We start from the raw sequence: 47,420 nt of genomic DNA on the forward strand, positions 1-47,420 counted from the left end.
GGCTCCGGGATGACCAGGGGTTGGGTGCCTCGTCCCACCTCGTGCAGTGGGTCGCTGGGTGGTCATCCCGTCGCCTTCCGGTTTGTGCATATCACCTTGAGCCAGGGCCGCAAGGTTGGCATGTTCGGCTGCCGGTTGGCGGCCTGGGTTGCGGCCCTGGCTCAAGGTGATCGTTGCGTGTCAGGCGACGGGATGACCACCCAGCTGCCTTGGGTTCAAAGATCAGGCCCGCGTGCGGCGGATGGTCCTCATCACGAACATGACGACCAGCAGGACCACCAAACCCCCGCCGGTGCCAGCCAGCGCCACGATCATCGGCGTCCAGTTCTTCGGGTTCGCCTCCGGGAGCCCGGACGGCAGCTGCCGTCCCGCCTCCGCGGCCAGGCCCTCCTCGGCGGGCACGATCGCGGTCAGCGCCGCCACCGGGTTGACCACGCCAAAACCGGTGAAGTTGTCCCGGCCGCCCTGCGCGCCCGGGTGCTGCGCGGTCACCCGGATCCGGTTCATGATCTGCCGCGCGTTCAGGTTCGGGTACTGCGCCGCCACCAGCGCCGCCACCCCGGCCACGTACGGCGCCGCGAAGCTCGTCCCTTGGATGGGCGTCGCCTTGTCGTTCTCGATCGTCTGGTTCGCCAGCTGCGACGAGCCCTTCGACGGGTCCAGCGAGATGATGTTCGTGCCCGGCGCGGCCACGCTCACCCACGGCCCGTGCACGCTGAACGGCGCCACCCCGCCGGTCTCGTCGATCGCCGCCACCGACAGCACGTCGTCGGAGAACCACGGCGGCGTCACGATCGACCGGGGCTTGTTCGGGTCGGCCTGGTCGTTCTGCGGGCACGTCTCGGACGTGTTGCCCGCCGCGGCCACGACCACCACGTTCCGGTCCACCGCGTACCGCACCGCGGCCTGGATCGCCCGCTCGCCGTCGGTGATCGAGCCGTCCGCGGGGCGGCAGTTGTCCACCGACATGTTGATCACGTCGACGTTCAGGTTCACCGCGCGCACGATCGCCTGCGCGAGCGACAGCGTGGTGCCCGCGCCGTTCGCGTCGTTCTGCTGCCGTCCACCGGTCTGCTGGCCGCTGGTGCCGCCCGCCGAGTCCGGTTTGGAGTAGTTCTGGCTGGACTGCCGGATCGACACGATCGTCGAGTCGGGCGCGACGCCGGTGAACCCGATCTGGTCCTGCGGCGTCTGCGCGGCGATGATCCCGGCCACCTCGGTGCCGTGACCGTCGCAGTCGTTCAGGCCGTTGTCACCGGCCGAAACGTAGTCGCCGCCGCCCTCCAGCCGGGGCAGGTACGGGTGCCGGGTGACGCCGGTGTCGATCACTGCGACCCGGATGCCGCCGCCAGCCGAACCGGTCTTGGCGCGGGCGAGCTGCTGGGCTTCCTCGATCTGGAGGTACTGCTGGCCCCACGGCTTCTCCCGCAGCACGACCTCCTTCTGCCCGAGGTCACGCGTCACGCAGGCGTTCTTCTGCTGGTAGTCGAAGCTGTTGCGGCCACCGTTGTCGCTGGGCAGGTAGCTGGCGACGAACGGCGGCGGCACCGCCCAGTACCCGTCGGAGCCGGTGCCGCCCGTCTGCGCCTGTGCCGTCCCGGTCGCCAGGACGCCGATCGACCCCGCCAGCAGGACGGTCGCCGTCCGGCCGGGCGCACCGAGTCTCCGCACGCGAGTTCCCCCTCGAATCATGCTCAGCCGAACGAGATGTGCCGCAGCGTGGCGTACAGGTCCATGACGGCCAGCGCGAGCGGCAGCACGGTGGCGATGCAGATCGCCTCGAAGATCTCGACGGTGCGGCGCAGCGGCGGCGAGAACCGCTGGTTGGGGAACACGACGCCGACCACCAGCGAACCCGCGCCGATGATCACCAGCGCCCCGAACACCCACAGCAGGCGGCCCATCGGCGTCTGCGTGCCCAGCCAGCCGATCAGGATGCCGGCGCCGGACACGATGCCCGTGGTCAGCAGCGCGACGGCCTGGCTGCCGTTGGCGTAGGAGCGGGCGCGCAGCAGCAGCACCATCGTCGCGACGGCGGCGGTGAGGATGCCCCACACGCCGGGCGCGGTCGCGGTGATGATCGCGGCGATCGCGGTCGCGCTGCCGCACCCGATCAGCAGGCCGGTCATGTAGTTGTGGGCGACGGCCGTGCGGCGCTCGATTTCGGCGTAGTCCGGGAACGTCGTGTCCTCTTTGAGCTCCTCCGCGGTGCCCGGCACGTGCGGCAGCGGCAGCTTGGCCAGCCAGATCGTCGCGCGCGGCAGCAGGGAGATCAGCGCGAGCGCGCCGGCCGCGGTGCCCGCGGCGATGCCGGCCGCAGGGTGCGCGATCAGGGTCGCGATGGTGAACGCGACCACCCCGATCACGCCTGCCGTGGCCGCGGCGATGAACGTCGTGATGCCTGCGCCCATGATCATGATCGCGACCGCGGCCAGGATCACCACCAAACCGCTGGCCAGCAGCAGGTTGGCCCGCACGGTCAGCCCGGGCACGGCGTAGAACCCGGCGACGAACGCGAACGGCAACCCGCCCGCGGCGGCGATCACCACCCCGGTCGCCTCGGCCTGGTAGGCCTTGGCCAGCGTCGCGCCGACCGCGAGGCACGCGATCGCGGCGACACCCGCGGTGAGCGCGGCGGCCAGGCCGTTCCCGCCGAACAGCGGGCCGCCGAAGAACAGGGCCAGGGCCGCGGTGAACAGCGCCAGGCCGCCCGCGATGTGCCCGATGCGCCGCGCGGTCTCCTTGGTCCACGGCCGGAAGGTGTCCGGCTGGGCGTCGGCGATCGCGTCGACCACGTCGTCGTACAGCGGCGGCGGCGGGTTGTCGTTGCGCTTGCGCAACTGCAGCAGGTCGCCGTCGACGATGCCGAGCGAGGCGAGCGTCCGGCTCGGGTCGAGCGGCGCGTCGCCCAGCTTGGCCAGCGCCCAGCCGCCGTGGCGGGCGCCGCCGTCCGGCGAGGTCTCCCTGGCCATGTCGAGCAGCATCGGCATCAGGTCGGCGACCGCGACGTCGGCCGGCAGCGCCACGTCGATCCTGGTGCGGGGCGCGACCACCGTCACCCTGCTGAATACCGTCGTGCCCGTTGCCACTTGCCTGCCCCCTACCCGAGAGAATGCTGCGGGCTACTTATACCGAACGACCGTGTCCGCGGCAGCCGCTGCCCGTGAATTCCTGCCCAACGTGCACCCGCGGATCGTTCCGGACTGTCGGTGGGCGGTCCTAGTATTACTGCACCTGGCTCCGCCACGGGGGTGGATTCGGGCAATCGGTGCCGGGTTGGGCGGTCTCGGCCTCGGAAGAGGTCGTTGTTCGCTACCGTGTGGGCGCTGGAGGAGCAGGACGACTTGAAGAGGGGACCCTTCGGTGAGCACGCTGCAGTTCAAGAGGTCACCAAGGCTTGCTGCGCCGCGCCCACCGGGCGGTGAGGTCCACCTCGAACCGCCACCCGAGGTGCCCCGCACGATCCCCGGCAACGTCGTCCAGAAGATGATGCCGGTGGTCATGATCGTGGCCACCATGGGCATGGTCGTGGTCATGTTCACCACCGGCGGTGCGGCCGCGCGCAGCCCGCTGACCCTGATGTTCCCGCTGATGATGCTCATGTCGATGGGCGGAATGTTCGCCGGTGGCGGCAAGAGCGGCGGGGCCAAGAAGGCCGAGATGAACGAGGACCGCAAGGACTACCTGCGGTACCTCGGGCAGATGCGCGAGCGGGCCCGCGAGGCGATGGCTGAGCAGCGCGCGTCGCTGGAGTGGGTGCACCCGGATCCGCAGGCGCTGTGGTCGCTGGCCGCGAGCCGCCGCATGTGGGAGCGCCGCCAGAACGACCAGGACTTCCTGCACCTGCGCGTCGGGCGCAGCTCGCACCGGCTGGCCACGCGCCTGGTGCCGCCGCAGACCGGTCCGGTCGACGAGCTGGAGCCGATCGCGACGCTGGCGCTGCGCCGGTTCGTGCGCGCCCACTCGATCGTCCCCGATCTGCCCACCCAGATCACCCTGCGCGGGTTCGCGGCGGTGAGCCTGAGCGGCGACAAGGAGCTGACCCGCGGGCTTACCAGGGCGATGCTGGCCCAGCTCGTCACCTTCCACAGCTGTGACGACGTGCTGCTCGCGTTCGCCACCACCGGCCGCGCGAAGGCCGAGTGGGAGTGGGCGAAGTGGCTGCCGCACGTGCAGCACCCGGAGCTTGCCGACGGCATCGGCCAGCTGCGCATGATGGCCGGTTCGCTCGCGCAGATCGAGCAGTGGCTGGACGCGGAGCTGCGCGACCGGCCGCGGTTCTCGCGCAACGCGACGCCGTCGCCGGACCAGCCGCACATCGTGATCGTGCTGGACGACGCGGAGGTCACCCGCGAGGAGCAGATCATCCTCGAAGAGGGCCTGGTCGGCGTCACCTTGATCGACCTGTCCGACTCCCTGGGCAACCTCGCCGCGCGCCGCGGCCTGCGGCTGGTCGTGGAGAAGGAACGCGTCGGCGCGCGCAGCGGCGGCGGCATCGAGTGGTTCGGCAAGCCGGACACGCTCAGCGTCGTCGAGTGCGAGGCGCTGGCCCGCAAGCTCGCGCCGTACCGCGTCGGCAGCGCCGCGCAGGAGGCGAGCGAGGACGAGCCGCTGCTGTCCAACCCGACGCTGCTGGAGCTGCTCGGCATCCCCGGCGACCCGATGACGTTCGACGTGCAGCAGGCCTGGCGGCCGCGCCCGGTGCGCGACCGCTACCGCGTCCCGTTCGGGATCGGCGAGTTCGGGCAGGCCGTCGAGCTGGACATCAAGGAAGCCGCGATGGAGGGCATGGGTCCGCACGGCCTGTGCATCGGGGCGACCGGTTCCGGTAAGTCGGAGTTCCTGCGCACGCTGGTGCTCGGCCTCCTGGCCACGCACTCCAGCACGACGCTGAACATGATCCTGGTCGACTTCAAGGGTGGTGCGACGTTCCTCGGCCTGGACAAGGCCCCGCACGTCGCGGCGACGATCACCAACCTGGCCGGCGACCTGACGCTGGTCGACCGCATGAAGGACGCGATCGCGGGCGAGGTCGCGCGGCGCCAGGAAGTGCTCGCGAAGGGCAACTACAAGAACGTCTGGGACTACGAGAAGGCCCGTGAGAACGGCGCCGACCTCGACCCGCTGCCCGCGCTGTTCATCTGCATCGACGAGTTCTCCGAGATGCTGACGGCCAAGCCGGACTTCATCGACATCTTCCTCCAGATCGGCCGCGTCGGCCGGTCGCTGCAGATGCACATGCTGCTCGCCTCGCAGCGGCTGGAGGAGGGCAAGCTGCGTGGTCTGGACACGTTCCTGTCCTACCGGATCGGTCTGAAGACGTTCTCCGCCGCGGAGTCCCGGGCCGCGATCGGCGTGCCGGACGCGTTCGAGCTGCCGTCGATCCCGGGTTCCGGGTACCTGAAGTACGACACGTCCACGATGGTCCGGTTCAAGGCGTCCTACGTGTCCGGTCCGTACCGGCCCGCCGGGATGCAGGCGGCCGGGCCGGTGGCCAACGTCGTGCGCGCCGACAAGCGGCCGCAGCTGTTCGTGCCCGACTTCGTGGAGCTGCCGCCGGAACCCGAGCCGGAGCCGGTGCGCGTCGAGGCCGCGCCCCAGCCGCAGCAGGAGGAGGGCACCGAGCCGACCGAGCTCGAGGTCATCGTCGACCGCCTGATCGGCCAGGGCCCGCCCGCGCACGAGGTGTGGCTGCCGCCGCTGGACGAGTCGAACTCGCTGGACACACTGCTGCCGAACCTCAACCCGACCGACGACCGCGGTCTGTCGCCGGTTGGTTTCTTCGGCAACGGCAAGCTGCAGGTGCCGATCGGCATCGTCGACCGGCCGTTCGAGCAGCGGCGCGACCCGCTGTGGGCGGACTTCTCCGGCGCCGCCGGTCACGGTGTGATCGTCGGCGGTCCGCAGTCGGGCAAGTCGACCCTCCTGCGCACGCTGATCATGTCGCTGTCGCTGGCCAACACGCCGGAGGAGGCGCAGTTCTACTGCATCGACCTCGGTGGTGGCACGCTCGCCGGCCTCTCCGACCTGCCGCACGTCGGTGGTGTCGCGGTGGCCCGGCGCGAGCCGGACAAGGCGCGCCGCATCGTGGCCGAGCTGAACGCGCTCGCCAACGAGCGGGAAGGCCTGTTCGGGCAGCTGGGCATCGACTCGATGGCCGACTTCCGCAACCGCAAGCGCCGCGGCGAGATCACCCCGGAGCAGGACCCGTTCGGTGACGCGTTCCTGATCGTCGACGGCTGGCGCGCCCTGCGCGACGACTTCGAGGAGCTGGAGCCGCAGATCACCGCGCTGGCCCAGCGCGGTCTGGCCTACGGCGTGCACGTGATCATCTCCGCGAACCGGTGGGCGGACATCCGCCCGGCCATCAAGGACATGCTGGGCACGCGGTTCGAGCTGCGGCTCGGTGACCCGAGCGAATCCGACATCGACCGCCGTACCGCGGTGAACGTGCCCGAGGGCCGTCCCGGCCGCGGCCTGACCCGCGACCGGCTGCACATGCTGATCGGCTTGCCGCGGATCGACGGGTCGAGCGATCCGGAATCGATCGGCGCCGGCGTCGCGGACGCGGTCGCGAAGATCAAGGCCGCCTGGCCGGGCCGCCCGGCGCCGCAGGTGCGGCTGCTGCCGGAGATGGTGTCCTACGAGGACGTGCTGTCGATGGACAAGCAGCGGCACACCAAGCTCATCCCGATCGGCATCAACGAGGACGAGCTGGCGCCGGTCTACCTGGACTTCGACGCCGACCCGCACTTCATCGCCTTCGCCGACGGCGAGTCCGGCAAGACGAACCTGCTGCGGCAGATCACGCGCGGGATCACCGAGCGGTACACGGCGAAGGAAGCGGTCATCGTGCTGGTGGACTACCGGCGCACGATGCTCGGGTTCGTCGAGGGCAACCACCTGCTCGGCTACGCGGTGTCGGCCAACCAGCTCGACGGCATGGTCAAGGACATCGTGGGGTCGATGACCCGGCGGCTGCCCGGGCCGGACGTCACGCAGGAGCAGCTGCGCAACCGGTCCTGGTGGAAGGGCCCGGAGCTGTTCATCGTGGTCGACGACTACGACCTGGTGGCCACGCAGACGTCCAACCCGCTCAAGCCGCTGTCGGAGTTCCTGGCCCAGGCCAAGGACGTCGGCCTGCACATGGTCGTGGTGCGCCGCACGGGTGGCGCGTCGCGGGCGGCCTACGACCCGATCATCGGCAAGCTGAAGGAGATCGCGGCGCCGGGCATCGTGATGAACGGCAGCAAGGACGAGGGTCAGCTGCTGGGCAACGTCAAGCCGTCCGCGATGCCGCCGGGTCGTGGTGTCCTGGTGAGCCGCAAGGTCGGCAAGCAGTTGATGCAGGTGTCGTGGATCCAGCCGGACTGATCAGGACCGTCCACATCGGAGCGGAGCACCAGGGCCGTGACGCGGCTCTGGTGCCGTTTCGCGGGGGCGCGTCGTGACCTTGCGCGTCGCAGTGGACTTCGGGACGTCGAGCACCTGCGTGGTGGCCGCGCTGAACGGGCGGCCGCCGCAGGTGGTCGTCGTCGACGGGCAGCCGCTCATGTCCTCGGCCGTGTACGCGGCGGCCGACGGCACCCTGTTCGTCGGGCAGGAGGCCGACCGGCAGGCGGCGATGGACCCGTCGCGCTACGAACCGAACCCGAAGCGCCGCATCGACGAGGGCGAGCTGCTGCTCGGCGACCGCGTCCTGCGGGTCACCGACGTCGTGCGCGCGGTGCTGGAACGCGCCGTCACCGAGGCGCGCCGCCTCGCCAGCAACGCCGAGGTCGGGCTCCTCGTGCTGACTCACCCGGCCGACTGGGGCGCGGTCCGCACCCGGCTGCTGCGCCAGGCCGCGAGTGGTCTGGCCCGCGAGGTCACGCTCGTGCCGGAGCCGGTCGCGGCCGCGGTGTTCCACGCCGCGACCTTCGCGCCCGAGGAGATCAACTCCGACCGCACGGTGGAGATCAGCAACCGTCCCGGCGCGACACTGGCCGTGCTCGACCTCGGCGGCGGCACGGTGGACGTGAGCGTGGTGAGCCGGGTCCCCGGCCACCGCGGCGGGTTCCAGGTGCTCGCGACGCGGGGCGACCCGAGCTTCGGCGGCGCCGATGTCGACCAGTTGCTGCTGGAGCACGTCGGCAGTCTGGTGTCCTCGGCGGATCCGGACGCGTGGCGCCAGCTCGTCGAGGGCCGTGAGTTGACCGACCGGCGCCGTCGCCGGGTGCTGCGCCAGGACGTCCGCGGCGCCAAGGAAACGCTGTCCCGGCACGCCTACACCGACGTGCCGATGCCGCCGCCGTTCGCCGACGCGCACGTGACGCGCGAGGACCTGGAGCGCCTGGTCGCCGCGCCGCTGGGCCGCGCCGTCGAACTGACGTGCGCCGCGATCGAGGAGGCCGAGCTGCGCCCGAAGCAGCTCAGCGCGATCTTCCTGGTCGGCGGGTCGAGCCGGATCCCGATGATCTCGCGGCTGGTACACGAGCGCACCGGCGTGGTTCCGACCACTCTGGACCAGCCGGAGACGGTGGTCGCGCGGGGCGCGCTGCTCGCGGTCCAGAAGGCGCCCGCCGCGCCGCCGCCGCGTGTGCCTTCCCGGCAGCTCGCCGACCAGCGCACCGAGGTGGTGCGCAACCCGAACGCGCCGCGCCCGGGGTTCTCGCCCCGGCCGCCGACACCGCCCGGCGGGTTCAGCGGTCCGGCCGTGCCGCGCCAGGCGCCGCAGGGCGTGCGCCGCCCGCCGCCCGGACCGCCGCGCCCCGCCCACCACGGCTCCGGCCCGGGTTCGCCGCCGCGCGGGATTCCCGCGCCGCCGTCGCGGAAGAAGCCGAAGCTGCCGTGGATCATCGGCGGCGCGGCCGTGCTCGTCGTCGCCGCGGTGGCCGGGCTGGTGTTGGTGCTGACCGCGGACGGGGAGCCGGAGCCGCCGCCGGGGAAGGTCGTCGCGCAGTACCACTACCAGTTCACCGCGCCGCAGGACTGGACGCAGACCGGTGGCTCGCCGGACCTGCGGGAGACGCTGATCAAACCGGACGACGCGCAGCAGCAGTTCGACTCGGTGTCGGTCCAGGAGCACCCGCTGTCCTACGACGCGTCGGCCGATCCTGGCCGGCTCGTCAGCGAGTTGCGGTCGCAGATCGAGGCGGCGCCCGCGCAGTACTCCGGGTTCAACCCGGAAGCCACCTACGCCGGCCGGAAAGTGGTCTTCTACCACCAGGTCCTGCCCGGCCAGAACGCGTCGATCGACTGGTACGCGCTGGCGCAGGGGAACGTCCAGGTGAACGTCGGGTGCGTGTATGCGAACGAAAACGCGCGTCAGCGGGTGGACGCCGCGTGCACGCAGGTGATCCGGACGCTCAACATCAGCGCGTGAAAACCCGTTCGGGTGAGCGCGGCATTCACACCCGCAACTACTTCCGCGAACGGCGGGACAAGGCGGAACCGGCCATGGCAAGGTCATCGTCGTAGGTCCGTAGGCGGTTGGGATCGTTACGGACAACACCACGACGAAGGGGGTAGTTCCTCATGGCAGGCGGCTTTGAAGGGGATCCGGCAGAATTCGCGGCCGCGCACCTGAAGGTGTCCGAGGCCAAGCTGGCGATGGACCAGAACCTGATGCAGCTGGCCAACAACATCGAGGCCACGCAGGCTGGCTGGACCGGTCCGGCGGCCAAGGTGTTCCAGGACGTCATGGACGCGTTCGCCCAGAAGTCGGCGAAGCTGAACGACGCGCTCGAGCACATCGGCGAGATGCTCAAGTCCTCCGGTGTCCAGTACGAGGTGCAGGACCAGGAAGTCAACCAGCAGCTGAGCTCGCTCCAGGCCGCTCTCGAGGGCCTGTGATCGCGGCCTGAGCGCCGTCACCACACCTGACTTCCAGACCAGAAAGGACAATCATGTCGGGCCCGATGAAGGTCGATTACGCCACCATCCACCAGGCGGCCGAGGACTGCAACAAGACCGGCGGCGAGCTGGAGAACCTCTTCACTCAGTTGAAGTCGGACCTCGCTCCGCTGACCAACAGCTGGACCGGTGACGCGCAGCAGGCGTGGCACGACCGGCAGGAGGAGTGGAACCGCGCGCTGGAGGACATGAAGGGTCTCCTCGCCCGCATCGCCACCGCGCTGCCGCAGATCGCGGACGGCTACCAGTCCACGGACACCGGCATCACCAAGATGTTCGGCGGCTGAGTTCTTTTCCCGGAAGGGGCCCCGGCGTTGTGCGCCGGGGCCTTTTTCCGTTGGTCAGCGCGGCATTCCTACTTCGTACTGCGCCTGGTCGTTGAGGACGCGGACGGTGACCTTTTTCGGTTGTCCCGCAACGGTCACCGTGCATTCGAACGTGGTGCCCGTGCGGACCGGCTGGTCCTCGGGGCACTGGGCGTTCTTGACGTCTCCCTCGCCGAAGTCCTCGCGGAGGATCTTGACGACGCCGTCCTGGACCGCGGCCCGGTCGAGGGTGTCCCCCTGGAACGCGCCGAGCAGCCACGCGCCGACGCCACCCCCGGCGAGCAGCACGACCACCGCGGCGCCGATCAGCAACGGCTTCTTGGAGCGCTTGGGCTTCTGCTCGCCGAACGCGCCGAACCCCCCGTAGCTCGGCTGCCACTGCCCACCCTGCCGGGGCTGGGGCCCGGTCGCCGGGCTGGGGGTTTGGTGCTGCGCCTGGCCAGGCTGGTTCCACCCCTGGCCGGGCGGCACCTGGCCGGTTTCGTGCGGGCTCCAGGGCTGGGGGACCGGCCCGCTGGTGGGGTTGTGCTGGCCGGGCTGGCTCCAGGGTGCGGCCGCGCCCGCTTGGTCAGCGGGCTGCTGGCCCCACTGCTGCGGAACCGGCCCGCTGGCGGGATTCTGCTGGCTGGGCTGGCTCCAGGGTGCGGCCGCGCCCGCTTGGTCAGTGGGCTGCTGCCCCCACTGCTGCGGAACCGGCCCGCTGGCCGGGCCTTGGTGTCCCCAGGACTGGGGGACCGGTCCGCTGGCGGGATTCTGCTGTCCCGGCTGCCCCCAGGGGTGCGGCACCGGCCCGCCGGCCCCGAACGCCGCGCCCGCCGGCTGCGACCCGCTCGGCGGGCCGTACGCGCCGGCGGCCCCTTGAGCAGGCGCCCCCTGGCCGTATGACCCGGTGACTCCCGGAGCACCCGGCACGCCCTGATCGGGCCCCCCGCGCCCCTCCGAAGCCGAACCGGACCCCGAGCCCGGCCCCGGCTGCCCCCACGGCTGCCACCCCGGCTGTTGCGGCTGGTTCACGCCACTCACCTGCCCTGCCCCTGGATGTCGTCCATCCGGGCGTAGAAATCCGACACCGCCGCGCTGTCCGCCAGCACCGTGACCTGCGACGGGTCCGGGATCTTCGGCAGGTCGACCTCGGACGGCGTGCCGTCGAGCCGGTAGTGGTAGTCGATCTCCAGTTCGTGCCCGTTGCCGGTGATCTTGCCCGTCATCTCGATCTCGGTCAGCTTGCCCCGCGGGTCCAGCACGACGCGCGTCTGCAGCGTCTGCGCCTTCATCTCGGCCGTCAGCTCGGAGCTGATCGCGGCGGGGAAGGTCACCACGTCGTTCTCGATGAACGCGGTCAGGGTCACCTCGGCCATCAGCTCGACGCTGCCGTCGGGCTTGCTGTTGGCGCTCTTCGCGCCGTGGCCGCCCTCCACCGAGTCCTGCACGGCGCCGAGCATCTTGCAGACCGTCTGCGCGCCCTCCCAGTAGCACTCGTTGTACTGGCCCGACGTGTACGGCATCTGCACCCACGGCGTCGGCGCGAGACTGGCGTACACGGGCCCGAGCAGCATGTACTCGACCGGGCTGTTGGCCGGGTGGTAGACGTCCAGGTACTCGTTCGAGTCGAGGTTCGAGTGGTTGCGGCTCAGCCGCGCGGGCGGGTGCCCCAGCTGCACAGCGCTGATCGTCGCGTTCAGGCGCCGCTCGTCGAAGCGCACCACCTGGTCCAGCCGGGTCTTCCGGGTCTCGTTGGCGCTGAACTGGTCGGACAGCTTGTTGAGCGTCTCGTCGAACTTCGCGCTCACGTAGGCGGCGGCGTCCTCGCCGTCGGGCACGGGCGTCCCCGCCTTGGCGCTGCCGCACCCGGCGAGCAGGGCCACGGTGGCGAGCACCGCGGTGAACCTCGGTAGGCTGGATCTCGTTCGCGCGGACACGCCGGTGGCCCCCTCCAGGCGGAAAACCGTGTTCTCGACTGCGCGCAACCCTAGTATGTAGGCCGGGGACACCCCGCCTTCAAGGTCGCCGAACCCGGCGGGTATCTTTATATGTCGTTGTGCGTGCAGCAAGCGTTCGCGCTGGGTACGCACTCGACCCCAAACGCACCGTTGACCACGAGGTAAACCCTTGCCCACGTACAGCCCTAAGCCTGGCGATGTCACCCGTGCCTGGCATGTGATCGATGCCGAGGATGTCGTGCTCGGCCGGCTCGCGACCGAGGTCGCCACGCTGCTGCGCGGCAAGCACAAGCCCACGTATGCACCACACGTGGACACCGGTGACTTCGTCATCATCGTCAACGCCGAGAAGGTCCGCCTGACCGGTAACAAGCGCGACCAGAAGTTCGCGTACCGGCACAGCGGCTACCCGGGCGGTCTGCGCAAGCGCTCGTTCGGCGAGCTGCTCGACACCCGGCCCGACCGGCTGCTGGAGAAGGTCGTCAAGGGCATGCTGCCGAAGAACAAGCTCGGCCGCGCCCAGGCGAAGAAGCTGAAGGTCTACGCAGGCCCGCAGCACCCGCACGCTGCGCAGCAGCCGCAGCCGTTCGAGATCACCAAGATCGCGCAGGTCGCCAAGTGAGTGAGGAAGTGTCTGTGACCAGCACGGAGACCGAGACCGAGGCCCCCGAGGCCACCGAGGCGGTCGTGACCAGCGAGACGCCGGCCGCGCCGCGGCCGTCCCGCGCTGCCGGTGGCTCCGCCCAGACCGTCGGCCGTCGCAAGGAGGCCGTCGTCCGCGTGCGGCTCGTCCCCGGCACCGGCAAGTTCAAGCTCAACGGGCGCAGCCTGGAGGAGTACTTCCCGAACAAGGTGCACCAGCAGCTCATCCGCGAGCCCCTGGTGACCGTCGAGAAGCCGGATTCGTTCGACATCTTCGGCAACCTGACCGGTGGCGGCATCTCGGGCCAGGCGGGCGCGCTGCGCCTCGCGATCGCCCGCGCCCTGGTCGAGGTCGACGCCGACGACCGTCCCGCGCTGAAGAAGGCCGGGTTCCTGACCCGCGACGCGCGTGCGACCGAGCGCAAGAAGTACGGCCTCAAGAAGGCCCGCAAGGCTCCGCAGTACAGCAAGCGCTGACCTGCGCCAGTCCGACGCGAAGGCGCCCATCCGGTTCCGGGTGGGCGCCTTCGTCGTTCCTGTGCAGGTGACACCCAGACTGGGTATGTAACGTGCGAAAACCGCGTTCTTCCAGCGGAACGCACCCTGGCGACGATGCTCCGGGGGAGCGTTACCGTCGAACCGGGGGACGCTAGGTTGTCGGGGTTGCACGCTCGAGGAGAGGATGAGATGGCTCGCCTTTTCGGCACCGACGGGGTTCGAGGCCTCGCCAACGGGGAGCTGACCCCGGAGCTGGCGCTGTCCGTGGCGGCCAGCGCGGCCCGTGTGCTCGCCGCGCACGACCGCTCGCACCGTCCGGTCGCGGTCGTCGGGCGGGACCCCCGGGCCAGCGGCGAGATGCTGGAGGCCGCCGTCGTGGCCGGCCTCGCGTCGGCGGGCGCGGACGTCCTCCGTGTGGGTGTCCAGCCGACCCCCGCGGTCGCCCATCTGGTCGGCGCCCTCGAAGCCGACCTCGGCGTGATGATCTCCGCGTCGCACAACCCTATGCCGGACAACGGCATCAAGCTCTTCGCCTCCGGCGGGCACAAGCTCCCGGACGGCATCGAGGACGAGATCGAGGCGGGCCTGACCGGTGACGGCCCCCGCCCGACCGGCGCGGAGATCGGCCGGGTCAGCGACGTCGACGACGCCCTCGAGCGCTACACGAACCACCTGCTCGCGGCCACCCCGCACCCGCTCACGGGCCTGCGGATCGTCGTCGACTGCGCCAACGGCGCGGCCTCGTTCGCCGCGCCCGAGGTCTACCGCAAGGCCGGGGCCGAGGTCATCGCCATCCACGCGGAGCCGGACGGCATCAACATCAACGAGGGCTGCGGCTCGACCCACCCGGAGAAGCTCCAGGCGATGGTGGTCGAGCACGGCGCCGACCTGGGCATCGCCCACGACGGCGACGCCGACCGCTGCCTCGCCGTGGACGCCTCCGGCGAGCTGGTGGACGGCGACCAGATCATGGCGATCCTGGCGCTCGCGATGGCCGAGGCCGGGGAGCTGACCCACGACACCCTCGTCGCGACCGTGATGAGCAACCTCGGCCTGCACCTGGCCATGCGCGACCACCGGGTCGACCTGCGCACCACGGCCGTCGGCGACCGGTACGTGCTGGAGGAGTTGCGCGCGGGCGGGTACGCGCTGGGCGGCGAGCAGTCCGGCCACGTGGTGTTCCCGGCGCTCGCCACCACCGGCGACGGCCTGCTCACCGCGCTGCGGGTGATGAGCCGGGTCGCGTCGACCGGCAAGCCGCTGGCCGAGCTGGCCGGCGTGATGCGCAAGCTGCCCCAGGTGCTGGTCAACGTGCGGGTCTCGGACAAGGCGACGGTCGCGAATTCCGACGTCGTGCGCGAAGCCGTCGAGGCCGTGGAGGCCGAGCTGGGCGACGAGGGCCGCGTCCTGCTGCGCCCGTCCGGCACCGAGCAGCTGGTGCGGGTGATGGTCGAGGCGCCGTCACAGGAAACCGCCCAGGCCGCCGCGGACCGCCTCGCCGGAGTCGTTTCGTCCGTCTCCTGAACCGACTGCGGATTGTCGTACCCGGTAGGTATGTTCTGTGCACGACACGGAGCGAGGGGGAGTGGTCGTGGCCGGGTACGAGGTCGATCCGCAGCAGCTCAGCGCCGCTGCCGGCACGGTGCGGGGCGAGCCGGGGACGCAGCTGCGGTACACGCTGCCCAACCTCAAGGACGTGCGGATCACGGCCGAGGACTTCGGCCGCAAGCACCACGAGTCCTTCGCCGGGTACCAGGCGGGCGTGCAGCGGCTGGTGGCCTGTGTGGACAGCTACGTGCGGGCCTCCGGTGAGTTCGCGGACAAGCTGGGCCGCGCGAGCGGGTCCTACACGGCGGCGGACGACCGGTCCCAGGGCGACGTGCGGACGGCGGCGAGCTGATGGCGGAGCGGCTGCCCACGATCGAGGAGGTCCGGCAGCTCGTCGACGACCCGGGGATCGACGACGAGACCAAGCGCACCCTGCTCGTCCGCTACTTCGACGCGATCGGTGACGTCGACCCGGTCGTCCACGGCTTCGCGAACGAGAACGAGAAGAAGGAGCTGCTGGAGTCCTATCAGGACCGGTTCGGGTTCACCGACCGGGACCTCCAGGACGGCGCCTTCGCCTACGAGGCGTACTCCGCGGCGCAGGGCAAGCACGACGCGAACATGCAGGCGGCGCGCGAGGCGCAGGCGCGGGCGGTCGACGACGGGAAGGCGCGCCTCGACTCGCTGAAGGGGTCGGACACCAGCCCGGGGGCGGCGAACTCGAACGAGATCCTCGACGCCGGCGTGCCGGGGCTGGACAGTTTCCGGGTGTGGCTGCCCGTCTACAGCAGGGCGCGCGCGGTGGCGGCGCCCGGGTTGCCGGACTTCCGCTTGCAGGAGCTGATCGACCGCTACGACGAGCAGCGCGACATCCCGTTCGACAAGTTCGCCGCCGGGGTGACCGAGATCGTGCAGGTGCGGGAGTCGGTCGCGGACGCGGCGCCGTCGCAGAACTCCGCGATGCAGGCGTTGTTCGGCTCGTGGGAGGGCGACGGGAAGAACGCGGCGGCGGCGTCCTGGACGAAGTTCGGGGACGGGGTCAGGGCCGTCGAGCAGTCGCTGGAGCACGCGGCGGACGTGGTGAACCGGACGATCGCCGCGGTCGCCGGCTCGTGCCGGGACAAGGCTTCGTGGGTGCTGCAGTACGCGTTCCAGACGTGGCCGCAGCAGCAGGGCCTGACGGCGCAGGACACCGACCGGCTCGCGCGGATCGCCGAGCTGGGGCGCAACGCCAGCGCGGACGACTTCAAGCACTTCATCCCGTTCCTGCTGGGGCAGCAATCGCCGTTGGCGGGGCAGCTGCTGGTGGGTTCGTCGTTCGGGATGTCGGACGAGCTGCTGGACGCGGTGCAGTCGTGGGCGAAGAGCTGGCTGGCGGAGTTCTGCCGCTGGTTCGCCGGTTTCGTCGGCGAGTTCCAGACGATGTGCGAGAACACGCGTGTCGCGGTGGCGGCCCAGTGGTCGGCGTTGAACACCGAGTTGCAGCAGGTGCCGGACAACCCGTTCGCTGCGGTCGGCGAGGCCGCGCCGGTCCCGGCTCGGAGCTCCGGTGCCGGTGGCGCGGGCGGCTCCGGCGGTGGCGCCGCGGGTTCGGCGGGTGGCGGTGGCTCGGGCGGTGGCTCGGCGGGCGGCGCGGGTTTCGCGGGTGGCGCTGGCCCGGCGGGTGCGGCGGGTGGCGCGGGTGCGACACCACCACTTGCCCCTCCGGTCGTGCCCCCGGCGGTGGCGCCCGCCGTGCCGGCCGCCGCGCCGGTGCCGGACGAGCAGGACACGCTGACGGTCCAGCGGGGCGATAGCAAGCTCGAACTGACCGAGCCCGACCAGACCGGCCGAATGGCCATCAAGATCGACAACGGCGACGGTCAGCCGAAGGACTACCAGCTCACGTGGGGCACCCCCGACCCGGCGACCCCCGCGTACACCCCGGCCGCCGACGGCAAAATCCACATCGACGACGGCCCACTGCACATCACAGCCGAACGCCCAGCCGGCGAGACCGGCCCAACGGTGATCACGCTCGACGACGGCACGGGCACCCCAACGACGTACACCCTCGGCGAGGAGCCAACCGCGCCCGGCGGCCCCGGGTCCGTCCCCGGTGCCCCGACGACGTACCCCCTGGGTGAGGAGCCGACCGCCCGGCCCGCCACACCCGGCAGCGTCGGGTCCGCCCCCGGCCTCTCCACCGACCCGGCCCAGCGCCTCGGCGCGACCGGCGCACTCGGCGGCCCCGGCCAGTCAGCTGGCGCCGCGGACTTCGCCCCGCTCGCCGACGGCACGGGCACCCCCACGACGTACGCCCTGGATGAGGAGCCCGCCGGTGGGCCCGCTACACCCGGCAGCGTCGGGGCCGCCCCTGGCCTCTCCACCGACCCGGCCCAGCGCCTCGGCGCGACTGCCGAACTCGGCGGCCTCAACCAGCCGGCTGTCGCCGCAGACTCCATCTCCCTCGCCGATGCCGCCCAGCGGTCGGCGGCTGGCGCGTTCGATGACCTCGCCCAGCCGGCTGCTGCCTCCGGGCCCCTCCACGCCCAGGTTCAAGGCGCGGGTGCCGACGGCGCGCCCGATGGCGCCCAAGCGACTATGTCCGGCGCCGCCGGTGCTGGTCCGCACCTCGCGGACCCTGCCGGTCCGGGCGCGGCCGGCTACCCGTCGCTCGGCGGGCAGGAGCACACCACCCCGGCCGCCGCGCTGGGTGGGGTTTCCGATGGGCTGGCCGAGCAGGGGGCCGTGAGCGGCTCCCTCGGCGATCCCGGCTCGATCGGGCACTCCTCGGCGCCTCCGGCGTCCGGGGCCGCCCTCGGCACCGCGCCGGGGCTTGATCCGGTCGGCGCGGCTGTCGATCCCAGCGGGATGAGCATGCTCGGCGGCCTGCCACCCGCCGCCGCCGGCAACCAGGGTGGCGAGGATCCCGAGCGGTCCTCCCGCGCCTACCGCGTCGACGGCGACATCTTCGACAGCCCCGGCTCGGGTGGCCGCATCAGCGGCTCCCTGGACGAGGAGGAAACCCGCAGGTGAGCGAGTTCCAGACGAAGCTCGACGCGATCGCCGCCGAGCGCGTCGCCCGTCAGGACCTGATCGGCCGCCGCGTCGAGACGAGTCTTGCGGAGAGCCAGGCCCGCGCCGGCGACCTCACGCGGGAGGCCGCCGCGACCGTGCAGCGCCTCGCCGAGCAGGCCGCCCGCACGAGGACAGCCGCCGGTTGGGAGCTGCCCGAGAAGTCCGACCCCAACGCCTCACTGGGCATGGACTTCGAAGACCCCGAGATGGCGACTGAACCGACCAACCGCCACGCGCCCCCACCGGAACCCCCGGCTCGCCGAGGCCGCCACGCCCGCCCCGACGAACCCGAGGACGACTACTCGAACAAGGACTGGCTGGGCTGATCCCAAAGCCCGCGACCCGACTCCTGTGGGGTGTTGTGGCCGAGGGCGGCGCTGGTGGGGTGCTGGTGGTTGGCGGGCTGCTGTGGTGCGGCTGCCCGGCGCGCGGCCCGGCTTCTGCGGCCGGCGCTGGTGGGGCGCCGGTTGCCCCCGGAACGTGCGCGGCTGGGCTTCTGCGGGGGGTGGGGTGTTGGGCTGGGCCGGTGCGGGCGGCGCCGGTGGGCCGCCGGTTGCCCCTGAACGTGCGCGGCTGGGCTTCTGGCGGCGGCGTGGTGTTGGGCTGGGCGGGTGTGGGCGGCGCTGGTGGGGCGCCGGCTGCCCCCGCACGCGCGCGGCCGGGCTTCTGGCGGCGGCGTGGTGTTGGGCTGGGCGGGTGCGGATGGCGCTGGTGGGGCGCCGGCTGCCCCCGAACGCGCGGCCGGACTCCTGCGGCTGACGGAGGTGCAGCTACGCAGCCACCGGCAACGCCTCGCGCGAGAAGTCGATTTCGGCGCGCTTCACGTCCGTCTCCAGCAGCGGCCGGTACTTGTCCGTCCCGGTCAGATACGTCAGGAAGAACGCCGTGAACAAGCCCCTGACCAGCACCTGCGTCCGGTGGTTCGGCTTCCCGTGCAGCAGGCGCTGGCTCCAGTGGCTGCCCTCGGTCAACGCCAGGTGCGTCGACTTGTCGACCTTCCGGTACTGGACCGGCCCGCCCCACGCCTTGGCTATCGACTCGGCGTTGCCGCCCGCCGGGGCGACCAGGTCGCCGTCCGCGGCGAGGTGCAGCCCGGGCGCCGTCACGTGCACCGCGGCCGCGCTCGCCGACGGCAGCGTCTGCGCCGCGGCGAACGTCGCCACCCCGCGCACCCCGCCCGAGGCCGCGGCCAGCACCGCCGATCCGCCGCCGGTCGAGTGGCCCGCCAGGCCCAGTCGGTCCCGGTCGACGCTGATCGCGTCCGGACCGAGCCGCACCCCGGTCACCACGTCCAGCGTCGTGCGCAGGTCCGCGGCCAGCAGGCGGTGCGACGGCAGCGGACCGAGCTGCGTCGCGGGCGCGGCGGCCACGATGCCCCAGCTCGCGAGATGCGCCAGCAGCCCGCGGTACCGCCCGGGCGGCTGCAACCAACCGTGCCCGAACGCCACCGCCGGCAGCCCGAGGCCGCTTCGTGGGGTGAACACCACACCGGGCAATCCGGCGAGCGCGAGGTTGCCCCGCAGCACGTCGTGCGGTCCCGCGTGCGACAGCTCTTCGAGCAGCTCCTTGGGCTTGCTGACCATGGTCGAGAGCTTAGGGCAGCCCGCCCCGGCACGGCCGCGCAACATCCTTCGGAAGCGCGGTTTCGCCGAGGTGGAGATGAGCCGGGGGAGCGCGACCCGTATCCCTCGTTAGGCTGGTGGTGTGTGCGGAATCGTGGGATATGTCGGTCACCGGCAGGCGCTGGACGTCGTGCTCGGCGGGCTGCGCCGGATGGAGTACCGCGGGTATGACTCGGCCGGGGTGGCCGTGCTGGACGGCGCCGGCGCGCTGACCGTCGAACGCAAGGCGGGCCGCCTGGCCAACCTGGAGGGCGCGCTCTCCGAACACGGCCTCGACCGGTTCGCGGGCACCGCGGGCATGGGTCACACCCGCTGGGCGACCCACGGCGCGCCCATCGACCGCAACTCGCACCCGCACCGGGACGCCTCGCAGCGCGTCGCGGTCGTGCACAACGGCATCATCGAGAACTTCGCCGCCCTGCGGGCCGAGCTGGAGGCCGACGGTGTCGAGATGACCAGCGACACCGACACCGAGACCGCGGCCCACCTGGTGGCCCGCGCCTACGCCGACGGCCCCACCGCGGGCGACCTGCCGGCCAGCGTCCGGGCCGTGTGCCGCCGCCTCGAAGGCGCGTTCACCCTGGTCGTCACCCACGCCGACCAGCCGGACATGATCGTCGCCGCGCGGCGGTCGTCGCCGCTGGTCGTGGGCGTCGGCGAGGGCGAGCACTTCGTCGCCTCCGACGTGTCGGCATTCATCGAGCACACCCGCGAGGCCGTCGAGCTGGGCCAGGACCAGGTCGTCGTCATCAGCCGCGACGGCTACGACATCTCCGACTTCGCCGGCGAGCCCGCGCAGGGCAAGCCGTTCACGGTCAACTGGGACCTCTCGGCCGCCGAGAAGGGCGGCCACGAGTACTTCATGCTCAAGGAGATCGAGGAGCAGCCGGAGGCGCTGGCGAACACGCTGCGCGGCCACTTCGACCGCGGCCGCATCATCCTCGACGAGCAGCGCCTGTCCGACCAGGACCTGCGCGAGGTCGACAAGGTGTTCGTGGTGGCCTGCGGCTCGGCCTACCACTCCGGCCTGGTCGCCAAGTACGCGATCGAGCACTGGTGCCGCCTGCCCGTCGAGGTCGAGCTGGCCAGCGAGTTCCGCTACCGCGACCCGGTGCTGGACCGGGACACCCTGGTCGTCGCCGTGTCGCAGTCCGGGGAGACTGCGGACACGCTCGAAGCGATCCGCCACGCCCGCGACCAGAAGGCGCGCGTGCTGGCCGTGTGCAACACCAACGGCGCGCAGATCCCGCGCGAGTCCGACGCCGTGCTCTACACGCACGCCGGGCCGGAGGTCGGGGTCGCGGCGACGAAGACGTTCCTGTCGCAGATCGCGGCGAACTACCTCGTCGGCCTCGCGCTGGCGCAGGCCCGCGGCACGAAGTACCCGGACGAGGTGGCACGCGAGTTCGCCGAGCTGGAGGCCATGCCGGCCGCCGTGCAGAAGGTCCTGTCCACTGTGGACCAGGTGCGCGAGCTGAGCCGGGACATCGCCGACTCGAAGGCCGTGCTGTTCCTGGGCAGGCACGTCGGCTACCCGGTCGCGCTGGAGGGCGCGCTCAAGCTCAAGGAGCTGGCGTACATGCACGCCGAGGCGTTCGCCGCCGGTGAGCTGAAGCACGGCCCGATCGCGTTGATCGAGGAGGGCCTTCCGGTCGTCGTCGTGATGCCGTCGCCGAAGGGCCGCGCGGTGCTGCACGCCAAGCTGGTGTCGAACATCAGCGAGATCCAGGCCCGCGGCGCGCGCACGATCGTCATCGCCGAGGAGGGCGACGACACGGTGCGCCCGTTCGCCGACGAGCTGATCGAGGTCCCGGCGGTGCCGACGCTGCTCCAGCCGCTGGTGTCCACCGTGCCGCTGCAGGTGCTGTCGGCCGAGATCGCTCGCTCGCGTGGTTACGACGTGGACAAGCCGCGGAACCTGGCGAAGTCCGTGACCGTGGAGTAAACAGGGCCGCGTGCAGGGAATCTGGACCACCGACCGGATCCGTTCGGCTGAAGAGAAGCTGTTGGCCGCCACGCCCGAGGGCGCGCTGATGCACAAGGCCGCGTTCGCGGTCGCCCTGCACGCGGCCGAGATGCTGGCCGAGCACACCGGGCAGGTGTCCGGGCGGCGCGTCGCGCTGCTCGTCGGCGCGGGCAACAACGGCGGCGACGCGTTGTGGGCCGGTGCGTTCCTGCGCCGCCGTGGCGTGAGCGTCACCGCGATCCTGCTCAAGCCCGAGAAGGCGCACGCCGCCGGGCTGGCCGCGCTGCGCCGGGCGAAGGGCCGGGTGGTGTCCGCCGAGGACGGCCCGGCGGTGCTCGAAGCCGCGGACCTGGTGATCGACGGGATCGTCGGCCTGTCCGCGCACGGCGGCCTGCGCCCGGACGCGGCCGCGCTGGTCGAGCACGTTCGCGCGCCGGTGCTGGCGGTCGACCTGCCCAGCGGCGTCGAGCCGGACACCGGGGCGGTGCCGGGCGACGCGGTCACGGCCACGCGGACAGTGACGTTCGGCGCGCGCAAACCGGTGCACGTGCTCAACCCGTCGCGCTGCGGGCGGGTCGAGCTGGTCGACATCGGGCTGGAACTGGACGATCCGGACCTGTGGCAGCTGGACGCGGCCGACGTCGGGCGCGCGTGGCCGGTGCCGGGGCCGGCGGACAACAAGTACAGCCAGGGTGTGACGGGCGTCGCGGCCGGCTCGGCGACCTACCCGGGCGCGGCGGTGCTCGCGACCGGTTCGGCGGTGCTCGCGACGTCCGGCATGGTGCGCTACGCCGGGCCGGCGGCTGACGTCGTGCGGTCGCGGTGGCCGGAGGTCGTGGCGACCGGTTCGGTGACCGACGCCGGGCGGGTGCAGGCGTGGGTGGTCGGGCCGGGGATCGGGACCGGCCGCGAGGGGCGTGAGGTGCTTGGGCACGTGCTCGGCGCCGGGGTCCCGGTGTGCGCGGACGCCGACGCGACGACGCTGATGGCGCACCGCCCGGACGTCCTGGACGCTCGTGACCCGGGCACGCCGCTGGTGCTGACCCCGCACGCGGGCGAGTTCGAACGCCTGATGGGCCGCTCGCCGGGCGAGGACCGGGTGGCGTCGGTGCGGGAGGCCGCGGCGAAGTACGACGCCGTGGTGCTGCTGAAGGGCAACGTGACGATCGTCGCCGCCCCGGACGGCCGGGTGCTGGTGAACGTCGCGCGCGGCTCGTGGCTGGCGACGGCCGGTTCCGGGGACGTGCTGTCCGGGTTGATCGGCTCGCTGCTGGCGGGTGGGTTGGAGCCGTGGCTGGCTGCGGGGTGTGCGGCGTACGTGCATTCGCTGGCGGGGGATCTGGCGGCGCGGGGCGTGCCGGTCTCGGCGTCGGGGATTCTGGCCGCGATCCCGGATGCCGTGCGGACGGTGCGCGCCGCGGTGCTCTGACGCGGAGCGGGTGTTCCCGGGCGCGATCCTCGCGGCGATTCCGGCGGCCGCGCAGACCTAGATCGACCGCGTTCTGAACACGAACCATCACCGAGAGCTCCTACAGGAGAACTTACCCATCAAGTTATCGAGTTATGTGTTAACAACCGCGAGATCCTCTGGTAAATAAGTGGGCGTCCCCACCAACTACGGAGGAACCCAATGACGGGAGCGCCCCCAAGGGGCGTCGCGCGGCGGTCGGTGCTCAGGGGGGCACTGGCGGGCGGCGCGGCCCTCGCCACCGGCGGCCTGCTCGGCGCCTGCAGCGCCCGGCAGGACGCGCCGCGGATCGTCACCGACGACCGCTGGCGCCAGTTCGCAGGCGCCACCATCAACCTGATCTCCGAGAACACCGCCCCCACCGCGGCGATCGCGGCGAACCTCAAGCCGTTCACGGATCTGACCGGCATCAACGTCAACATCGTCACGCTGGAGCTGTCCGCCCTGGTCCAGAAGGTCGCGCTCGACCTGGCCGGCGGCGAATCGCAGTACCACGTGATCTACGCCGACCCCTACCAGGTGCTCGCGCCCTACTCGAAGGGCCTGGTCGACCTGCGCGAGCTCGCCGCGCAGCCCGGCCTGCCCGAGTTCACCGGCTGGGACGACTTCATCCCGACCCAGCTCGACGCGGCCGGCCGGTTCGGCGACCGGGACAAGATCTTCGCCGTCCCCTACGACTGCCCGACGATGATCTGGCAGTACCGCGCCGACCTGTTCGACAAGTACGGCGCGCGCATGGCCGACGACCTCGGCTTCGACCCGACCCCCGGCCTCGACCGCACCTGGGACGAGTACCTGCGGATCGCCCGCTGGTTCAACGACAACGCCGACGAAGTCGCCTACGGCACCGGCCACCAGGCCAAACAACACGACTCGCTGATGTGCGACTTCTCCAACGTGCTGTGGTCCTACGGCGGCGACTACTTCGACAACGGCACCGAGGTCGGCCTCTACGGCACCACCGACCCCGGCCCGTGCCGCCTCGGCAGCGACCAGGCCATCGCCGCCGCCGAGTTCTACCAGCGGCTCCTGTCGATCGCCGACCCGTCGTCGAAGACCTGGGACTGGAACGGCCTCGCCCCGGCGCTCAGCTCGGGCCGGATCGCGATGTGCGTCAACTGGCACGAGTACGCGGCGGCCAACGAGAAGGCCATGCCCGGCCGCTTCGGTTACGCCCCGCTGCCGCGCGGTCCGGTCCGCTCCGCCAACCACTACGGCGGCTGCGGCATCGGCATCAACGGCAACACCCAGCCCAACGAGCGCATGGCCGCGTGGCTGTTCGTCCTCTGGGCGACCTCGACGCAGACGCAGCTGGCCAACCTCAAGAGCGAGGCAGGCGGCGGCACCCCGACCCGGCAGTCCGTCTACGACCTGCCCGAGGTCCGCGCCGCCGAGCACCGGCCCTCCGCGATGCCGAACATCCTCGCCGCGCCCGCCGTGGCGACCGCGTGGCAGCCGGAGAACATCGGTCTGCGGCCGAAGATCCCGATGTGGAACGAGTGCGACACCGCCGTCTACACGCAACTGTCCAAAATGCTCGCCGGTGACTCCTCGCCCGCCGACACCATGCGCGGCGCAGCCACGAAGATCGACCGGATCACCGCACGGGGGTGGGCGGCATGACCACGACACTCGACGCGCCGGCCGAGGCGCCGGTGCGGAACACCAAGCCACGCAAGCGGATCGGCTTCCACGGCCTCATGCTGACGCCGGGCATGATCCTGCTCGCGCTGTTGTCGGTCATCCCGCTGGTCACGATCATCGCGATGAGCTTCTCGCGCGTGCACCTGCTCGGCGGGGTCGTGTTCGACAACGTAGGCCTGATCTACTGGGCGCGGCTGTTCGGCGACCTCGACCTGTGGGTGCAGTGGCTGCGCACCATCGCCTTCTTCGTGCTGACCGTCGGCCTGGAAATGGTGCTGGGCCTGGGATTCGCGCTGTGCCTGTGGAAGCTGGTGCGCGCCCGCAACCTGCTGCTGACGCTGTTCCTGCTGCCGATGTTCGTCGCGCCGGTGATCGTCGGCCTGCTCGGCCGGTTCCTCACCGACTCCACGTTCGGCCTCTACACGTGGCTGCTCGGCCTGGTCGGCTACCACGGCGACATCCTCGGCGGCGGAACGTCGGCGTTCCTCGCGGTGGTCGCGATGGACGTCTGGGAGTGGACGCCGCTGATCACGCTGGTCGTGCTCGCCGGCCTGACCGCGGTGCCGCAGAGCATCCGCGAGGCCGCGGCGCTGGACGGCGCGAACGGCTGGCAGAGCTTCCGGCACGTCCTGCTGCCCTCGATCTCCGGGGTGCTGCTGGTCGCGCTGCTGATCCGCTCGATGGACGCGATCCGCTACTTCGACATCATCAGCGTCACCACCAACGGCGGCCCGGCGGACGCGACCAAGACGGTGCCGATCCGGCTGTACGAAACCGCTTTCCGCTTCTTCGACCTCGGCTACGCCGCGGTGATCGGGCTCGTCATGCTCGTCGTGACGATCCTCATCGCGCGGGCGTTCGTCCGGGTGCTGGACAGGAAGGGGCTGACCCGATGACGAGCGCCATCGACCGCACGCCGCTGCGCGCCCGGGTGGGCGTCCGCGCCGTGGTGATCGTCGGTCTGCTGTGGACGCTGGTGCCGCTGGTGTGGATGGTGGCGTCCTCGTTCAAGTCCGATGTGGACGTCACCGCCGCGGAGCCGGAGTTCCTGTTCCAGCCGACACTGGAGCACTACCGCAGCCTGTTCACCGGGGCCAACAACCTCGGCCCCTACATCTGGCACAGCGTGCTCGCGTCCGGGATCTCGTCGGTGCTCGCCGTCGCGATCGGCGCGCTGGCGGGCTACGGGCTCGCCGGGACCCGCATGCGGGCCAAGAAGCACGTCGCGTTCTGGATCATCTCGACCCGGATGGCGCCGATCGCCGTCGTGGTGCTGCCGCTGTTCCTGCTGTTCCGCGGCGCGAACCTGATCGACAGCATCCCCGGGCTGATCCTGGCGTACCTGACGTTCAACCTGCCGTTCGCGATCTGGCTGATGAGCGCGTTCTTCGCCGAGGTGCCGCCGTCGGTGGAGGAGTCGGCGCTGGTCGCGGGCTGCACGCGGTGGCAGGCGTTCTGGCACGTCGTGCTGCCGCTGACCAAGTCGGGCCTGGTGACCACCTTCGTGCTGTGCCTGGTGTTCTCCTGGAACGACTACGCGTTCGCGCTGGTGTTCAGCGGTCCGCACTCGCAGACCCTGCCGATCGCCGCCGACCAGCTCGTGACGCAGACGGGAATCGACTGGGGCCAGCTCACGGCCATCGGCACTATTGTGGTGTTGCCGATGATCGTGGCCGGTCTCGCCGTGCGCCGGTGGCTGGTCACCGGCCTGACGCTGGGAGCCGTGACAGGTGAGTGAAGTGCCCGCGACGATGAAGGTTGCCGTGCTGTACGGGATCCACGACATCCGCGTCGAGGAGCGCCCCGTGCCGGCGCCGGCGCCGGACGAGGTGCTGATCCGGGTCGCCTCCGTCGGCACCTGCGGTTCCGACGTGCACTACTACGAGCACGGCCGCATCGGCGACTTCGTCGTCGAGCAGCCGCTGGTCCTCGGCCACGAGCCCAGCGGGGTGGTCGTCGCCAGGGGGAAGGACGCGCGGCGGCACGAGATCGGCGCGCGGGTGGCCCTCGAACCGGGCGTGCCGTGCTCGGTGTGCGCCGAGTGCAAGGCGGGCCGCTACAACCTGTGCCCGCGCATGCGGTTCTTCGGCACCCCGCCGATCGACGGCGCGTTCTGCGAGTACGTGGTGCTGCGTGAGGACTTCGCGCACCCGGTGCCGGACGCGCTCAGCGACGACGCGGCCGGGCTGCTCGAACCGCTGTCGGTGGGCGTGTGGGCGAGCCGCAAGTCCCGCGTCGCGCCGGGCAGCCGGGTGCTGATCACCGGCGCGGGGCCGATCGGGCTGGTCGCGACGCAGACCGCGCGGGCGTTCGGCGCGAGCGAGGTCGTCGTCACCGACGTCAACCCGCGGCGCCTCCAGGTGGCGGAGGAGCTGGGCGCGACCGCGACGATCGACGTGTCGCGGGAGAGCCTGGCCGACGCCGGGTTCGAGCCGGACGTGCTGCTCGAGTGCTCGGGCGTGCCCGCCGCGGCCGGGCAGGCGATCCGCACGGTCGCCCGCGCCGGCCGGGTCGTGCTGATCGGCATGGGCGGCGACGAGATCCCGCTGCCGCTGGCGCACGTGCAGAACTTCGAGCTGGAGGTCACCGGCACCTTCCGGTACGCGAACACCTGGCCGACGGCGATCGCGCTGGCCGCGGGCGGCGAGGTCGACCTGGACCGCCTGGTCACCCACCGGTTCGGCCTGGACGAGGTCGAGCAGGCCCTCACCATCGCCGGGAAGGACGACTCGGTCATCAAGGCGGTGGTGCGTGCCTAGACCGTCCGACGCCGAGGTCGAGCAGCGCCGCCAGGAGGTCCTGCGGCACGTGATCGACTGCGGTGAGGTGCGCATCGACCAGCTGACCGAGCAGTTCGGGGTCAGCCTGATGACGATGCACCGCGACCTCGACGACCTCGCGGAGCGGCGGCTGCTGCGCAAGCTGCGCGGCAAAGTGGCGGCGTACCCGGCGCTGACCATGGAGACGGCGAAGCGCTTCCGGGAGAACCTCAACCTGCCGCTGAAGGAAGCGTTGTCGGCGCTGGCGTTCGAGCAGGTGACGGCCGGGCAGACGGTGTTCGTCGACGACTCGACGACGTTGTTCCCGCTGGTCCGCCGGTTCCCGGAGCTGGGGCGGCTGGTGGTGATCACCAACTCGCTGGAGGAGGCCCGCATCCTCGGCGAGGCCGAGGGCGTCGAGGTGCTGCTGCTCGGCGGCCGCTACACGGAGTTCGACTCGTGCAGCGGTCCGGACACCGTCGCCGCCCTGGGCCGGATGCGCGCCGACGTCGGGTTCGTCTCCGCGACGGCGGTCGCAGGCGGGCGGCTCTACCACCCGGTGCGCGACTACGCCGACCTGAAGACGGCCGCGCTGGCCGCGTCGAACCGGAACGTGCTCGTGGTCGACCATTCGAAGTTCGGCCGCACGGCGACCTACGACTACGGTGACGTCGGCGCCTACGACGTCGTGATCACCGACGACATGACGCCCGCCGACGAGATCGCCGCGATGCGGGCGCTCGGCGTGGAAGTGCTGGTGGCCGAAGTTCCGGAGGGATCATGACGGACAAGCTCGTGGCCGGGGTCGACTCGTCCACCCAATCGACCAAGATCGTCGTCTGCGACGCGGAGACGGGCGCGGTGGTGCGCACCGGCCGCGCCGCGCACCCGGACGCGACCGAGGTGGACCCGCGCGAGTGGTGGCGGGCGTTCACCGAGGCCAGCGACGGGCTGCTGGACGGTGTCCAGGCGCTCGGCGTCGGTGGTCAGCAGCACGGCATGGTGACGCTCGACGAGGACGGCGAGGTCGTGCGGCCGGCGTTGCTGTGGAACGACACGCGGTCCGGGCAGGCGGCCGAGGACCTGGTGCGGGAGCTGGGCGGCCCGGCGGCGTGGACGGAGGCGGTCGGCTCGGTGCCGGTCGCCAGCTTCACCGTGACGAAGCTGCGGTGGCTCGCGGAGAACGAGCCGGAGCTGGCCGACCGGGTGGCGCGCGTGGTGCTGCCGCACGACTGGCTGACCTGGCGGCTGACCGGCGGCGAGCCGGTGACCGACCGCGGCGACGCGTCCGGCACGGGCTACTTCTCGCCGGCGGAGGGCGTGTACCGGCGGGACATCCTCAAGCACGCGTTCGGCGGCCGGGACCCGGAGCTGCCGCGGGTGCTGGGCCCGGCGGAGGCGGCCGGGCGGACGCCGGACGGGGTGCTGGTGTCGGCGGGCACGGGCGACAACATGGCCGCGGCGCTGGCGCTGGGCCTCGGCGAGGGCGACGTCGTGGTGTCGCTCGGCACGAGCGGCACGGTGTTCGGCGTGTGCGAGACGGCGTCCGCGGACGCCACCGGACTGGTCGCCGGTTTCGCCGACGCGACCGGCCGGTTCCTGCCGCTGGCCTGCACGCTCAACGCGGCGCGCGTCTTGACCGCGACGGCCGCGATGCTGGGCACCGACCTGGCCGGGCTCGACCGGCTGGCGCTGGCGGCCCAGCCCGGCGCCGAGGGCCTGACGCTGCTGCCGTACCTGGACGGCGAGCGCACCCCGAACCTGCCCACGGCGGCCGGTTCGCTGCACGGCTTGCGCCGGGGCAACATGACGCCGGAAAACGTGGCGCGCGCCGCGGTCGAAGGGATGCTGTGCGGCCTGTCGGCGGGCCTCGACGCGGTGGCGGCGCAGGGCCTGGCCGCCCGGCGGGTGCTGCTGATCGGCGGGGCGGCGCAGTCCGAGGCGGTGCGGGCGATCGCGCCGATCGTGTTCGGGGTGCCGGTGGTGGTGCCGGAGCCGGCGGAGCACGTCGCGCTGGGCGCCGCGCGCCAGGCGGCGTGGGCGCTGGCGGGTGGCGCGGAGCCGCCGGTGTGGGAGGCGAAGGCGCAGGTGACCCTGGAGCAGCCGCAGTCGCCCGAGGTCGGCAACGAGATCCGCGGCAGGCACCTGGCGGTGCGGCAGCTGGTGCACGACGTGCCGGTGCAGGGGGCGTGAGCTAGGGAAAACGGTCCATGGCGGCAGCGGGGGAGGCCGGTGCCCGAGCCGACCACCCGGCGCCGTGAGGCGTCCTTCCCGCCCGCAGGGCACCCAGTGGCCCGGACGTGGGAAAATGGACCCCGATGAGCCCCGATCTCCCCCGCGCCGAGGTTGTCGTCGACCTGGCTGCCCTGCGGCACAACGTCGCCCTGCTCGCGAGCAGGGCGACGGCTTCCGGCGCCGCCACGATGGCGGTCGTCAAGGCCGACGGCTACGGCCACGGCGCGGTCCCCGTCGCGCGCGCCGCGCTGCAGGCCGGCGCGACCTGGCTCGGCGCCTGCTCCCTGGGCGAGGCGCTCGCCCTGCGCGAGGCGGGCATCACCGCGCCCATCCTGGCCTGGCTCGACCTGCCGACCACCGATTTCGCGCCGGGCATCGCCGCGGACGTCGACCTCTCGGCCAGCTCCCGGGCCGAACTCGCGCGCATTGCCGAAGCCGCCCGTCGCACCGGCAAGCGTGCCCGGGTCCACCTGAAGATCGACACCGGCCTGTCCCGCAACGGCTGCCCCGCCGCTGACTGGCCCGCCCTGGTCAAGGAGGCCGCCGGGGAGCCGGACGTCGAGGTCGTCGCCATCTGGTCGCATCTCGCGTGCGCCGACGAACCTGGCCACCCGGCAACCGACCAGCAGGCCGAGCGCTTCGCCGCGGCGTACGAGATCGCGCGCGAGGCCGGCCTGAACCCGTTGCGGCACCTGGCGAACTCGGCCGCCACGCTGAACCGCCCGGACCTGCACTTCGACCTCGTCCGCCCGGGCATCGCGATCTACGGCCTCAACCCCAATCCGGAACCCGAGGACCTGCGCCCGGTGATGACGTTCCGCTCGTCGGTCGTGCTCACCAAACGGATCCGCGCCGGCGAGTCCGTCTCCTATGGACACACGTGGACCGCGCGGCGGGACACCACGCTCGCCCTCGTGCCCACCGGTTACGCCGACGGGGTGCCGCGCACGCTGTCCGGCCGGATGGACGTGTGGCTGCACGGCAAGCGCCGTCCGGTCGCCGGTCGCGTGTGCATGGACCAGCTGGTCGTGGACTGCGGCGACGACGAGCCGCCGCTGGGCGCGGAGGTGGTCCTGTTCGGCGACGGCGCCCGGGGCGAACCGACCGCACGCGAATGGGCCGACAAGATCGGCACCATCGACTACGAGATCGTCACCGGCATGTACCGGCCGCGGATCCGGCGGCGGTACCTGGGGGAGGACGTCTGATGGTGTCCCGCCGGATGCTCACCGTGCTCGGCGGTGCCGTCGCGCTGGTCACCGGCACCGCGGCGGCCACCATCGCGGTGACCGCGCAGCAGCAGCGCCAGCGGGACCACCTCACCGGCGAACGGCTCGGCACCCTCGACCCGGACCGCACCTCCACGGTCGCCGCGGACGACGGCACGCCGCTGTCGGTGTCCGAGATCGACCCGGCCGACGGCGGCAAACCCGAGCTGACCGTGGTGGGTGTGCACGGGTTCGCGTTGTCGCAGCTGAGCTGGCACTTCCAGCGCCGCGACCTGGCATCGCTCACGTTGCCGCGCGTGCGGCAGGTCTACTACGACCACCGCGGGCACGGCACGTCCGGCCCGGCCAACGAGAAGACCAGCACCATCGAACAACTGGCCCGCGACCTCGACGCGGTGCTGCGCGCCGTCGCCCCCGAGGGGCCGATCGTGCTCATGGGGCACTCCATGGGCGGCATGGTGGTCATGGAGCTGGCCCAGCAGAACCCGGAGTTGTTCGCCGAGCGGATCTGCGGGGTCGCGTTCATCGCCACCGCGGCTGGCGAGGTGGGCCGCAAGGGGCTGCCGCGTGGGCTCTTGTCCAAGTACAACCCGCTCACCCGCGGTGTCGGCGAGCTCGCCGGGTGGCAGCCGGGGCTGGTCGAGTTCGTGCGGGCCGCGGGCGGGCAGCTGACCCGGCAGGCCGTGCGGCTGCTCGCGTTCGGCTCCCGCGACGTCGACCCGCGCGTGGTCGACTTCATGCTCGAGATGCTGGCCGTGACGTCGGTGAAGGAGCTGGTCGGGTTCGTCGACACGCTCGGCAGCCACAACCGGTATGCGGCGCTGGCCGGTCTGAAGCACGCGCACGTGCTGGTGATCGGCGCCGACACCGACCGGTTCACGCCGTACTCGCACGCTGAACGGATCGCGGCGGAGCTGCCCGACGCCGAGCTGGTGCGGGTGCGTGGCGCCGGGCACATGGTGCAGCTCGAACAGCCCGAGGTGGTCGACAGCCACCTCATCGACCTGGTACAGCGGTGCGCGGGAGTGACGGACGAGTCCCGCCCGCGGCGGATGTGGCGGTGGTTGAACCAATGAGCATCGAGTTACCGACGGCCGACGACACGGTGGCGTTCGGCGAGTCGCTGGGCCGCACGTTGCGGGCGGGCGACGTCGTCCTGCTCGCCGGTCCGCTCGGCGCGGGCAAGACCGTGCTGACGCGCGGGATCGCGGCCGGGCTGGGCGTGTCCGGGCGGGTCAGCTCGCCGACGTTCGTGATCGCGCGGGTGCACCCGGCGGGGGAGCGCGGCGTCGCGCTGGTGCACGTCGACGCCTACCGCCTCGGCGGTGACCTGGCGCAGCTCGACGACCTGGACCTGGACACCGACCTCGAATCGGCCGCCGTGGTCGTGGAGTGGGGCGAGGGTTCCGCGGAGCGGCTGTCGTCCGACCACCTGGTGGTCCGGATCGACCGGCGGCCCGACGACGTGCGGGAACTGACCCTGGAGCCGCACGGCTCGTGGGTCGAGCGCGTACCCGAGCTGGTGGGCTGATGGGGCGCGCGGTCGTCGTCGAGGCCCCCGGCAAGCTGAGCGTCGTGCGGACCGAGCCGGAGGACCCCGGCCACGGCGAGGTCGTCGTCCGCGTCGAGTGGGCGGGGATCTGCGGGTCGGACCGCGAGGTGCTCGCCGGGACGCGGGCCGAGGGTTTCGTGCGGTACCCGGTGGTGCCCGGGCACGAGTGGTCGGGCACGGTCGTCGAGCTGGGGCCGGGCACCGACCCGGAGCTGCTCGGCAAGCCCGTGGCTGGCGAAGGGTTCCGCAACTGCGGCCGGTGCGCCCCGTGCCGGCGCGGCGACACGACCCTGTGCACCGCCGAGTACGACGAGACGGGCTTCACCCAGCCCGGCGCGTGGGCCGACGAGCTGCGCATTCCGGCGCGGCTGCTGCACGTGCTGCCCGACGGCGCCGACCTGCGCGCCGCGGCGCTGCTGGAACCGGCGGCCTGCATGGCGGCCGCGACGCTGCTCGCGGCGGTCGTGCCGGGCGAACGGGTGGCGGTGATCGGCGGCGGCACGCTCGGCCTGCTGGCGACGCAGCTGCTGGCGGCGAGCGGCCCCGCCGAGCTGGTCGTGGTGGACCCGCGGGCGTCCCGCGCGGTGCCCGCGTCCCGCTTCTGCGGCGCGACCGGCTTCTACAGCCCGGGCGCGGCGCCGGGCGGGTTCGACGTGGTGGTGGAGGCGGCGGGCGCGCCGGGCACGGGCGCGCAGGCGGTGCGGATGTGCCGCCGCGGCGGCCGGGTGGTGCTGACCGGCCTGGCGGGCCACGAGACGGAGCCGATCGCGCCCGCGGACCTGGTGACGGCCGCGGTGACGGTGCACACGGTGTTCGGCGCGCCGTCCCGCGCGTGGACGCACGCCGTGCGGGCCTTCGCGACCGGTCTGCTGGACCCCGGGCCGCTGATCACGCACGAGTTCCCGCTCGAGGAAGCCGAACGCGCCCTGCGGCTGCTGGAGGACCCCGCCGTCGACACCGGCAAGGTCCTGCTGCACCCCTGACCCGACTCCGCCCGGCGCGAGCCCTACCCGCGCAGGCGCGAGTTCTGAATCCGGCCAGAGCCTCGCGCCCGCGGGCACGCGGCCCGCGCTCCGAGCGCGAGTTCCGGTTCGGGCGCGCTCCTGCCGCCAAGCCCCGCAGCCAGTCCGGCCTCAGCGCCCCACGATCCCCCGCGCCACACCGAGCTCCACCAGGTCCTGCGGCCGCAACCGCAGCTGGTTCGCCGTCGCCGGGACCTCCTCGGGCGGGCGCTTCAGGATCGACGCCGCCGCTTCCGGGGACGTCACCGAGAAGTAGCTGTCCGGCGTCACCCACGTCCGCTCGGGGTGGGCGAACGCCAACGCGCCCCCGGAGCCGCCCTCGCCGATCACCAGCGTCGTCACCGGCACCGACGCCCCGGCCACCGCGGCGAAGACCTCCGCGATCGCCGCGCCCGCGCCGGCCCGTTCGGCCGCCGGGTCGTTGGCCGCGCCCGGGGTGTCCACCAGGGTGAGCACCGGGATCCCCAGCCGGTCGGCCAGCCGGATCAGCCGCGCCGCCGTGCGGAAACCCGACGGCAGCGTCGCGGTCCCGCACTGCGCGGCGTAGGCGACCGTCACGCCTCCGCGCATCCCGAACCCGCACCGCACCCCGGGATCAACGCCGCCGCACCGGTCGCCGCTGATGTCCTCCCGCCACTCGAAGTAGGCGTCCAAATAGGACTCGGCTCGCGGCCGTGACGGAGCACGCGCCGCCTGCACTGCCGCCCAGCCGTCCGCCGGGAGCTCATCGCCGCCCAAAGCCGATGGCGGCGGCGCCGGCCGCCCGTCCGCGCCCGTCAGCAACGACAACCACCGGCCCAGCCGCTCGCCCAGCTCCGCCGCCGGGACGATCTGGTCCACGTGCCCGGACGCCAGCTGCGACTCCGCGGTGTACGCCGACGCGTCACCGGACGGCCGCACCCGCGACCCGGCGAACCCGACCTGCGCCCCGGGCAGGGCCAGCGCCACGTCCGAACCGGCGCCGAGCGTGGCCCAGCCGCCGCCGGTCGTCGGGTCCCGCACGACCGCGACCTGCGGCAACCCGGCGGCCCGCGTCAGCGCCGCCTGCCGGGCGATCCGCTGCAGCTGCGTCAGCGCGGCCATGCCCTCCTGCATCCGGCTGCCGCCGGTCGCGATCATCGACACGACCGGCGTCCGCAGCTCCCGCGCCCGCTCGAACGCCGCCTCGATCCGGTCGCCGGTGCGCCGCCCGAGCGAGCCGCCGAGGAACCCGAACTCCCACGCGATGACGGTCGCCTCGGTGTCGCCGAACTTGCCGACCCCGCACACCACCGATTCCCGCTCGCCGGTGCGCTCGGCGGCCCTGTCACGCGCGGAGTCGTAACCGGGCCAGCCGATCGGACCGTCCACACCGGACTCGGCGCTGGGTGGCGCGGGCAGCTCGGTGAACCCGGAGCACACCGAGCCGATCACCGCACGGGCGCTCTCACGCATCCAGCGCCCGCTTCATGACCTTGCCCATGTCGTTGCGCGGCAACGCATCCAGGAACCGGACCACCCGCGGCCGCTTGTGCGGCGACAGCAACCGGGCGACGTGGTCGACCAGCTCCTGCTCCGCGGGCGGCTCTCCGGCGGGCACGATCCACGCCACGATCCGCTCGCCGAGGTCCGGGTCCGGCTCGCCGGTCACCGCGGCCTCGGCCACGCCCGGGTGCTCCAGCAGCGCGTTCTCGATCTCGCCGGCGCCGATCTTGTAGCCGCCGCTCTTGATCAGGTCGGTGGCCTTGCGCCCGACGATCCGGTAGTAGCCGTCGGCGTCCCGGGTCGCCATGTCGCCGGTGCGGAACCAGCCGGCGTCGAAGACCTCCGCGGTCGCGTCCGGGCGGTTGAGGTACTCGGTGAACAGGTTCGGCCCGCGCACCTGGATCTCGCCGACCGTTTCGCCGTCACTGGTCTCGATGACCGCGCCCGACTCGTCGACCAGCCGCACCTCGACCCCGCGCAGCGGCACCCCGACCGTGCCGGGTTTGCGTTCGCCGTCGGCCCGGACGCTGGTGTTCATCAGCGTCTCGCTCATGCCGTAGCGCTCCACGACCTGCTGCCCGGTGGCCGCGCGGATGCGCTCGTGGTCGTGCACCGGCAGCGCGGCCGACCCGGACACCAGCAGCCGCGCCCCGCTCAGCGCCTTGGCCAGCTCGGCGTTGCCGCCCACCTCCTCCGCGATGCGGTGGTACATCGTGGGCACGCCGAACATCATCGTCGCCTCGGTCGACAGTTCCCTGGCGATGACGTCGGTGGCGAACTTCCCCGCGTGGTGCACGGTGCCGCCGCGGCGCAGCGGGCCGAGGATCCCGAGGATCAGGCCGTGCACGTGGAACAGCGGCAGCGCGTGCACGAGCACGTCGTCCGCGGTCCACTGCCAGGCGTCCTCCAGCGCGTCCAGCGTGCTGGAGATGGCGCGCCGCGGCAGCACGACGCCCTTCGGCGGGCCGGTCGTGCCCGAGGTGTAGACGATCAGCGCGGGCGCCTCGTCGCCCGGCTCCTCGGGCAGGTCACCGGGGCTGCCGATCAGCGCGACCTGCTGGCGCGGCAGGTTCGCCAGCCGCTCCGGCAGCTTCGCGCCCGGCTCGCTGAGGACGAGCGACGGCGCGCTGTCGTTCACGATGTGGTCGAGTTCGCGCTCGCCGATCTTCGGGTTGACGGGGACGGCCGGGACACCCGCGAGCAGCGCCGCGACCACGGCGACGCTCGTGTGGATGGTCGGCGTCGCCCACACCGCCACCCGCGTGGGTGACTGGGCGCGGATCTCCCTCGCGAGTGAACCGGCGATCGCCGCCAGTTCCGCGTAGTCGAGCGAGACCTCGCCGAAGCGCAGGGCCTCCTTCTCGGGCGGCTCTGCCAGGGCCGGGAACAACCGTTCGGGCACGTGAACTCCTCACAGATCAGCCGAGTCCGGGCACGATGAACACGAGCCAGACGACGGCGGGTACCACGGCGACCATGATGCCGCCGTAGACGAGCAACTGCCGGAAGAAGGCGTCCCGGTCCACCTCGCGGGCATTGGCCAGCACCAGCGCGCCGTTGGTGGAGAACGGGCTGACGTCGACGACCGTGGCCGACACCGCGAGCGCGCAGATCATGCCGACCGGGCCGACCGTGCCCAGCGCGAGGAACGGCACGGCGAGCGGGATGAGCGCGCCCATGATCCCGACCGACGACGCGAACGCCGACACGATCGCGCCGATGTAGCACAGCAGCAGCGCGGCGAGCAGCGGCGCGCCGATGCCGCCGACGCCCTCGCCCGCCCACTCGATCGTGCCCATCTCCTGCAGGACGCCGACGTAGGTCAGCACGCCGCAGATCAGCAGCACGGTGGGCCAGGTGACCTCGCCGACGGCCTTCTTGCTGGTCGCGGGCCAGATCACGCTGAGCACCACGGCCAGCGTCATCGCGGTCAGGCCGACGTCGAGGTCGAACACCAGCGTGGCGACGACCAGCACGGCCAGGCTCGCGAGCGTGGCGATGCGGGGTGCGTTCAAGCGGATGCGCTCGCGGGTTTCGACGCCGGCCGACCCGGTGCCGGCGGGCGGGCCGCCGGTGCCCGCGGCGACGAGCTCGCGGTCCCGGTCGGTGGTGCGGATGGTCTGCCGCTTGCGCAGGAGGACGAACACGATGGCCGCGATCACCAGGTTGACCACGAAGCTGGCCAGGAAGAGCGTGATCTCGCTGCCGCCGAGGCGTTCGCGCTCGACGATGCCGTTGACGATGGTGCCGTAGACGCTGATGGGCGAGAAGCCGCCGGCCTGCGCGCCGTGCACGACCATCGCGCCCATCAGCAGCGGGTGGATGCCGTACTGGGCGGCGAACCCGAGCGCGACGGGCGCGACGATGGCGACCGCGGCCGGGCTGACCGCGCCGATCGCGGTGAGCACCGCGGTGATGGCGAAGGTGACCCAGGGGATCAGCGCGACGCGGCCGCGGACCAGCCGGACGGCGGCGTCGACCAGCCAGTCCGTGGTGCCGTTGGCGCGGGCGATGGCGAACAGGAACGTGACGCCGACGAGCACGACGAACAGGTCGCCGGGGAAGCCGGCGAAGATCTCGTCGGCATCCATGTTCGCGGCCAGCGTGCCGACGCCGAACGCGGCCGCGAAGGACAGCACCCCCATGTTGATCGAGCGAGTCGTCGCTATCACGAAGACGACCGCGAGGACGAGGATCGAGATCAGCTCAGCGGACATCGGTAGAACTCCCGCCGTTGGGATTCAAGTGGCTGAGTGGCTGAACCACTTTGCGGCTCAGCCACTCAGCCTGTCAAGGGCTAGGCTTCGGAACGTGTCTGATGCGCTGAGCCCGATGGTCCGTCCGCGGCTGTACGAGCAGGTCCTGGAGCGGTTGCGGGCCTACGCGGCCGACGCCGGGCTGCGTGCGGGCGACCGGTTGCCCGCGGAGCGGGACCTGGCGCAGCGGCTCGGGGTGAGCCGGGCGTCGGTGAAGCAGGCGATCGTGGTGCTGGAGGTGCAGGGCCTGGTCGAGACCCGGCACGGCGGCGGGACGTACCTGGTGCGGGACGCGCTGGACGCCGAGCCGGTCGAGCGACTGGTGGAACGCAGGCGGCGGTTGCCGGACGTGCTCGACGCACGCGAGGCGCTGGAGACGAAGCTGGCCGAGCTGGCGGCGGTGCGCCGGACCGACGAGGACCTGGCCGCGCTGGAGTCGGCGCTGGAGTTCATGGCGGCCGAGATCAGGGATGGGGGAGCCGGGGTCGAGGGTGACCGCAGGTTCCACGCGGCGATCACCGGGGCCGCGCACAGCGCCCTGCTGGCCGAGTTCATGGGCGCGATCGCCGACCAGATCACCGAAAGCCGCAACGAGTCGCTCCGCCAGCCGGGCCGCCCGCCGCGGTCGCTGGACCAGCACATCCGCATCGCGAACGCCATCCGCGACCGCAACCCGAAGACCGCGGCCGAAGCGATGCGGGACCACCTCCGCACGGTCGCCGAGGTGCGCCTGCTGAGCTGGGACCCGGAGGACTGACCCGGAAGGCGCCCGGCCACCGCCCGGTTGCGCCCGGTGACGGCGAGCCTCCGGCTGCGCATTCTTCCCGCGCCCCACGAACCGCAAGCCGGCAACGCAACGACACCGACTACCCCGACCAGACCTCCCCCGCCCCCGATCCCCAGCCGATCTTTGGTCGTCGACCTGCTCGGCGACTGAAACACAATCAGGCATCGAGGGCGGGGGAGGTCGGCACCCAAGCGGCCCGGTAACCGCAGGTCGGCGCGCACGCCGTACCCTGGAGAGCTGTGCTGGTACTGGCTCTGGACACGTCGACGCCCGCGGTGACCGCCGGGGTCGCCGAGCTCACCACGAGCGCCACCGTGCTCGCCGAGCGGGTGACGCTCGACGCGCGTGCGCACGGTGAGCTCATCACCCCGCACGCCCTCGACGCGGCGCGCGAAGCGGGTGTCGCGCTCAAGGACCTGGCGGCGATCGTCGTCGGCGCCGGGCCGGGGCCGTTCACCGGTCTGCGCGCCGGTCTCGCCACCGCCGCCGCGCTCGGCCACGCGCTCGGCATCCCGGTCCACCCGGTCTGCAGCCTCGACGCGATCGCCCGTCAGGCCGGCCTTGGCGAGCCGTTCCACGTCGTCACCGACGCCCGCCGCCGCGAGGTGTACTGGGCGGCCTACGACGCGGACGGCCTGCGCACCGATGGCCCGCACGTCCAGGCGCCCGCCGAGCTGTCGATCAGCCTCGCCGCCGGGGACGGCGCCCGCCTTTACGCCGAGCAGCTCGGCGCCCGGGTCGTCGAGCCGTACTACCCGAGCACCGCCGGTCTGGTGGCCGCGGCCCGCGAGGCGCTGACCTCGGGAGCCGAGCCCGCCCCGCTCACGCCGCTCTACCTGCGCCGCCCGGACGCCGTCGAACCCGCCGCGCGGAAGCGGGTGACCACCGCGTGAAGCTCGCCAAGCTGCGCCGCAAGGACGTGGACCGGTGCGCCGAGATCGAGAAGGTCCTCTTCGCCGGTGACGACCCGTGGAGCGCCCGCGCGTTCCTCAGCGAGCTGGACTCCGGCGCCTACTACCTCGGCGCGTACACCCCCGAGGACGTCCTGATCGGCTACGCCGGCCTGGCGGTCGTCGGCGGCCGGGGCGAGTACGAGGCCAGCGTCCACACCATCGGCGTCGACCCGGCTCACCAGGGCAAGGGCATCGGCACCGCGCTGCTGCGCGCACTGCTCGCCCGCGCCGACGAGGTCCGCGCGCCGGTGTTCCTGGAGGTCCGCACCGACAACGACCGCGCCCAGGAGCTGTACCGGCGGCACGGTTTCGAGCAGATCGGCCTGCGCAAGCGTTACTACCACCCGTCCGGCGCCGACGCGTACACGATGATGCGCCCCGCCGTGAGCAAGCAGGAGGTGGGCTGATGTCCCGCATCATCCTCGGCATCGAAAGCTCCTGCGACGAGACCGGCGTCGGCCTCGTGCGCCTGCACGACGGCGGCGCCGTCGAGCTCCTCGCCGACGAGGTCGCGTCGAGCGTCGAGCAGCACGCGCGGTTCGGCGGAGTGGTGCCGGAGGTCGCCAGCCGCGCTCACCTGGAGGCCATGCGGCCGACGGCCGAGCGCGCGTTCGCCACGGCCGGGCTCCGGCTGTCCGATGTGGACGCCATCGCGGTGACCGCGGGCCCGGGGCTCGCGGGCGCGCTGCTGGTGGGCGTCTCGGCGGCGAAGGCCTACGCGGCGGCGCTGGACGTCCCGCTCTACGGCGTCAACCACCTGGCCGGGCACATCGCGGTGGACACCCTGCAGCACGGCCCGTTGCCGAAGCCGTGCCTGGCGATGCTGGTTTCCGGCGGTCACACGCAGCTGCTGCGGGTGGACGACATCGCCGGTGAGATCACCGAGATCGGGTCCACTGTGGACGACGCCGCCGGTGAGGCCTACGACAAGGTGGCCCGCGTGCTCGGCCTGCCGTACCCGGGCGGCCCGCCGATCGACAAGGCCGCGCGCGAGGGCGACCCCACGGCGATCGACTTCCCGCGCGGAATGACCGGCCCGCGGGACGCGAAGTTCGACTTCTCGTTCTCCGGCTTGAAGACCGCGGTGGCGCGGTGGGTGGAGAACGCCGAGCGCCGCGGCGAGGAGATCCCGGTGAACGACGTGGCGGCGTCCTTCCAGGAGGCGGTGGCCGACGTGCTGACCGCGAAGGCCGTGCGCGCGGCGACGGAGATGGGCATCGGCACGCTGGTGATCTCCGGCGGGGTCGCGGCGAACTCGCGGCTGTCCAGTCTGGCGCGCGAGCGGTGCGAGGCCGCGGGGATCGAGCTGCGCGTCCCGAGGCCGCGCCTGTGCACCGACAACGGCGCGATGATCGCCGCGCTGGGCGCGCACGTGGTGGCGGCGGAGAAGAAGCCGTCGGCGCTGGACCTCTCCGCGAACCCCGCGCTGCCGGTGGAGATCGTCTCGCTCTGAGCGACTGCCGAGCGCTTGAGCGCGAAGCTCGCGCCCGCCGTCAGGGGGCGAGCGTGACCGTGCTGTGCGTCGGCGAGCCCGGCAGTGTGCTGCGGCAAGCCGTGAGGGACCGCCCCGGCCACCGATCCGGCAGCCGGGGCGGCCCCGTCAGATGCAGTCGACCGCGTACTCAGCCACGCCTTCGCCCTCCCAGGTGACCGTGCCGGTCCCCCTCGGCGCGATCGGCACGCACGCGGGGCGCTCCCCGGTGCTCAGGGCGATCGAGCCCTCGATCGCCACCCCGCAGTCGTTGCGCAGCTCGGCCCAGCCGGGGCCGCTGCCGGTCAGCTCCGCGCAGGCGCCCAGCGCGCCCGCCTCGCCCGCCCACGCGGGCGACGCCGTCGCCAGCAGCCCGGCCGCGACCACCGCGACGCCCGCGGCCATGCGAATCCCCACAGTTCCTCCCCAGACTCACCGCACGTCACGGGCGCGTGCGTGAAACCACCACGTCGTCGAGCCTGACGAAGCCCACCCGGTGCCCGAACTGCACCTGCACGTACTTCGTCTTCCCGCGCACCACCACGTGCTGCGCCGCGTCGAAGGTCGTCGCCGAGTAGTACTCCGCAGTCAGCGTCGGGCCTGCCGCGTACTTCTGGCCCGCGGGCAGCGTGTACTGCAGCGGCACGACCTCCTGCGGCGTGAGCCCCTCCGGGTACGCCTCCGCCTCCGGGTACGCCCGCCCGTACACCGGCACCGACGACAGCCCCGGCCGCGGCGTCACCACCTGCCCCAACACCGGCACCACGCCGGACGACCGCAGCCACCCCTTCTGGCCGAGGAACCACACCGCCGTCCAGTCGCCGCGGACCTCCGCCACCGCGTACCGCTGCCCGGTCGAGACCCGGCTGCCCACGTCCGAGATCGCCACCGTGGAGGGCCCGCCCTCGGGGTGCAGGCCCACGTCCGCCAGCAACGGCGCGTCGTCGCGGGGTTCGGTGCGCAGGAACAGCGCCGACGAACCACGCGCCGGGCACGCGGCGCCCGGGGCCGACGTGTCGCAGCCCGTGTAGCCCGTCGGGTTCGTGGCGAAGTCCGGTTTGACCATGACCAGGCCCGTCGGCTGCCGCACCGGCCGCGCGTTCAGCGGCGCCCCGAGCAGGTCGAAGTAGTGCGCCCAGTCCCAGTACGGCGCCGGGTCCCAGTGCATGCCGGCGACCTTGTCCGCGGTCGTGCCGGGCACGTTGTCGTGACCGATGATGTGCTCGCGGTCCAGCGGGATCCGGTACTTCCCGGCCAGGTACTTCACCAGCTTCGCCGAGGTCCGGTACATCGCCTCGGTGTACCAGGTGCCCTGCGCCGCGAACCCCTCGTGCTCGACGCCGATCGACTTCGCGTTGAAGTACCAGTTCCCGGCGTGCCAGCCGACGTCCTTGGTCAGCACGTGCTGTGCGACGTGCCCGTCCGTCGAGCGCAGCGTGTAGTGCCACGCCAGGTACGTCGGGTCCTGCACGAGCCCGATCGCCGCGTCGTAGGTGCACTCGGTGTCGTGGATGACGATGTGCGTGATCTGCTGCGAGTTGGGCCGCTCGGCCTTGTCGTAGTTGCCGTAGTTGCCGCCGCCGAGGTCCTGGTAGGGCGCCGGGATCCACTCGACGGGCAGCCCGGGCGGGGCTTCGGCCGCGCCCTCCGCGACCGTGGACAGCCCGAGCGCGCGGACCTGCTCGCGCCGCGGCGAAACCGGCGTCGCGGGCAGCGCGACGGCCTGCCCGTCGTCGGTGGTCCGGCTCGCGCCTGCGGTGATGGTCGAGAACACCTCGTCGGCGAAGAACGTCGCGGTCCCGGTGTCCGAAGCGCCGGAGTAGCGGGCGACCGCGCCGTACCAGTCGGCGGGCACGTCGGCGCGGGCGCCGAGTTCCCGTTGGTAGTGGGCCAGAACCGCCGCGCCACCGCGGATGTTCTGCACCGGGTCCGTCCGGAGCGTCGCGGCGTCCACGCCGGTGAGCCTGGCGGCGAGGTCCACGGTCTGCAGCGCGTCCGACGTGTGCGGCCGCAGCTCGCCGCGCGCCGAGTCGCCACGCGGGTCCTCGCCCTTGTCGTGGTGGCTGCCCCCGGCGGCGATCGCGCGCAGGTCGGTCAGGTGCATCGGGCCGAAACCGGCGCCGGTGCTCGGCGCGCCGCCGTGCGAGTCCCACCGGGACTTCAGGTACGAGACGCCGAGCAGCACGGGCTCCGGGACCCCGAACTCCGCCGCCGCGGCGGCGAACGCCCGCTGACGGGCGGAAGTCGTGGCGGCGGCAGCACCGGGCGCGGCCACCACGGCCACGCCGGCGGTGCCGGCGGCGATCGCGCGCAAAGCGTTGCGGCGGGTGATCGGCATGCTGCCCTCCCAGGCTGGTGTAGCCAGGAAACTACACAGTGGCAAGGGGGTTGGGAACTACCCGATCACATGCGCGCCCCTGCCAGGTCTTTCAGGCACCGGCGACAGCCCGGCCGCGAACCGTCGCGATCGATGGAGGCGGGTACCCACCGCCGCGCGGGAAGGGCTGGGGGTGACCGCCGCCGGGCGGGAACGGGCCCTGCTGCTGCGGGTACCGCCGGGCGCCGGGCTACGGCCCGTAGGACTGGCCCGGCTGCGGTGAGTACGTCATCGGCACGCCTCTCCTGGGCCCGCTGCACCACCTCGGTGCGCCACGGGGCGTACGACGCCCTGTGGGTGACAGCGGTTCCGGTCAGCGCACCGGTTCCGGGGCGGGGCGGTTGTCGAAGGCCTCGCGCGCCGCGAGGATCTCGCCGACGTGCTCCTCTGCCCACTCGCCCAGCACGTTGAACATGTCGCCGACCTGCGTGCCGAGGGCGGTCAGCGAGTACTCGACGCGGGGCGGCACGGTCGGGTAGACGGCCCGGTCGACCAGGCCGTCGCGTTCGAGCGCGCGCAGCGTCTGGGTGAGCGACTTCTGGGTGATGCCCTCCAGCCGGCGGCGCAACTCGTTGAAGCGCACGGGGCCGTCGCTGCGGCGCAGGAAGCTCAGCACCAGCAGCGTCCACTTGTTGGCCAGCGCGTCGAGCACCGTGCGGGCGGGGCAGGCGCGGAGGTAGGACTGGACGGTATCCACGAGGTACCTGGATATCAGGAAGGTGCCTTCTTCACAACCGATACCACCGCGCACGACGATCTCCGGTGTGAAAGCTGTTGATGTGCGGGCCCTGGGTGGCCCCGAGGTCCTGGAATTCGTCGATGCGCCGCGGCCGGTGCCCGGGCCGGGCGAGGTGCTGGTGCGGGTGCACGCGGTGGGGGTGAACGCGGCCGACTGGAAGCTGCGGCGGGGGCTGGTGGAGGGGTTCGGGATCGTGCCGCCGTTCCGGCTCGGCCTGGACTTCTCGGGCGTGGTCGAGGAGACCGGCGAGGAGGTGTTCGGGCTGGTGATGTCGCGCTGGGGCGCCTACGCCGAGTACGTGGCCGTGCCCCGCGACGCGCTGGCCCCGAAGCCGGCGGCCCTGGACCACGTCGACGCCGCCGCGCTGCCGACCGCGGTCCTGACCGCCTCCCAGGCGCTCGCCGATGTCCGTGCTGGTCAGCGCGTCCTGATCCACGCCGCGGCCGGCGGGGTCGGGCACGTGGCGGTGCAGGTGGCGAAGGCCAGGGGCGCGCACGTGATCGGCACCGCCCGGGCGGTCAACCACGAGTTCCTGCGGGCACTCGGCGCGGACGAGCTGATCGACCACGCCGCGGTCGACTTCACCACGGCCGTGTCCGATGTGGACGTGGTGTTCGACCTGGTCGGCGGCGAGTACGGCTCGCGGTCGCTGCGGGTGCTGAACCCCGGCGGCGTGCTGATCGACGCCCAGGGCGACGACGGGGCGGACGACCCGCGCTACCGGCGGTTCCACGTGCAGCCGTCGGCCGCGGAGCTGGCGCGGGCCGCGGACGTGCGGGTCCACGTCTCGCAGGTCCTGCCGCTGGCGGACGCCGCGAAGGCGCACGAGCTGAGCGAGAGCGGGCGGGTGCGCGGGAAGATCGTGCTGGTTCCGTAGAACGGCCCCGGGACCGCGCCATCGGGGTCCCGGGGCCGTTCAGGTCAAGGCCGGTGCTAGCAGCCTCCGCAGCAACCGCATCCGGGGCCACTGCACGAGCTGCAACAGCTGCAACCACCCATGGGAACACCATTCCTTCCAGTCGTGTCCGGGCCGTTTCCCAAGGTAGGCAGCGGGGTCGGAAGTCAACACCGCTCAACGAGTGAGATGGCGATATCGCTACGTGACGACGTGTGCCGCGCCCGACGGCTGCCGCTGCGACGGGGCCGGCAAAGTGCCCGGTCAAGCACCTTGACAAGGGGTGGCAGCCACACCGGGGGACCCTCCTTGCGCGGCTAGCACTCCCGTGGCTAGAGTGCTAATCGAAGGCACCGCACACGCCCCGGCACCCGCGACGGCGGGGGTGGTAGGCGCCGAAACCAAGTAAGTACCTGCCAACGCTTTCGACGACCCGTGGAGGTCAACCCGGTGAGCGTGAACATCAAACCGCTCGAGGACAAGATCGTTGTCCAGACGAGCGAGGCCGAGGAGACGACCGCGTCCGGCCTCGTCATCCCCGACACCGCCAAGGAGAAGCCCCAGGAGGGCAAGGTTCTGGCCGTTGGCCCGGGCCGCGTCGACGACAAGGGGAACCGCATCCCCGTCGACGTCAACGTCGGCGACGTCGTCATCTACTCCAAGTACGGCGGCACCGAGGTCAAGTACAACGGTGAGGACTACCTGATCCTGTCCGCTCGCGACGTGCTGGCTGTCGTCAACTGACACAGGCGCTGCGGTGAACGCCCCGGGCCCCGCTGGAAAGCCGGGGACGGGGCGTTCTGCTGTCTGAGAGGACTTCCATGCCCAAGCAGATCAACTTCGACGAGGACGCTCGTCGAGCCCTCGAGCGCGGCGTCAACAAGCTCGCCGACGCGGTCAAGGTCACCCTCGGCCCGCGCGGTCGCCACGTCGTGCTGGACAAGAAGTTCGGCGGCCCCACGATCACCCTCGACGGCGTCACCGTCGCGCGGGAGATCGAGCTGGAGGACCCGTTCGAGAACCTGGGTGCCCAGCTGGCCAAGAACGTAGCCACCAAGACCAACGACGTCGCCGGCGACGGCACCACCACGGCCACCGTGCTGGCGCAGTCTCTGGTGAAGGTCGGCCTCCGCAACGTGGCCGCCGGCGCCAACCCGGCCGGCCTCGGCAAGGGCATCGAGGCGGCCGCGGAGAAGGTCATCGAGGTGCTCAAGTCCAAGGCCACCCCGGTCAAGGGCCGCGACAACATCGCCCAGGTCGGCACGGTCACCTCGCGTGACGCCACCATCGGCGCCCTGCTCGGCGAGGCCGTGGAGCGGGTCGGCGAGGACGGTGTGATCACCGTGGAGGAGTCCTCCACGCTGGCCACCGAACTCGAGATCACCGAGGGTGTGCAGTTCGACAAGGGCTACCTGTCGGCGCACTTCGCGACCGACCCGGAGGAGCAGCGGGCGATCCTCGAGAACGCCTACGTGCTGCTGCACCGCGAGAAGATTTCGGCGCTGGCCGACCTGCTGCCGATCCTGGAGAAGGTCGCGGAGTCGAAGAAGCCGCTGCTGATCATCGCCGAGGACGTCGAGGGCGAGGCGCTGTCCACCCTGGTGGTCAACGCCCTGCGCAAGACCCTCGTCGCGGTCGCGGTGAAGGCCCCGTTCTTCGGTGACCGCCGCAAGGCGTTCCTGGACGACCTGGCCGTCGTCACCGGCGCGCAGGTCATCTCCTCGGAGGTCGGCCTGAAGCTGTCCGAGATCGGCCTCGACTCGCTGGGCACCGCCCGGCGCATCGAGATCACCAAGGACAACACGACGATCGTCGACGGTGCAGGCACCAAGGCCGACATCGAGGCCCGCATCGCGCAGATCCGCAAGGAGATCGAGACCACCGACTCCGACTGGGACCGCGAGAAGCTGCAGGAGCGGCTGGCGAAGCTCGGCGGCGGCGTCGCGGTGATCAAGGTCGGCGCGGCCACCGAGACCGAGCTGAACGAGCGCAAGCACCGCATCGAGGACGCCGTGGCTTCGACCAAGGCGGCCGTCGAGGAGGGCATCGTGCCCGGCGGTGGTTCGGCGATCGTGCACGCGGTCAAGGAGCTCGAGGGCGACCTCGGCCTGACCGGCGACGAGGCCACGGGTGTCCGCATCGTGCGGGACGCCCTGACCGCGCCGCTGAACTGGATCGCCGCGAACGCCGGCTACGAGGGCCCGGTCATCGTGTCCAAGGTGCAGGAGCAGGGCTGGGGCTACGGCTTCAACGCCGCCACCGGCGAGATCACCGACCTGCTGCAGGCCGGCATCGTCGACCCGGTGAAGGTGACCCGCTCCGCGGTCGCGAACGCGGCCTCCATCGCCCGTCTCGTCCTGACCACGGAGAGCACCGTGGTGGACAAGCCGGTCGAGGAGCCCGAGAACACCGGCCACGGCCACGGCCACGCGCACTAGCCAACGACAAGCACCAAGAGGGCCCCCGCCAAAGGCGGGGGCCCTTCTTTTCTTTTCCAGCACCACAACCACAACCACCACCCGGCAACGCGACGCACCAACCCCCCCGAGCCACCCCTCTCCCGCAACCCGATC

General features: G+C 72.2%; 40 protein-coding genes. 29 read left to right on the forward strand and 11 right to left on the reverse strand.

The features are described 5' to 3' along the window. Positions 1 to 222: 222 nt before the first annotated feature. Both mycP and eccD read right to left on the reverse strand, forming a co-directional pair. A complete protein-coding gene (mycP, locus tag L2C96_RS38160) occupies positions 223 to 1,671 on the reverse strand; it encodes a type VII secretion-associated serine protease mycosin (protein ID WP_372491309.1) in 1,449 nt (482 codons plus the stop codon). Between the two features lie 23 nt (positions 1,672 to 1,694). Beyond that, on the reverse strand, positions 1,695 to 3,059 hold the full coding sequence (eccD, locus tag L2C96_RS38165; protein WP_020417579.1) for a type VII secretion integral membrane protein EccD: 1,365 nt from the start codon (positions 3,057 to 3,059) through the stop codon (positions 1,695 to 1,697). 304 nt (positions 3,060 to 3,363) lie between these two features. On the opposite strand from eccD, the gene eccCa reads away from it, so the two are divergent. From eccCa to L2C96_RS38185, 4 genes are all read left to right on the forward strand, one after another. Continuing rightward, entirely contained in the window at positions 3,364 to 7,374 is a 4,011-nt protein-coding gene (eccCa, locus tag L2C96_RS38170; RefSeq protein WP_237339590.1) for a type VII secretion protein EccCa, read from the forward strand. 73 nt (positions 7,375 to 7,447) lie between these two features. After that, entirely contained in the window at positions 7,448 to 9,364 is a 1,917-nt protein-coding gene (locus L2C96_RS38175) for a type VII secretion-associated protein (protein ID WP_237339591.1), read from the forward strand. 152 nt (positions 9,365 to 9,516) lie between these two features. Continuing rightward, positions 9,517 to 9,834 (forward strand): WXG100 family type VII secretion target, encoded by a 318-nt coding sequence (locus tag L2C96_RS38180; protein WP_017986646.1) that lies wholly within the window; start codon positions 9,517 to 9,519, stop codon positions 9,832 to 9,834. A gap of 65 nt (positions 9,835 to 9,899) precedes the next feature. Beyond that, positions 9,900 to 10,181 carry a WXG100 family type VII secretion target gene (locus L2C96_RS38185; protein WP_020419999.1) on the forward strand — a complete coding sequence of 94 codons (282 nt, stop codon included), beginning with the start codon at positions 9,900 to 9,902 and terminating at the stop codon, positions 10,179 to 10,181. 54 nt (positions 10,182 to 10,235) lie between these two features. On the opposite strand, the gene L2C96_RS38190 is transcribed toward L2C96_RS38185, so the two are convergent. Both L2C96_RS38190 and L2C96_RS38195 read right to left on the reverse strand, forming a co-directional pair. Beyond that, the gene (locus L2C96_RS38190; protein WP_237339592.1) at positions 10,236 to 10,691 is read right to left on the reverse strand and encodes a DUF4333 domain-containing protein; all 456 of its coding nucleotides are present in this window, start codon (positions 10,689 to 10,691) and stop codon (positions 10,236 to 10,238) included. A 548-nt stretch (positions 10,692 to 11,239) separates the two neighbouring features. After that, positions 11,240 to 12,097 (reverse strand): hypothetical protein, encoded by an 858-nt coding sequence (locus tag L2C96_RS38195; RefSeq protein WP_020420001.1) that lies wholly within the window; start codon positions 12,095 to 12,097, stop codon positions 11,240 to 11,242. 232 nt (positions 12,098 to 12,329) lie between these two features. Between L2C96_RS38195 and rplM the strand changes: the two genes are divergently transcribed. From rplM to L2C96_RS38225, 6 genes are all read left to right on the forward strand, one after another. Continuing rightward, positions 12,330 to 12,782 (forward strand): 50S ribosomal protein L13, encoded by a 453-nt coding sequence (rplM, locus tag L2C96_RS38200; RefSeq protein WP_020420002.1) that lies wholly within the window; start codon positions 12,330 to 12,332, stop codon positions 12,780 to 12,782. A 14-nt stretch (positions 12,783 to 12,796) separates the two neighbouring features. Continuing rightward, entirely contained in the window at positions 12,797 to 13,279 is a 483-nt protein-coding gene (gene rpsI, locus L2C96_RS38205) for a 30S ribosomal protein S9 (RefSeq protein WP_017986651.1), read from the forward strand. Between the two features lie 210 nt (positions 13,280 to 13,489). After that, positions 13,490 to 14,824 (forward strand): phosphoglucosamine mutase, encoded by a 1,335-nt coding sequence (gene glmM, locus L2C96_RS38210; protein WP_237339593.1) that lies wholly within the window; start codon positions 13,490 to 13,492, stop codon positions 14,822 to 14,824. 37 nt (positions 14,825 to 14,861) lie between these two features. Then, positions 14,862 to 15,200, forward strand: a complete 339-nt coding sequence (locus tag L2C96_RS38215; RefSeq protein ID WP_237339594.1) for a hypothetical protein — start codon at positions 14,862 to 14,864, stop codon at positions 15,198 to 15,200. Then, complete coding sequence (locus tag L2C96_RS38220; protein ID WP_237339595.1) at positions 15,200 to 17,866, forward strand: hypothetical protein; 2,667 nt, start codon at positions 15,200 to 15,202, stop codon at positions 17,864 to 17,866. Before L2C96_RS38215 ends, L2C96_RS38220 begins: the two co-directional genes overlap by 1 nt. Then, positions 17,863 to 18,234, forward strand: coding sequence for a hypothetical protein (locus L2C96_RS38225; protein WP_237339596.1), 372 nt, complete (start codon positions 17,863 to 17,865; stop codon positions 18,232 to 18,234). The genes L2C96_RS38220 and L2C96_RS38225 overlap by 4 nt, the downstream gene beginning before the upstream one ends. Before the next feature lie 444 nt (positions 18,235 to 18,678). On the opposite strand, the gene L2C96_RS38230 is transcribed toward L2C96_RS38225, so the two are convergent. Then, positions 18,679 to 19,491 (reverse strand): dienelactone hydrolase family protein, encoded by an 813-nt coding sequence (locus tag L2C96_RS38230; protein WP_237339597.1) that lies wholly within the window; start codon positions 19,489 to 19,491, stop codon positions 18,679 to 18,681. Between the two features lie 121 nt (positions 19,492 to 19,612). Here L2C96_RS38230 and glmS point away from each other — a divergent pair, with 121 nt between their 5' ends. From glmS to L2C96_RS38290, 12 genes are all read left to right on the forward strand, one after another. Next, on the forward strand, positions 19,613 to 21,475 hold the full coding sequence (gene glmS / locus L2C96_RS38235) for a glutamine--fructose-6-phosphate transaminase (isomerizing) (protein WP_027932604.1): 1,863 nt from the start codon (positions 19,613 to 19,615) through the stop codon (positions 21,473 to 21,475). 10 nt (positions 21,476 to 21,485) lie between these two features. Continuing rightward, positions 21,486 to 22,925: an NAD(P)H-hydrate dehydratase gene (locus L2C96_RS38240; protein ID WP_237339598.1), complete on the forward strand. Its 1,440-nt coding sequence runs from the start codon at positions 21,486 to 21,488 to the stop codon at positions 22,923 to 22,925. A gap of 201 nt (positions 22,926 to 23,126) precedes the next feature. Next, positions 23,127 to 24,587 carry an extracellular solute-binding protein gene (locus L2C96_RS38245; RefSeq protein WP_237339599.1) on the forward strand — a complete coding sequence of 487 codons (1,461 nt, stop codon included), beginning with the start codon at positions 23,127 to 23,129 and terminating at the stop codon, positions 24,585 to 24,587. Next, on the forward strand, positions 24,584 to 25,504 hold the full coding sequence (locus tag L2C96_RS38250) for a carbohydrate ABC transporter permease (RefSeq protein WP_237339600.1): 921 nt from the start codon (positions 24,584 to 24,586) through the stop codon (positions 25,502 to 25,504). Before L2C96_RS38245 ends, L2C96_RS38250 begins: the two co-directional genes overlap by 4 nt. Beyond that, positions 25,501 to 26,346 (forward strand): carbohydrate ABC transporter permease, encoded by an 846-nt coding sequence (locus tag L2C96_RS38255; protein WP_237339601.1) that lies wholly within the window; start codon positions 25,501 to 25,503, stop codon positions 26,344 to 26,346. The genes L2C96_RS38250 and L2C96_RS38255 overlap by 4 nt, the downstream gene beginning before the upstream one ends. A gap of 1 nt (position 26,347) precedes the next feature. Then, positions 26,348 to 27,367 carry an NAD(P)-dependent alcohol dehydrogenase gene (locus tag L2C96_RS38260; RefSeq protein WP_237339602.1) on the forward strand — a complete coding sequence of 340 codons (1,020 nt, stop codon included), beginning with the start codon at positions 26,348 to 26,350 and terminating at the stop codon, positions 27,365 to 27,367. Continuing rightward, positions 27,360 to 28,151 carry a DeoR/GlpR family DNA-binding transcription regulator gene (locus tag L2C96_RS38265; RefSeq protein ID WP_020420014.1) on the forward strand — a complete coding sequence of 264 codons (792 nt, stop codon included), beginning with the start codon at positions 27,360 to 27,362 and terminating at the stop codon, positions 28,149 to 28,151. The genes L2C96_RS38260 and L2C96_RS38265 overlap by 8 nt, the downstream gene beginning before the upstream one ends. Further along, the gene (gene xylB, locus L2C96_RS38270) at positions 28,148 to 29,560 is read left to right on the forward strand and encodes a xylulokinase (RefSeq protein WP_020420015.1); all 1,413 of its coding nucleotides are present in this window, start codon (positions 28,148 to 28,150) and stop codon (positions 29,558 to 29,560) included. The genes L2C96_RS38265 and xylB overlap by 4 nt, the downstream gene beginning before the upstream one ends. Positions 29,561 to 29,685: 125 nt before the next feature. Further along, positions 29,686 to 30,810 (forward strand): alanine racemase, encoded by a 1,125-nt coding sequence (gene alr / locus L2C96_RS38275; RefSeq protein ID WP_237339603.1) that lies wholly within the window; start codon positions 29,686 to 29,688, stop codon positions 30,808 to 30,810. Further along, positions 30,810 to 31,907 (forward strand): alpha/beta fold hydrolase, encoded by a 1,098-nt coding sequence (locus tag L2C96_RS38280; protein WP_020420017.1) that lies wholly within the window; start codon positions 30,810 to 30,812, stop codon positions 31,905 to 31,907. The genes alr and L2C96_RS38280 overlap by 1 nt, the downstream gene beginning before the upstream one ends. After that, on the forward strand, positions 31,904 to 32,362 hold the full coding sequence (gene tsaE / locus L2C96_RS38285; RefSeq protein WP_020420018.1) for a tRNA (adenosine(37)-N6)-threonylcarbamoyltransferase complex ATPase subunit type 1 TsaE: 459 nt from the start codon (positions 31,904 to 31,906) through the stop codon (positions 32,360 to 32,362). Before L2C96_RS38280 ends, tsaE begins: the two co-directional genes overlap by 4 nt. Further along, on the forward strand, positions 32,362 to 33,366 hold the full coding sequence (locus L2C96_RS38290) for a zinc-dependent alcohol dehydrogenase (RefSeq protein WP_237339604.1): 1,005 nt from the start codon (positions 32,362 to 32,364) through the stop codon (positions 33,364 to 33,366). The genes tsaE and L2C96_RS38290 overlap by 1 nt, the downstream gene beginning before the upstream one ends. 150 nt (positions 33,367 to 33,516) lie before the next feature. Here the strand turns inward: L2C96_RS38290 and L2C96_RS38295 are convergent, their stop codons facing one another. Genes L2C96_RS38295 through L2C96_RS38305 form a run of 3 tightly spaced genes read right to left on the reverse strand, consistent with a single transcriptional unit; the run spans position 33,517 to position 37,586 of the window. Further along, a complete protein-coding gene (locus tag L2C96_RS38295) occupies positions 33,517 to 34,839 on the reverse strand; it encodes a carboxyl transferase domain-containing protein (protein ID WP_237339605.1) in 1,323 nt (440 codons plus the stop codon). Beyond that, on the reverse strand, positions 34,832 to 36,271 hold the full coding sequence (locus L2C96_RS38300) for an acyl-CoA synthetase (protein WP_020420021.1): 1,440 nt from the start codon (positions 36,269 to 36,271) through the stop codon (positions 34,832 to 34,834). The genes L2C96_RS38295 and L2C96_RS38300 overlap by 8 nt, the downstream gene beginning before the upstream one ends. A gap of 16 nt (positions 36,272 to 36,287) precedes the next feature. Next, complete coding sequence (locus L2C96_RS38305) at positions 36,288 to 37,586, reverse strand: SLC13 family permease (RefSeq protein ID WP_020420022.1); 1,299 nt, start codon at positions 37,584 to 37,586, stop codon at positions 36,288 to 36,290. A gap of 94 nt (positions 37,587 to 37,680) precedes the next feature. On the opposite strand from L2C96_RS38305, the gene L2C96_RS38310 reads away from it, so the two are divergent. The 4 genes from L2C96_RS38310 to tsaD all read left to right on the forward strand — a co-directional run bounded on the left by L2C96_RS38310 (position 37,681) and on the right by tsaD (position 40,818). Next, positions 37,681 to 38,382: a FadR/GntR family transcriptional regulator gene (locus tag L2C96_RS38310; protein ID WP_237339606.1), complete on the forward strand. Its 702-nt coding sequence runs from the start codon at positions 37,681 to 37,683 to the stop codon at positions 38,380 to 38,382. Between the two features lie 269 nt (positions 38,383 to 38,651). Further along, positions 38,652 to 39,305 carry a tRNA (adenosine(37)-N6)-threonylcarbamoyltransferase complex dimerization subunit type 1 TsaB gene (gene tsaB, locus L2C96_RS38315; RefSeq protein WP_237339607.1) on the forward strand — a complete coding sequence of 218 codons (654 nt, stop codon included), beginning with the start codon at positions 38,652 to 38,654 and terminating at the stop codon, positions 39,303 to 39,305. Continuing rightward, positions 39,302 to 39,772 carry a ribosomal protein S18-alanine N-acetyltransferase gene (rimI, locus tag L2C96_RS38320; RefSeq protein WP_020420025.1) on the forward strand — a complete coding sequence of 157 codons (471 nt, stop codon included), beginning with the start codon at positions 39,302 to 39,304 and terminating at the stop codon, positions 39,770 to 39,772. Before tsaB ends, rimI begins: the two co-directional genes overlap by 4 nt. Then, positions 39,772 to 40,818, forward strand: a complete 1,047-nt coding sequence (tsaD, locus tag L2C96_RS38325) for a tRNA (adenosine(37)-N6)-threonylcarbamoyltransferase complex transferase subunit TsaD (RefSeq protein ID WP_237339608.1) — start codon at positions 39,772 to 39,774, stop codon at positions 40,816 to 40,818. The genes rimI and tsaD overlap by 1 nt, the downstream gene beginning before the upstream one ends. A gap of 147 nt (positions 40,819 to 40,965) precedes the next feature. Here tsaD and L2C96_RS38330 read toward each other — a convergent pair whose 3' ends face one another. From L2C96_RS38330 to L2C96_RS38340, 3 genes are all read right to left on the reverse strand, one after another. Further along, complete coding sequence (locus L2C96_RS38330; RefSeq protein WP_237339609.1) at positions 40,966 to 41,253, reverse strand: hypothetical protein; 288 nt, start codon at positions 41,251 to 41,253, stop codon at positions 40,966 to 40,968. A gap of 25 nt (positions 41,254 to 41,278) precedes the next feature. Continuing rightward, positions 41,279 to 43,174 (reverse strand): N-acetylmuramoyl-L-alanine amidase, encoded by a 1,896-nt coding sequence (locus tag L2C96_RS38335; RefSeq protein WP_237339610.1) that lies wholly within the window; start codon positions 43,172 to 43,174, stop codon positions 41,279 to 41,281. A 352-nt stretch (positions 43,175 to 43,526) separates the two neighbouring features. Further along, positions 43,527 to 43,910: a winged helix-turn-helix transcriptional regulator gene (locus L2C96_RS38340; protein WP_020420029.1), complete on the reverse strand. Its 384-nt coding sequence runs from the start codon at positions 43,908 to 43,910 to the stop codon at positions 43,527 to 43,529. 67 nt (positions 43,911 to 43,977) lie between these two features. On the opposite strand from L2C96_RS38340, the gene L2C96_RS38345 reads away from it, so the two are divergent. From L2C96_RS38345 to groL, 3 genes are all read left to right on the forward strand, one after another. Beyond that, positions 43,978 to 44,829: an NADP-dependent oxidoreductase gene (locus L2C96_RS38345; RefSeq protein ID WP_237339611.1), complete on the forward strand. Its 852-nt coding sequence runs from the start codon at positions 43,978 to 43,980 to the stop codon at positions 44,827 to 44,829. A 468-nt stretch (positions 44,830 to 45,297) separates the two neighbouring features. Continuing rightward, positions 45,298 to 45,591 (forward strand): co-chaperone GroES, encoded by a 294-nt coding sequence (gene groES, locus L2C96_RS38350; RefSeq protein ID WP_026153773.1) that lies wholly within the window; start codon positions 45,298 to 45,300, stop codon positions 45,589 to 45,591. Between the two features lie 77 nt (positions 45,592 to 45,668). Further along, positions 45,669 to 47,285: a chaperonin GroEL gene (gene groL, locus L2C96_RS38355; RefSeq protein WP_017986679.1), complete on the forward strand. Its 1,617-nt coding sequence runs from the start codon at positions 45,669 to 45,671 to the stop codon at positions 47,283 to 47,285. Positions 47,286 to 47,420 lie beyond the last annotated feature (135 nt).

Origin of the sequence: Amycolatopsis tucumanensis, assembly GCF_021654135.1 — a bacterium.
In the GTDB taxonomy this organism is placed as follows: Bacteria; Actinomycetota; Actinomycetes; order Mycobacteriales; family Pseudonocardiaceae; genus Amycolatopsis_E; species Amycolatopsis_E tucumanensis.

Excerpts from the sequence above, each read along its gene's own strand:
- L2C96_RS38220 (WP_237339595.1), top strand. The coding sequence starts at position 15,200 with ATGGCGGAGCGGCTGCCCACGATCGAGGAGGTCCGGCAGCTCGTCGAC.
- L2C96_RS38230 (WP_237339597.1), bottom strand. The coding sequence starts at position 19,491 with ATGGTCAGCAAGCCCAAGGAGCTGCTCGAAGAGCTGTCGCACGCGGGA.
- xylB (WP_020420015.1), top strand. The coding sequence starts at position 28,148 with ATGACGGACAAGCTCGTGGCCGGGGTCGACTCGTCCACCCAATCGACC.
- alr (WP_237339603.1), top strand. The coding sequence starts at position 29,686 with ATGAGCCCCGATCTCCCCCGCGCCGAGGTTGTCGTCGACCTGGCTGCC.
- L2C96_RS38290 (WP_237339604.1), top strand. The coding sequence starts at position 32,362 with ATGGGGCGCGCGGTCGTCGTCGAGGCCCCCGGCAAGCTGAGCGTCGTG.
- L2C96_RS38250 (WP_237339600.1), top strand. The coding sequence starts at position 24,584 with ATGACCACGACACTCGACGCGCCGGCCGAGGCGCCGGTGCGGAACACC.
- L2C96_RS38185 (WP_020419999.1), top strand. The coding sequence starts at position 9,900 with ATGAAGGTCGATTACGCCACCATCCACCAGGCGGCCGAGGACTGCAAC.
- L2C96_RS38280 (WP_020420017.1), top strand. The coding sequence starts at position 30,810 with ATGGTGTCCCGCCGGATGCTCACCGTGCTCGGCGGTGCCGTCGCGCTG.
- tsaD (WP_237339608.1), top strand. The coding sequence starts at position 39,772 with ATGTCCCGCATCATCCTCGGCATCGAAAGCTCCTGCGACGAGACCGGC.
- glmM (WP_237339593.1), top strand. The coding sequence starts at position 13,490 with ATGGCTCGCCTTTTCGGCACCGACGGGGTTCGAGGCCTCGCCAACGGG.
- L2C96_RS38335 (WP_237339610.1), bottom strand. The coding sequence starts at position 43,174 with ATGCCGATCACCCGCCGCAACGCTTTGCGCGCGATCGCCGCCGGCACC.
- L2C96_RS38180 (WP_017986646.1), top strand. The coding sequence starts at position 9,517 with ATGGCAGGCGGCTTTGAAGGGGATCCGGCAGAATTCGCGGCCGCGCAC.
- tsaE (WP_020420018.1), top strand. The coding sequence starts at position 31,904 with ATGAGCATCGAGTTACCGACGGCCGACGACACGGTGGCGTTCGGCGAG.
- groL (WP_017986679.1), top strand. The coding sequence starts at position 45,669 with ATGCCCAAGCAGATCAACTTCGACGAGGACGCTCGTCGAGCCCTCGAG.
- L2C96_RS38245 (WP_237339599.1), top strand. The coding sequence starts at position 23,127 with ATGACGGGAGCGCCCCCAAGGGGCGTCGCGCGGCGGTCGGTGCTCAGG.
- L2C96_RS38305 (WP_020420022.1), bottom strand. The coding sequence starts at position 37,586 with ATGTCCGCTGAGCTGATCTCGATCCTCGTCCTCGCGGTCGTCTTCGTG.
- L2C96_RS38295 (WP_237339605.1), bottom strand. The coding sequence starts at position 34,839 with ATGCGTGAGAGCGCCCGTGCGGTGATCGGCTCGGTGTGCTCCGGGTTC.
- L2C96_RS38255 (WP_237339601.1), top strand. The coding sequence starts at position 25,501 with ATGACGAGCGCCATCGACCGCACGCCGCTGCGCGCCCGGGTGGGCGTC.